Annotated in this window: 53 protein-coding genes and 1 other annotated feature (2 of these 54 only partly in view); of the genes, 13 read left to right on the forward strand and 40 right to left on the reverse strand. The window is 47.5% G+C overall.

Annotated features, from left to right (window positions below):
• The 5 genes in view from ODZ53_RS02180 to ODZ53_RS02200 are tightly spaced (at most 30 nt apart) and all read right to left on the reverse strand, a layout consistent with a single transcriptional unit that may run on beyond the window.
• Positions 1-1,160, reverse strand: partial view of a phosphoglucomutase/phosphomannomutase family protein gene (locus ODZ53_RS02180; protein ID WP_372675757.1) — the 5' portion only. The gene continues 265 nt to the left of window position 1, outside the view; the window shows 1,160 of its 1,425 coding nt (coding positions 1-1,160); its start codon is at positions 1,158-1,160; its stop codon lies beyond the left edge, outside the window.
• A 19-nt stretch (positions 1,161-1,179) separates the two neighbouring features.
• Positions 1,180-3,141, reverse strand: a complete 1,962-nt coding sequence (locus ODZ53_RS02185; protein ID WP_372675758.1) for a glycoside hydrolase family 15 protein — start codon at positions 3,139-3,141, stop codon at positions 1,180-1,182.
• Between the two features lie 18 nt (positions 3,142-3,159).
• Positions 3,160-5,565, reverse strand: a complete 2,406-nt coding sequence (locus ODZ53_RS02190; protein ID WP_372675759.1) for a sugar phosphate nucleotidyltransferase — start codon at positions 5,563-5,565, stop codon at positions 3,160-3,162.
• Positions 5,566-5,595: 30 nt separating this feature from the next.
• Entirely contained in the window at positions 5,596-8,433 is a 2,838-nt protein-coding gene (locus ODZ53_RS02195; RefSeq protein ID WP_372675760.1) for a 1,4-alpha-glucan branching protein domain-containing protein, read from the reverse strand.
• A 10-nt stretch (positions 8,434-8,443) separates the two neighbouring features.
• Positions 8,444-9,064 carry a DUF4912 domain-containing protein gene (locus ODZ53_RS02200; RefSeq protein ID WP_372675761.1) on the reverse strand — a complete coding sequence of 207 codons (621 nt, stop codon included), beginning with the start codon at positions 9,062-9,064 and terminating at the stop codon, positions 8,444-8,446.
• Positions 9,065-9,401: 337 nt separating this feature from the next.
• Here ODZ53_RS02200 and ODZ53_RS02205 point away from each other — a divergent pair, with 337 nt between their 5' ends.
• The gene (locus ODZ53_RS02205; protein WP_372675762.1) at positions 9,402-12,335 is read left to right on the forward strand and encodes a collagenase; all 2,934 of its coding nucleotides are present in this window, start codon (positions 9,402-9,404) and stop codon (positions 12,333-12,335) included.
• Positions 12,336-12,410: 75 nt separating this feature from the next.
• Here the strand turns inward: ODZ53_RS02205 and ODZ53_RS02210 are convergent, their stop codons facing one another.
• The 4 genes from ODZ53_RS02210 to ODZ53_RS02225 form a co-directional block, all read right to left on the reverse strand.
• Positions 12,411-13,202 carry a DUF4247 domain-containing protein gene (locus tag ODZ53_RS02210; RefSeq protein ID WP_372675763.1) on the reverse strand — a complete coding sequence of 264 codons (792 nt, stop codon included), beginning with the start codon at positions 13,200-13,202 and terminating at the stop codon, positions 12,411-12,413.
• A gap of 17 nt (positions 13,203-13,219) precedes the next feature.
• A complete protein-coding gene (locus ODZ53_RS02215; RefSeq protein WP_015892052.1) occupies positions 13,220-13,726 on the reverse strand; it encodes a DUF4178 domain-containing protein in 507 nt (168 codons plus the stop codon).
• Positions 13,727-13,751: 25 nt separating this feature from the next.
• Positions 13,752-14,156: a DUF350 domain-containing protein gene (locus ODZ53_RS02220; protein ID WP_015892053.1), complete on the reverse strand. Its 405-nt coding sequence runs from the start codon at positions 14,154-14,156 to the stop codon at positions 13,752-13,754.
• Positions 14,157-14,222: 66 nt separating this feature from the next.
• A complete protein-coding gene (locus ODZ53_RS02225) occupies positions 14,223-14,888 on the reverse strand; it encodes a PspA/IM30 family protein (RefSeq protein WP_199929950.1) in 666 nt (221 codons plus the stop codon).
• A gap of 411 nt (positions 14,889-15,299) precedes the next feature.
• Here ODZ53_RS02225 and ODZ53_RS02230 point away from each other — a divergent pair, with 411 nt between their 5' ends.
• Positions 15,300-16,097, forward strand: a complete 798-nt coding sequence (locus tag ODZ53_RS02230) for a nucleotidyltransferase domain-containing protein (protein WP_372675764.1) — start codon at positions 15,300-15,302, stop codon at positions 16,095-16,097.
• A 21-nt stretch (positions 16,098-16,118) separates the two neighbouring features.
• Positions 16,119-16,676 carry a GNAT family N-acetyltransferase gene (locus tag ODZ53_RS02235; protein WP_372675765.1) on the forward strand — a complete coding sequence of 186 codons (558 nt, stop codon included), beginning with the start codon at positions 16,119-16,121 and terminating at the stop codon, positions 16,674-16,676.
• Between the two features lie 364 nt (positions 16,677-17,040).
• Here the strand turns inward: ODZ53_RS02235 and ODZ53_RS02240 are convergent, their stop codons facing one another.
• From ODZ53_RS02240 to ahlS, 3 genes are all read right to left on the reverse strand, one after another.
• Positions 17,041-18,237: an MFS transporter gene (locus tag ODZ53_RS02240; protein WP_372675766.1), complete on the reverse strand. Its 1,197-nt coding sequence runs from the start codon at positions 18,235-18,237 to the stop codon at positions 17,041-17,043.
• An 11-nt stretch (positions 18,238-18,248) separates the two neighbouring features.
• The gene (locus tag ODZ53_RS02245; protein ID WP_372675767.1) at positions 18,249-19,139 is read right to left on the reverse strand and encodes a GNAT family N-acetyltransferase; all 891 of its coding nucleotides are present in this window, start codon (positions 19,137-19,139) and stop codon (positions 18,249-18,251) included.
• Positions 19,140-20,649: 1,510 nt separating this feature from the next.
• Positions 20,650-21,498 (reverse strand): AhlS family quorum-quenching N-acyl homoserine lactonase, encoded by an 849-nt coding sequence (gene ahlS, locus ODZ53_RS02250; protein ID WP_041749891.1) that lies wholly within the window; start codon positions 21,496-21,498, stop codon positions 20,650-20,652.
• A gap of 195 nt (positions 21,499-21,693) precedes the next feature.
• Here ahlS and ODZ53_RS02255 point away from each other — a divergent pair, with 195 nt between their 5' ends.
• Positions 21,694-22,098, forward strand: coding sequence for a winged helix-turn-helix transcriptional regulator (locus ODZ53_RS02255; protein WP_015892059.1), 405 nt, complete (start codon positions 21,694-21,696; stop codon positions 22,096-22,098).
• 215 nt (positions 22,099-22,313) lie between these two features.
• On the opposite strand, the gene ODZ53_RS02260 is transcribed toward ODZ53_RS02255, so the two are convergent.
• On the reverse strand, positions 22,314-24,572 hold the full coding sequence (locus ODZ53_RS02260) for a type IA DNA topoisomerase (RefSeq protein WP_199929955.1): 2,259 nt from the start codon (positions 24,570-24,572) through the stop codon (positions 22,314-22,316).
• Between the two features lie 82 nt (positions 24,573-24,654).
• A complete protein-coding gene (locus ODZ53_RS02265) occupies positions 24,655-25,788 on the reverse strand; it encodes a DUF2515 domain-containing protein (protein ID WP_372675768.1) in 1,134 nt (377 codons plus the stop codon).
• On the opposite strand from ODZ53_RS02265, the gene shc reads away from it, so the two are divergent.
• Positions 25,761-27,743 (forward strand): squalene--hopene cyclase, encoded by a 1,983-nt coding sequence (gene shc / locus ODZ53_RS02270; RefSeq protein ID WP_372675769.1) that lies wholly within the window; start codon positions 25,761-25,763, stop codon positions 27,741-27,743. The two genes, ODZ53_RS02265 and shc, sit on opposite strands and share 28 nt — an antisense overlap.
• A 9-nt stretch (positions 27,744-27,752) precedes the next feature.
• Here the strand turns inward: shc and ODZ53_RS02275 are convergent, their stop codons facing one another.
• On the reverse strand, positions 27,753-27,950 hold the full coding sequence (locus tag ODZ53_RS02275) for a hypothetical protein (RefSeq protein WP_015892063.1): 198 nt from the start codon (positions 27,948-27,950) through the stop codon (positions 27,753-27,755).
• Positions 27,951-28,095: 145 nt separating this feature from the next.
• Here ODZ53_RS02275 and ODZ53_RS02280 point away from each other — a divergent pair, with 145 nt between their 5' ends.
• From ODZ53_RS02280 to ODZ53_RS02305, 6 genes are read left to right on the forward strand one after another with little or no spacing between them, the layout of a single operon-like run.
• Positions 28,096-28,347 carry a spore germination protein gene (locus ODZ53_RS02280; RefSeq protein ID WP_372675770.1) on the forward strand — a complete coding sequence of 84 codons (252 nt, stop codon included), beginning with the start codon at positions 28,096-28,098 and terminating at the stop codon, positions 28,345-28,347.
• Positions 28,344-28,598: a spore germination protein GerPB gene (locus ODZ53_RS02285; RefSeq protein ID WP_372675771.1), complete on the forward strand. Its 255-nt coding sequence runs from the start codon at positions 28,344-28,346 to the stop codon at positions 28,596-28,598. Before ODZ53_RS02280 ends, ODZ53_RS02285 begins: the two co-directional genes overlap by 4 nt.
• 41 nt (positions 28,599-28,639) lie before the next feature.
• A complete protein-coding gene (gerPC, locus tag ODZ53_RS02290; protein WP_372675772.1) occupies positions 28,640-29,248 on the forward strand; it encodes a spore germination protein GerPC in 609 nt (202 codons plus the stop codon).
• 2 nt (positions 29,249-29,250) lie between these two features.
• On the forward strand, positions 29,251-29,436 hold the full coding sequence (locus ODZ53_RS02295; protein ID WP_015892067.1) for a hypothetical protein: 186 nt from the start codon (positions 29,251-29,253) through the stop codon (positions 29,434-29,436).
• A 14-nt stretch (positions 29,437-29,450) separates the two neighbouring features.
• Positions 29,451-29,843 carry a spore germination protein GerPE gene (locus ODZ53_RS02300; RefSeq protein WP_372675773.1) on the forward strand — a complete coding sequence of 131 codons (393 nt, stop codon included), beginning with the start codon at positions 29,451-29,453 and terminating at the stop codon, positions 29,841-29,843.
• Positions 29,844-29,846: 3 nt separating this feature from the next.
• Positions 29,847-30,062 (forward strand): spore germination protein, encoded by a 216-nt coding sequence (locus ODZ53_RS02305; protein ID WP_015892069.1) that lies wholly within the window; start codon positions 29,847-29,849, stop codon positions 30,060-30,062.
• Between the two features lie 86 nt (positions 30,063-30,148).
• Here ODZ53_RS02305 and ppsA read toward each other — a convergent pair whose 3' ends face one another.
• From ppsA to ODZ53_RS02320, 3 genes are all read right to left on the reverse strand, one after another.
• On the reverse strand, positions 30,149-32,764 hold the full coding sequence (gene ppsA / locus ODZ53_RS02310; RefSeq protein WP_372675774.1) for a phosphoenolpyruvate synthase: 2,616 nt from the start codon (positions 32,762-32,764) through the stop codon (positions 30,149-30,151).
• Between the two features lie 209 nt (positions 32,765-32,973).
• Positions 32,974-33,570 (reverse strand): Hsp20/alpha crystallin family protein, encoded by a 597-nt coding sequence (locus tag ODZ53_RS02315; protein WP_372675775.1) that lies wholly within the window; start codon positions 33,568-33,570, stop codon positions 32,974-32,976.
• Positions 33,571-33,655: 85 nt separating this feature from the next.
• Positions 33,656-35,011 (reverse strand): LCP family protein, encoded by a 1,356-nt coding sequence (locus ODZ53_RS02320; RefSeq protein WP_372675776.1) that lies wholly within the window; start codon positions 35,009-35,011, stop codon positions 33,656-33,658.
• A gap of 236 nt (positions 35,012-35,247) precedes the next feature.
• Here ODZ53_RS02320 and ODZ53_RS02325 point away from each other — a divergent pair, with 236 nt between their 5' ends.
• Entirely contained in the window at positions 35,248-36,177 is a 930-nt protein-coding gene (locus tag ODZ53_RS02325) for an NAD(P)/FAD-dependent oxidoreductase (protein ID WP_372675777.1), read from the forward strand.
• A 14-nt stretch (positions 36,178-36,191) separates the two neighbouring features.
• On the forward strand, positions 36,192-36,665 hold the full coding sequence (locus tag ODZ53_RS02330; protein ID WP_372675778.1) for an NUDIX domain-containing protein: 474 nt from the start codon (positions 36,192-36,194) through the stop codon (positions 36,663-36,665).
• A gap of 74 nt (positions 36,666-36,739) precedes the next feature.
• Here ODZ53_RS02330 and ODZ53_RS02335 read toward each other — a convergent pair whose 3' ends face one another.
• From ODZ53_RS02335 to murB, 22 genes are all read right to left on the reverse strand, one after another.
• On the reverse strand, positions 36,740-38,113 hold the full coding sequence (locus ODZ53_RS02335; protein WP_372675779.1) for an MFS transporter: 1,374 nt from the start codon (positions 38,111-38,113) through the stop codon (positions 36,740-36,742).
• 15 nt (positions 38,114-38,128) lie between these two features.
• Complete coding sequence (locus ODZ53_RS02340) at positions 38,129-39,280, reverse strand: mandelate racemase/muconate lactonizing enzyme family protein (protein WP_372675780.1); 1,152 nt, start codon at positions 39,278-39,280, stop codon at positions 38,129-38,131.
• Entirely contained in the window at positions 39,267-40,040 is a 774-nt protein-coding gene (locus ODZ53_RS02345) for a TraR/DksA C4-type zinc finger protein (RefSeq protein ID WP_372675781.1), read from the reverse strand. The genes ODZ53_RS02340 and ODZ53_RS02345 overlap by 14 nt, the downstream gene beginning before the upstream one ends.
• A 182-nt stretch (positions 40,041-40,222) precedes the next feature.
• Positions 40,223-43,000: an isoleucine--tRNA ligase gene (gene ileS / locus ODZ53_RS02350; RefSeq protein ID WP_372675782.1), complete on the reverse strand. Its 2,778-nt coding sequence runs from the start codon at positions 42,998-43,000 to the stop codon at positions 40,223-40,225.
• Positions 43,001-43,046: 46 nt separating this feature from the next.
• Positions 43,047-43,314 (reverse strand) — a binding site (T-box leader).
• A 65-nt stretch (positions 43,315-43,379) separates the two neighbouring features.
• Complete coding sequence (locus ODZ53_RS02355; protein WP_007717747.1) at positions 43,380-43,871, reverse strand: DivIVA domain-containing protein; 492 nt, start codon at positions 43,869-43,871, stop codon at positions 43,380-43,382.
• 100 nt (positions 43,872-43,971) lie between these two features.
• Entirely contained in the window at positions 43,972-44,745 is a 774-nt protein-coding gene (locus ODZ53_RS02360; protein WP_372675783.1) for a YlmH family RNA-binding protein, read from the reverse strand.
• A 12-nt stretch (positions 44,746-44,757) separates the two neighbouring features.
• Positions 44,758-45,024, reverse strand: a complete 267-nt coding sequence (locus ODZ53_RS02365) for a YggT family protein (protein ID WP_372675784.1) — start codon at positions 45,022-45,024, stop codon at positions 44,758-44,760.
• A gap of 31 nt (positions 45,025-45,055) precedes the next feature.
• Positions 45,056-45,484, reverse strand: coding sequence for a cell division protein SepF (locus ODZ53_RS02370; protein WP_015892082.1), 429 nt, complete (start codon positions 45,482-45,484; stop codon positions 45,056-45,058).
• Between the two features lie 42 nt (positions 45,485-45,526).
• Positions 45,527-46,225: a YggS family pyridoxal phosphate-dependent enzyme gene (locus tag ODZ53_RS02375; RefSeq protein WP_372675785.1), complete on the reverse strand. Its 699-nt coding sequence runs from the start codon at positions 46,223-46,225 to the stop codon at positions 45,527-45,529.
• A gap of 20 nt (positions 46,226-46,245) precedes the next feature.
• Positions 46,246-47,076 carry a peptidoglycan editing factor PgeF gene (gene pgeF, locus ODZ53_RS02380; protein ID WP_173605316.1) on the reverse strand — a complete coding sequence of 277 codons (831 nt, stop codon included), beginning with the start codon at positions 47,074-47,076 and terminating at the stop codon, positions 46,246-46,248.
• A gap of 80 nt (positions 47,077-47,156) precedes the next feature.
• Positions 47,157-47,435, reverse strand: coding sequence for a YlmC/YmxH family sporulation protein (locus ODZ53_RS02385; protein ID WP_015892085.1), 279 nt, complete (start codon positions 47,433-47,435; stop codon positions 47,157-47,159).
• A gap of 160 nt (positions 47,436-47,595) precedes the next feature.
• A complete protein-coding gene (sigG, locus tag ODZ53_RS02390; RefSeq protein ID WP_015892086.1) occupies positions 47,596-48,375 on the reverse strand; it encodes an RNA polymerase sporulation sigma factor SigG in 780 nt (259 codons plus the stop codon).
• Positions 48,376-48,524: 149 nt separating this feature from the next.
• The gene (sigE, locus tag ODZ53_RS02395; protein WP_372675787.1) at positions 48,525-49,247 is read right to left on the reverse strand and encodes an RNA polymerase sporulation sigma factor SigE; all 723 of its coding nucleotides are present in this window, start codon (positions 49,245-49,247) and stop codon (positions 48,525-48,527) included.
• Between the two features lie 2 nt (positions 49,248-49,249).
• Positions 49,250-50,212 (reverse strand): sigma-E processing peptidase SpoIIGA, encoded by a 963-nt coding sequence (gene spoIIGA, locus ODZ53_RS02400; protein ID WP_372675788.1) that lies wholly within the window; start codon positions 50,210-50,212, stop codon positions 49,250-49,252.
• Between the two features lie 235 nt (positions 50,213-50,447).
• Positions 50,448-51,596: a cell division protein FtsZ gene (gene ftsZ, locus ODZ53_RS02405; protein ID WP_064200549.1), complete on the reverse strand. Its 1,149-nt coding sequence runs from the start codon at positions 51,594-51,596 to the stop codon at positions 50,448-50,450.
• A gap of 97 nt (positions 51,597-51,693) precedes the next feature.
• Positions 51,694-52,947, reverse strand: coding sequence for a cell division protein FtsA (gene ftsA, locus ODZ53_RS02410; protein ID WP_015892089.1), 1,254 nt, complete (start codon positions 52,945-52,947; stop codon positions 51,694-51,696).
• 142 nt (positions 52,948-53,089) lie between these two features.
• A complete protein-coding gene (locus tag ODZ53_RS02415; RefSeq protein WP_015892090.1) occupies positions 53,090-53,437 on the reverse strand; it encodes a small basic family protein in 348 nt (115 codons plus the stop codon).
• A 2-nt stretch (positions 53,438-53,439) separates the two neighbouring features.
• Complete coding sequence (locus tag ODZ53_RS02420) at positions 53,440-54,186, reverse strand: DUF881 domain-containing protein (protein WP_064200548.1); 747 nt, start codon at positions 54,184-54,186, stop codon at positions 53,440-53,442.
• 20 nt (positions 54,187-54,206) lie between these two features.
• Positions 54,207-54,917, reverse strand: coding sequence for a DUF881 domain-containing protein (locus ODZ53_RS02425; RefSeq protein ID WP_016740730.1), 711 nt, complete (start codon positions 54,915-54,917; stop codon positions 54,207-54,209).
• Positions 54,918-54,938: 21 nt separating this feature from the next.
• Positions 54,939-55,733, reverse strand: a complete 795-nt coding sequence (locus ODZ53_RS02430; protein WP_015892093.1) for a cell division protein FtsQ/DivIB — start codon at positions 55,731-55,733, stop codon at positions 54,939-54,941.
• Positions 55,734-55,864: 131 nt separating this feature from the next.
• Positions 55,865-57,121, reverse strand: coding sequence for a UDP-N-acetylglucosamine 1-carboxyvinyltransferase (gene murA / locus ODZ53_RS02435; RefSeq protein ID WP_015892094.1), 1,257 nt, complete (start codon positions 57,119-57,121; stop codon positions 55,865-55,867).
• 15 nt (positions 57,122-57,136) lie between these two features.
• On the reverse strand, positions 57,137-57,671 hold the 3' portion of the coding sequence (gene murB, locus ODZ53_RS02440) for a UDP-N-acetylmuramate dehydrogenase (RefSeq protein WP_016740728.1). The gene runs 371 nt beyond the window's last position; only the last 535 of its 906 coding nucleotides appear in the window; its start codon lies off the right edge, out of view; the stop codon is at positions 57,137-57,139.

A 57,671-nucleotide genomic window follows, 5' to 3' on the forward strand; every position in this document is an offset into this window, starting at 1 on the left:
GTGTGGAACAGCTCGCCGAATTGCTCGTATACGTCTCGCAGTATTTGATCGATTCCTTTGTTTTCATACGCGCACATCTCGGCGAGCAACAAATTGATAAGTACGCCGTCCTTCTCCGGGATGTGACCGAGAATACTCGCCCCGCCACTTTCTTCTCCACCAATGAGCACATCGCCTTTGCGCATTTCCTCACCGATGTACTTGAAACCGACCGGCGTCTCTACGAGCTCCAGACCATAATGCGTAGCCATCCGATCCAGAAGATGCGTGGTTGCAACTGTCCTGACAATCCGTCCGGTCAAGCCTCGATTTTTTCGCAAATGATAGGTGAGCAGGACCAGTGCTTCATTTGGCGTGATATATTGTCCGAAGCGGTCGACGACTCCGAAGCGATCTGCATCCCCGTCATTGGCAAGACCAAGAGATGCCTGGCGTTCTACGACTTCTTTTTTTAATAACTGCAAATGCTTATCGTTTGGCTCTGGCAAATCCCCTCCAAAAGCCGCATCCGGGACTTCTCTGATTCCGACGTTTTTTACCCCCGCTTCTGACAAAAAACCGCTCACGTAGCCCATACCCGCACCATGCATGGCATCGACAACAACGGACAAGGAAGAGTTTTGCAAAACATCCATGTTTATCATCCGTCTCAGATGCGCCTCGTAATGAGGACGCAGCACAATGACTTGCAGCAGCTTGCGGGCCTTTGCTTCCGCGAGAGAAATCGTACGCACCGAGTTGGTCTGGCAGGTTTCGGTGATCCACTCTTCCAATCTTTGCGTAATCGCAGGCGTTGCAGGTCCAGCGTACTCCGGAATGTATTTGATGCCGTTGTATTCGGGTGGATTGTGGCTGGCCGTGATCATGATTGCACCACTCGCTGCAAAATGCTTCACTCCAAAGGCTACGGCAGGCGTTGGCGCTGCTTCGTTCACCAAATAGGTTCGAATGTCATTGGCGGTCAGGACAGCTGCAACCTCCTTTGCAAAGCGTCTCCCCAGAAACCGCGTGTCATGCCCGACCAAAACAGGCTGCTCCTGTTGTCCGATTTCTTTGGTATAGCTGGCGATGGCTTGTGCGACAATACGGACATTCTCGACGGTAAAGCCATCTGCGATTATGTCGCGCCAACCGTCCGTACCGAAACGGATCGTTGTCATCTCCTCATCTCTCCCTTCGTTACCGCAACTCATTCACCTTCTCCAAATAACGCAAAACAGTGGCGACATAAGTAGCATGCGACCACGTCAGGGGTGCAACGGATACGGGAGCACCTGTATACGGATCGAGCTGTTCGGATAGCACGCCGCTTTGTAGGGCATACCGTACGACCCAGGCCAGTCTGTTCTTTGGCTCTTGGAGTTCATCGAGTGATTTTGCCTTGGCAATTTCCCAATCAGCCACCCATAAGGTGCAAATGATCCATGGATTTCCCGGGACCTTCACCGTGTCATGTGATTTTTTGAAATAGTAATCCCCTTGATAGCGAGCAATTCCACCGATCGCCGTGTCTACGTGCAAACTCTTTTTGACAGCTTCCATTGTCTGCGCAACTCTCGGATCGTCTACGGAAAACACATCAAACGCAAACAGAGCGAACAAGCTGCTCTCCACCGTGAAATCTTTTTCGACACTCCCATCTGCTCTTACATAAATCCCACGCAGAAAACGCCCGATTTCAGGGTCGTACAGATGTTTTTCCATTGCCTCACGAATGCGCTCTGCCCCTTCTGCGTAGCGTTTGTAGCGTCGATCATCCCCGAACAACTGGGCGAAACGAGCCGCAGCCATCAAGCCTGCGAAAACCGTAGCACTGGTAAACGTAAAAATTCCTCGTCGCTCTTCCCATAAGTCGTAGCTTGGTTTTGGAAGTTGCAGCTCTGGATGGACATACTCCAGCAAAAAGCGAGCCGCCGGACGAACCAGCGTAGGATAGAGCGCCTGGCAATCTTCAATTTGCTTACCGCTCTTGTATTGCTCCCAGAGCGCGTACAGCACGAGTGCCGTCTCATCCTCCTGAATCGGAAGCTGAACCTCTCCGTCAACAATATACGGATGCCAACTGGAGCCAACAGACCCGTCAGGATTGTACTTGTGCTGCAAATACCCGTCCTTGTTCAAGGCGTCCGCGCAAAATCGGAAAAATGGTGCGACCACTCCCGTGTAGCCCGCTTTCGCCATCGCACTCGCAATCAACGCCCCGTCTCTTGGCCACATGTAGCTGTAATGATCACGATTAAATTGAAGAATATCCGAGTCATTCGCAGCGAGAATCGCTCCGTTCTGATCGATTTGCGTACGAACGAGAAGCAAGCTGGTCTTGTATAGATTGACAACCTCTGCCGGAAGATCAGCAAAGTCCCGCTCTTCCTTATTGACCCAACGCTGCCAATACACAGCGACCCGACTGAGCAAACTCTCTGGATCACTTTCGAGTACATATTGGTTCAATCCTTTGACATCCTCATACGATTCACCAATGCACATCCAGTAAAAGAGTGTCTTCTCTTCTTGAGGTTGAAGGATGAGGGAAAAAGAGATTGTACTATCTACGGAGCCTTGTGCAATCGGATTGCCGGACAAATGACCATCCTCCGCGTCTCTCCAAGTCCCCTCCGCATAGTTGAACCGCTTGATCCCGACGCTATATTGATCGATCCCACCTGTATCCGTTTTTCCATTCGCCATGATATACACATTGCGCTTGTAGTGATAAATCGTACGCAGATTGGGATCAAAAACAGCAGTATCCCCTACCTCTGTCTCATTCAAGCTGAAATCGTGATTAAAAAACAGCCTGACCTCCCGAACCTCGCTCATCAAATTCCGAACGCACACCTTTTTCAAATAAATCGGGTCACGCTGATGCACCCCATCTGCGATTTGCAAGGAGATGCCCAGATGTTCATGATGCGCATGAACATCTGTCACCAAAGACTCCTGTCCGTATCCGAGCCTCCGCGTCCAGCCGTCTTCATCCAGCCAGGAAAAGCGACCTTGCACCCAAATCCCCAGCTTGCTAAAGTGTCCCCCAACATGATTCAGCTGACCAACATACGGAAAATACAGATCTCGCATGTGCAGCTTGTCATCAAAATTAATCAGCAGTTTTCCGTTCCCGACGACGAGCGGTCTCGGCATGCCTTCACGTCCTTTTCGTTATAGGCTGTCGATCTCTCTCTTTTCGTGAAACTGATATTCGGCAATTCGTCTCGCGTAAGAAGAAGCAAGTGTAGCCGCGGTCTCTGCGGTAGCCCCTTGCGAAATTACCTTTACGTGCGAATCCTCTGAATCGGGTAAAATCAGTACCCAGCCATTCGAATCGTATACCTTGATTCCATCGACGAGCTCGAGCAGCTTGCCTTTGTTTTCTTCCATCACTCTGCGCATAACCTTCCCTTTTGCTGCCCATGGGCAAAAAACAGTCTTTTTCTCCATATGGCACGCTGGCAACAATTCTAGCAAAACGCTGAGCGGCTTTTCCTCAGAAGCCAGATAAGAAAGAATTCTCATGAGGCTGTACACGGCGTCAAACATCGGATGAAAACGCTGTTCGCTCGATACCTCCATCATGGATCGCGGCGAAACCTTGGTGCGTACAACCTCCATTTGCAACAACTGGGCCATATGCTCCAATTCAATCGGTGCACTCACAGGAAGACCGATACGCCGATGTTGACCACTGCACGCCAATAGCTGCAGAGCCGTGATCTGTTCGTTTGCGAGCTTCTCTCCATGCTCGGTAAACAAGACAAATTGCTCGCCATTTTTATCGAGACGAACGCCTACATCGGCTCCCTTTTTACGAATACCTTCTTGTATGGAGCTGTAATCGACAGTAACTCCCAGTGCATGCAAAAGAGGCGCAAGAAAAGTCGGGAAAAAACGCTGTTCACAATCGATCAGCAGGTGGAAGCGCTGACGCTGGATGGACGATACATTCAACTGTTGGACCAAAGCATGGAGATAAGCTTCTTGTACGTGATGCTCGACTTGCAGTGCTCCCAACCGATTCAGGTTGCGAACATAAGTCTCTTGCCAGTAGGCATTCTCAATTTTGCGCTCCATATCACGAGAAATCGGCAAGCCTGCATGATCGATGAATTGGACAACAATCTCTTTATCATCCACTGGCTCTGCCATATAAATATGTATGCCGCCTTTGCAAGCCAGAGAGCACACGCCGTACCGGATCAAGGGTGAATTCCCAATTCCGAGATCGACCGTATCAATTCCGGAGGAGCACAAGCTCGTCATGATGCTATGCTTCAATAACTGAGCAAAAGGGTGTGCGCATGCCGAGAGCGCAATTTTGTCCCCCGCTTGTAGTAAATACGCATAGGCAGCAGCAAGTCTTGTAACAAATTCGGGCGTGATGTCAACATTGCCAGTGCCCTTGATTCCGTGCGTCCCAAACAAATTTTTGGTTTGCTTGGCACCGTAGATAAGCGAGGTGGTGACAGTCGCATTTTCCCCGACTTCCTTATCCGGCCAAATTTTGATTCCTGCCTTTACCACTGACTTCGCCCCAATGAGGCACTGGTCTCCAATGGCGGCCCCTTCCCCGAGTTGTACGCAATCTGCAATTCGGGTGTTTCGGCAGAGAGTCGTTCCTGTGATCTCTGCTTTTTTCCCAATGACACTGTTTTCCCAAATGATCGTCCTTGACAGCTTCGTACCGGAAGAAATCACCGTATTTTTTCCCAGAATGGAATAAGCACCGACGGCAACGCCAGCTTGCAGGTGTACATTTTCACCGATATAGACAGGGCCTTCCAAACGGACGGATGAATCGATGCGAACATCATTTTCCAAGAAAATACGCGGTGCGATTTCCTGTGCTTTTATTTCGAGATGTACGCGTCCATCCAGCAAATCAAACTGGGCTTGCTGGTATACCTCCAAAGAGCCGATATCAGACCAATAGCCGCTTGCCTCATATCCGTATAGAGGCTTTGCTGCTTGTAAAAACGACGGAAAAATTTCCTTGCTGAAATCCACTTCCCGCTCCTCTTCTATATAAGACAAGACCTCTGGCTCGCAGACGTATATCCCGGTATTCACCGTATCGCTAAAAACCTCCGCCCAGCTCGGCTTTTCTAAAAAACGGGTAATGCGTCCGCCCTCATCTGTCATGACAACGCCAAATTCCAGTGGTGTTTCTACGCGCGTCAAAATCAACGTAGCCAGTGCATGATTTTGCTCATGAAAACGTATGGCTGCCGACAAATCGATGTCTGTCAACGTATCTCCACTGATCACGACAAAACGCTCATCGAGAAAATCCGCGCAGTTTTTCACGCTGCCTGCCGTGCCCAAAGGAATGGCTTCTTCAAAATAGACAAGCGAAACACCGTAGCGAGATCCATCACCAAACGTATCGCGGATGACGTCAGGCAAATACTGGAGTGTCACTGCTATCTCTGTAATCCCATGCTTTTTCAATAGATCAATCGTGTACTCCATGCAAGGCCGGTTTAATAGTGGCACCATTGGTTTTGGCGTGTGGCATGTTAACGGACGTAGTCGTGTACCTTTTCCCCCAGCCATGATTACTGCCTTCATCTTCTTTTCTTCCTCCTTCATCGTTGCAATCTAGGTTGTCATGCCGATTTCCGCAGGTACGCCAAGTGAACGGTATAGATCGATGGTTTGACTAGCCAAAAGTGTCCAGTTATAAAACTGTTTAACATCTTGCATGGCCGTTTGGGCCAGTTGATGCCGCTGATCAGGGTCGCGCAGTAGCCAACGGAGTTGATTCGTCAAGGATTCAGGGTCGCCTGTGTACATCATGGCGCCGTTTTCGCCGTGGCGAACGATCTCTCGCAGCCCTCCCGTATCCGCAACCAGAACAGGAGTCCCTAGAGCCATCGCTTCCAGCGCAACAATTCCAAAAGGCTCATACAAGCTCGGGAATACTGCCACATCAGCCAGGGCGAACAGCTCATCTCGCCTTCCATCGTCTACGAAGCCCAAGAAGCGTACCTGTTCAGAAAGTCCCATCTGATGAACCAATAGCTTCCACTCGTCTTGCATCGGTCCTCTGCCTGCTATGAGCAACCTCGCATGCGGAAACTCAGCGCGTAACCTTGCCATAGCTTCTAACAAGAGGTGAACACCTTTTTCCTGAACCAAGCGCCCTACAAAAAAGAGAACAGGACCATCCCCTATCGCCAATTCCTGTCGAAGCTGTTCACGATTTACCTCCGGGAGGGGAATGAGATCGACACCATTGTGAATGACACGTAAATGGGATGAGGGTGTTCCGAACAGGCGCTTGACTTCCGACTCCATATACTTGCTGCAAACGATCATTGCGTCAGAGCTTTGTGTTAGCGTACGTTCACACTCATGGATCCTTTGCTGCAACGGTGTATGAATGCCTTGATGCCGACCATGTTCCAAAGCATGAATCGTGCTGACGAGCGGAAGAGAGTACCTCTGTTTCAGTTCGATTGCAGCCCAGCTGACTAGCCAATCGTGAGCGTGGATGACATCCGGTCGCACCCCGAGTGACCAGAGCTGATAGGCAGCATCGACCATCGCCAAATTCAGTTGAAACACCCATGCCAGAAAGTCGGCTTGTTCAGAAGGAAGGTACGTAGGCAAACGGTGTATGTGAACCCCTTCCATCATCTCCTCTACGGCGCATGAATCTGTCGCACGTGTCAGCACATGCACCACGATTCCTTGCTGGGCCAGATGCCTGGCGAGATCGTAGACAGCCCGACCAAGCCCCCCTACTACATGAGGGGGAAATTCCCATGCAAGCATCAAAACTGTTTTTGTCGAAGACTGATCTTGCGCAGCCGCTACCAATTGACGCGATACGTTCACTCTATGCGTTTGTTTAGGCAAATAGAACGTGATATCCACGTCAGGAAAGATCGGAAAGTCAGCTTCTGCTCGCGTAATTGCCTCTTCATCCAGTCGATGCTCCCGATACATCGCCAAGAGAGCCCGCATGCGAACCAAATGGTCATGAACGCGTTGCACCGCATACTGAGTGACCGTTTGACCGTCTAAAATAAACGCCCAATCACTGCTTTGGGCCAACATCAATTCGCGTGCGGCCTGTTTGAGGCACCGTAACGTAAGCTGATCTCCTTTCTTTTCAGAATAGGTAATAATCGCTGCGATCAATTCCCGCTCCGCTTGATGCAGATGCCTGTATATCCAGCCATTGTTCTCGTTCAGCCAGACTTCTCCGTAGCCATTTCTCCCCCATGTTGACATCGGCAAGTGACCGCGATCCTGCTCTGGATACTCCTCCAAATATTCAGATGGTGTCATTAATTTCACTTCTTTTGAATCACACACGGTTTTGCGCATGAGAAAATCCAAAAACTGCGGACCCTCGAACCACCAATGCCCAAACAGCTCCGCATCATAAGTGGCGACGACCAATGGCTTGCGATCCATCCAGTGACTGGCTTCCTCCACTTGACACTCTCGGTGATACAAGAAATGTCCCGCATGTGACGCTGCTTTTTCGCGCGCCCAGCTTGGCTCATACCAGTCTTTATCCCCTTCTTTTCCGGTGATCCGATAGTATTTCAAGCCGGTATGCACCCGAATACCATCAGGATGGATGTAAGGCTCGATGTAGCTCATCTCCCTGTCAAATCCGATATCCCGGTAGTATTCACGGTAGTCATAGTCCCCTGGATAACCATCGATCGAGCTCCATACCTGGCGGGAAGCCACTTCATCACGGGCAAAGGCAGCCACATCATGCGGCGTGAACAAGGGAGCCAGCAACCCTCTGCGAGGTAAAGGCGTCGCATGCTCTATCGTGTGACTGTCTACAAAGAAATACTGGAGCCCTGCCTCTTTCAGCAAACGATCCAGTCCAGGTGTATACCCGCACTCTGGCAGCCAAATTCCCTTCGGACGTCTTCCCAGAATCCGCTCATGTGTATCGATCCCTACCAGAAGCTGTGCCCGAATCGCCTCTTCTGTTTCCACATAGGGCAAAAAAGAGTGCGTGGCTGCGCAAGTGATGAGTTCGAGGCATCCACTGTCCGCGATATGCCTAAAGGCCTTGATCAGTTGAAAATCCCACTTGCGGCAGTAGGCAATAATCGTTCGAAAACGCTCCACATACATTTTGGCGATACGGTTTTCTTGAGGTTGACCGGCGGTTCGTTTGACTTCCTTCCCAGCCAATTCAACGGTTTTCGCTAGATGTGTGCGAAAACGAGTCACGATCAGATCATCATCCAGCATGGAAAGTAATGTCGGAGAAATAGCAAGGGTCATGCGAAAAGCGATGCCGTCTGAGAGGAGCTTGTCGAAAACCATGAGCAAAGGAAGATAGCATTCCAGCATGGCTTCATACACCCAGCGCTCTTCCAGGCGATCGTCCCGATCCCCGTGTCGGACATAAGGCAGATGGGCATGCAACACGAGGGAGAGATAACCTTTGTGCACAAATGACACCTCACTTATTTGATGTTTTGGTATACAACGAGTAGGAGGAAAAGTTCTCAAACCAGGAAGGTGTAGCTGGATCGTGTGCGGGCTCCACTAACGGTTCCCCCCAGCTAGCTTTTGAATGGCGTGGAGTAACTACCGTTTCCGAGCGTAATATCGGACAAAACCGATTGTGTTCATATAACCCAAAATCAACCATGTATGTACGTCCTGGCTCTACATCTTTCACGTACCAGGAATAAGCCTCTTCATGTACAAACACATCTCGAACGGAATGCGCATTTTTTCCATCAAATAAACGTTCAGTCACATCATACAGACGCAATCCCTTCCGAATGTGACGATAATCGGCTTGCAGGTACGAGGCGACCATTCTCATGCGCGGCCAAGTGATTTCCCAATAGATGAATAACACAGTCGGTCCTTGTACCATGACTTTGACAATGTCCCGATCATAAAACGCAGGCAATTGCCATTCCAATTCCGTTCTAGCGGGAGGTGCTGTCTCTGGCTTCACCCGGTCTTTTTGCAGGCGATATTTAACTTGACCGATCGTTAAGCCGCACTCTTTGGCAATTTGTGCAATGGACATGGATCGTGAACGCAGTTCGAGAATTTTTTCCAGCATCTTCTAGCACTCCCCTCCGCCAACTTCGCCTATCTGTGCTTTCCCACTGTCAATCATAGCCAATGCTGCTAACAAAGACTGTCGAATGCTGAATGCACATCCCTTCTTCTTTTGTCGATCAACAATCATGTTTTCGTCACAGGCATACAAAAGTCGCTCTCCTTCCATTCTTACAACGCTACTTCTCGAGACATTCTTTTCTTTTTACCAAATAGGAAGAAAGTTCTATATTCTATCACCTTTTGTTTTATTTGTAAGTATTTTCATGTTGGATACCGATACTATAAAATATTCACTTATACTTCCAAAATGAATGAAAAAGGAGTCAACAAAAGCTATGAATCGTTCATGGATTAGCATGGTAACAGCAGGATCAATTGCCATTTCAACGGTAGCGGCAGGCTTGCCACTAGCAGCTCAAGCTAAAAGCACGCCGCAAACCCCATCCCAAGAGCCCATTGATTCACAGATTGGTCATACTCCCGTTCAGGAAAACATGTCGAAAGCACAGTTACGCCAAGCAGCCAAACAGGAGAAGTACAGCATCTCGCATCTGAAAACATTGGACAATTCAGAGCTGGTTGAATTGTTGAAGGAAATCAGCTGGACGCAAATCCCTGAGCTATTTACTTACAACGACGACACCCAGGAATTTTATGAGGATCGGGAGCGGGTTCAGGCCATCATCGATGCGTTGCAAGAGAGTGGCAAGAACTTCACCAAGGATGACGAGCAGGGCATCCATACCTATGTAGAGGTTTTGCGTTCGGGGTATTACTTGGGGTACTACCATAAAGAATTAAAGTATTTGATGGAGCCAACGTATAAGCAAAAGATTATTCCAGCACTCCAAGCCATCACTGCCAATCAAAATTTCGCCTTTGGGACAAAGAATCAAAATGAAATCATTAATTCAACGGGAAAATTAATTAGCAACACGACTGTTGATTCCGAGACAATCGGTACTCTGTCAAAAGTAATGGAAGACTTTAACGACAATCGGGATAAATGGTCAGATGATCGCGTAGCAAGCGAGGCCTTTTACAGCGTCCTTCAAGGTATTGGCTATGTTCTGATTTGGGGAGTAGATGATTCAGGAAGAGATGAGCTAAAAGGTAACATCGACGCATTTCTCGACCCCATTTTTGACATGGCAGAAAATGGGGATACTTCCGCTGATCACGTATGGTTGACGAACAATGCCCTGTATTACACAGGGAAATTAGGTAGCTACTACAGTAATCCAGACAAAGCCAATGACATATTGACGAAAGCGATGAAAACGTATAAAAAGATGAGCGAGCCGTACTTCACTGCGGCGCAACAAATCGCGGAAGCATATGGTGAGGATGCCAATGGCAAAAAAATCGATCTCGAGGAAATAGTAAAAGAAGGCAAAAAGCACTATCTTCCGCAGCAATTCACCTTTGATGACGGAGCCGTTGTGTTCAAAACGGGAGATAAACTCACAGAAGAACAGGTTGAACGCTTGTATTGGGCATCCAAGGAAGTGAAGGCACAATTTCATCGTGTCATCGGTAATGACAAGGAGCTAGAGAGCGGCAATCCGGATGATGTACTAACCATTGTCATCTACAATACGCCTGATGAATATAAAATGAATCGCTTCTTGTACGGATACGACACCGATAATGGTGGTATCTACATCGAGGGTACTGGCACTTTCTTCACCTACGATCGGACAAAAGAACAAAGCATCTACAGTCTGGAAGAGCTGTTCCGTCATGAATTCGTCCACTATTTGCAAGGCAGATATGAAGTGCCGGGCATGTGGGGACAAGGAAAGATATATGAAAACAGTCGCTTGCCTTGGTATGAGGAAGGCGGAGCTGAGTTTTTCGCAGGTTCTACCCGAACAGAAGGAATCAAGCCTCGCCAGTCAGTTGTAGGCAATATTCGAAATGCAGCTCCTTATCTCGATTACACTGCGGCCGATATGATGCATGCCAAATACGGAACCCTGGCATTCTACGACTACTCATTCGCGCTTCAGTACCATCTATTCAAGAATGATTTTGCTCGTCTGGATAAAATCAATGATACGATCCGTTCCAATGATGTATCTGCTTATGATGACTTGATCGAAAAATTCAGCCGTGACCGCGCTCTTGAACGTGGCTATCAAGAAACATTAGAAGATTTGATCGACCAGTATGAAGAATTGGATGTTCCTCTCGTTTCAGATGATTACCTACAAAAAGTTGACGTGACGAACAAAGAAGAGGTTTATCGTCAAATCGAAAAGGTTGCTTCTCTGGTCGATGTGAAAACAGATGAAAAAGACTCCGGAGATTTCCGCAGCTTCACGTTGCGTGGGGTTTATACGGGTGGAGCTTCCCAAGGGGAATATCAAGATTGGCAAGAAATGAACCGCCTCACAGATGGATTCCTCAAGGAGTTATCAGATCTTTCCTGGAATGGCTATGACACGGTTACGAGCTATTTCACCAATTATCGTACGACAAAAGATGGACGCTTTGCCTATGATGTCGTGTTCCACGGGAAGCTGGCTCAAGAAGATGGCTCCGAAACGGAACAGCCAAATCCAAACCCAAATCCAGATCCTGAAGAATCTTCCCTTTCATTAGGTAAGCCGATCACGGGTATCATTCATCCACAAAAACCGAGTCAGGAGTTCCGTCTCGATGTGAAATCAGCCCAACAGCTTCAAGTTGAGATGGAAACGAAGCAAGGAGATGGCGTGGCATGGCTTGTATTCCCCGAGTCCGATAGAGAGAACTACATCTCCTATCCCACCAAGCGTGAAGGCAACAAGCTGATCGGATCATTCGATGCGAAACCAGGGACTTACTATGTGACTGCTTATACGTATCGTACAGAACAAGAGGACCAACCGTTTCGCTTATTGGTTACGGGGGAAGATCGCCCACAAGAGCAACTCTATCAAGAAAACGAGAGCAATGATTCTACCGAGCAAGCAAATGGTCCATTGACGATTGGCACGACTGTTTCAGGGGACATGAAAGAAAACGATTGGCAAGATATCTTTGCCTTCCAAGTAGATAAACCAGAAGAAATACATATTTCTTTAAACCCTCAAGAGGGACAAGGTGTGACTTGGATGCTATTCCATGAAGGAAATCTGGATCAGCCTGTCACGTACCCGCAAGAGCGGGAGGGAAATCTGCAAAGTGCCTATTATCAAGTAAAGCCAGACCGATATTTCTTGTATGTGTACAAATATCAAAATGAAGATATTGTGTATACGGTAGAGACCAAGCAGCGTTAATCAGCAAAACAAAAACACCCCCAAACGAGCTATCAAAATCGTTTGGGGGTGTTCGTTTCTCTCTTGTTTTTACAGTTATCGGCGTTTTGTAATCCGCCCAGAACCCCCAACCTTCGTTCGTGGGGGCGATTTACTTTTCGGCGGGGAAAAGCTCGAACGTTTGGAAGAGAAAGAGTCACTCGAATTCGACGATTGACTGCTGGAAGAACGAATAATTTTGCCTGAACTACCGTTAGAAGATGAATCCGCCTTCTTCTTAAAAATGCTGCCGTCAGAACCTACCGTACCATCCGCGTTCTTCGCATTACCCCGTTTGAAAATACTGCCCGTACCCTCTTTGGTAATCGGCGGCGCTACTTTCTTGTCCTCGATTGTAGGCACGCGATACGTACCGGAAGGCTTGTATATGTCCTTGCTAGAGTAGCCACGATAGCTGCCCTTTGTACTTTTCTTAAGTCCGTCGAACAAATCATCCAGTACACTGGCTACAATATATCCCTGCAAAAACGAAGAATCGTAATTTTGCCGGACGTACTCTTTGCTGTCGACCTCGATCAACGTATCTGTCGGCTTGGCAGCGTCTTGCTGCAAATGGTAGATCTCGTCCGGATAAATGAGGAACATATGCTGCGGATCTTCTTTGGAGATTTCATCTGGCGTATTCTGTTCCGCCAGCTCCGAGGCTACTTCCGGTACAGTCTTGTCTTCCGCACGGTAGATGCGTGACGACTGTCCATTGTCCTTGGTGGAGACAGATTCAAGCGGATATGTCTCGCCAACCCCAGGGCTGCCACAACCCGCTAGCGTAAGGAGGAACAACGCCGGAATCAGTAGGAGCTTGATTGATTTCATCCATGGATTTGGCATGTACTTGTCCCTCCTCTCTATGTGCCGCGCAATACCTGCACGTCCGCTGGTAGAACACTTTCTCCCTCATAGAGCATGAAACGGCCATCCTGCCACTCGATCCGCAGCAATTGGCGTTGATCCGATTGGAATTGCCAGATGTACTGCTCCCCTGATGTGTGAAACGGCGCTTTTCCCACAGTCTGGACGGCGCCATTATATTGCTCCTCCAAATGGTAGGTGACATCATCCATCTCGATTGTGGTCGGTACCTCGTCTATTGAATCCAGTCGTCCATCAATAACGCTATACAGCTGATAGACGATCTTCTCCCGTTCTTCGATATACAGGTAGCGAATGGTCGTTCCATCCTGCAAGGTAAGCATCGTGGCTTTGCGACTCGCATTGCTCGCCTTCCCGATTACTTGATACGTAACGAGCGATACATCGACCACATCACCTGGTCCCACCGTCAGGATGCTCTTCTCCGGTGCAGGAGGCTCATGCTTGGCAAAAATGTTTTGGATTCGCTTCATCAAACTCATGCTGTACTCCCTTCCCTTTCACGTCTTACAGACATGCAGCCAAAATCAAGGCACCCACGAGATGGAATGAACCAGCCATCATGGCATGTGCCACCTTTCCTTCCTGCGTCCCTTTTTCCAGATCCAGTCCGGTTACTTGCTTTAACAGCCATTCCACGATTCTTTCCAAAAGGAATAAAATAATAAAGGAGACCACAGAAAAGAGCAGAGCTGTCCACAATGAGTTGGAGGTAATGATAGATTGCGATAAGATGTATCCTTGCGCAAACAGCTTCATAACAAAACGCGTCGTGACCGCGATGTTTCCATTTTTGATTTCCGTGATGTCCTTGTATTTCGTAAACAACGAATCGATCCACATCAAAACAAAAAGCAAAATGCCGCCGGCTCCTGTCCAAACCAGCATCCCTAGTATTTCTGTCCACGTCAAAGCGAATCACTCCACTTTCATCAAAGTGTATAAGGTCTGAAAAAAAGGGAAACCGCTTGAAGCGGTTTACCCCTCATATTTTTTCATCAGAGCAGCCAGTTCGTCCTCAACGGCTTGATCCTTATTCAGCTTCGCAATTTCATCATCTAAAGAGCTCTGTTTTTTGTAAATCTCGCCGCTGGCTTCTGCTTCTGCTTCCATTTGCAGTGCTTTTTCTTCCATGCGTTTCAAGCCAGACATAGCCGAGTTCGTGTCGAAGCTACCCATCGCCTGATTAATCGTCTTTTGCGCTTTGGCTGCATTGACGCGGGCAACCAATGTCTCGCGCTTGTTTTTCAGTTCGGTAATCTGTTTTTTCATCTCAGCCAGCTTCTCGCGCAATCCATCGGCTGCCAGCTTGTTTTTCTCGTAGCTGTCCTTGTATTCGTTCATTTTTTGCTCGGCAGCTTTCTTTTCTTCCAGAGCCCGTCGAGCCAGATCAATGTTCTGCGCTTGGGCTGCGATGTGAGCTTGCTCTTCACGCTTTTTCACCAAGGCTTCCTGTTCTTCATACAGCACCTTGAATTTCTTTTCCAAAGCAATTTGAGCGGCAACTGCTTTCTCTGCTTCACTCAAGTCTTCTTGCATATCACGCAAATACTGGTCTGTCATTTTGATTGGATCTTCTGCTTTCTCAATCAAAGCGTACAAATTGGACATGGTCAAATCACGCAGTCTTTTAAAAATGGACATGGATTATTCCTCCTCAAGTACGTGCTAGGTAGTTCGACCTGAATTGGCCGTCCCCGTTATACATGTATTTACGATAGTTACGCAAGTAAGTTTCAACAATTTATTTTTTATTTGGCTCACCTTTGCTTTCGTAGAGCGCGACCGGTATTTCGTTTCAAAAACGCCTCTACAATAATACCTATTCGAAAGTAAGTTCGCCCAATTCTACACTTTTTTAAATAAGTTTTGCTTGAAATTGTGTTCCCTCCTGATGCTCAAGCTTCATTTTACCCGTTTTGCCTTTTTCAATGTACCCGTCCGATAGTGCGAGCTGTTGCTATATTGACCTATATACCCTTGACTACCACTAATTGTAAATGTTACTTTTTAGTAATACCCATTTTATGGGTCACTTTTTAAGGAGTGCTCGGCATGAAGTTACCTTTACACGATCGATTCATTGAGCAAGCGATTGAGTATGTAAGCCAAGATCAACGACTTATAGGTCTCCTCGCAGGCGGATCTATGATGTACGGAGAAATGGATGAGTATAGTGATCTGGATTTAATAATCGTCTACAATTATGCTTTTCGAAATGAGATCATGGAACAACGCTTCCAAATTGCTGAAAGACTCGGTCATTTACTTTCTGCATTCACAGGCGAGCATGTTGGGGAACCGAGATTGCTTATTTGTTTATATGGCCCAGCCCCTCTTCATGTCGACCTTAAATTTGTCCAACTGGAAGAGCTCGAATCCCGAGTCGAAAACCCACTGATTCTTTGGGAGAGAGGTTCTGGTATTGCAACGATACTCAGTAAAACAAGCCCCTCTCTCCCTTTCCCTCAATCTCAATGGATTGAAGATCGCTTCTGGGTATGGGTGCATTACTGCGCCACAAAATTAGGGAGAGGCGAATTATTCGAATTAATTGATACACTAACTTTTATGCGCAATGCAGTATTAGGGCCGTTGGTACTCATTCGCAACGGTCATTCCCCTCGAGGGGTTCGAAAGCTCGAGAAATACGCTCTCAAGGAACTGGAGGAATTAAAAGGAACGATTCCCATCCATAGCTTTGAAAGTTGCTACCACGCGCTAAAAAATACGATCAAGATGTACCAACGACTACGACAAGGTTCTGAAATTGTACCTAGGAAGGAAGCAGAATGCGTTTCAATCGAGTTTCTTGACGGTATATATTCAGGAGACATGGACAAACAGAATTAAATAGAGAAGGGAGATTACACCATGTCGGATGAGATCACAGTGCACCCCGTCGCCTGGCCACCTGCCCCGATCAAGACCGAGCGGCTCGTGCTCCGCCAGTCCGAGGCCCGGGACCGTGCGGCGCTGATCGACCTGTTCGCCTCACCAGAGGTGGGCACCTACGTCGGCGGCTCCCGACCGCGTGACGAGCTCGAGCGCGCGCTGCCCGAGGTGCCCGGTCAGCGCTTCGGCTTTTTCGTGGTCGAGCTCAACGGAACAACGATCGGCATGATCACGCTCGATCGGCGCGACCCGGAGCGTAAGGGTCACATCCGTCCAGAAGGCGGGGAGCCTGGGCTCGGCTACATGTTCCTGACTCAGGCGTGGGGACGGGGGTACGCCACCGAGGCATGCGCAGCGGTGCTCGCCTGGTTCGCCGACGCGCATCCCGGCGAGCCGGTGGTGCTCTCCACCCAGACCGCCAACGAGGCCTCGATGCGCGTCGCGGCGAAGCTGGGGTTCACCGAGGTAGAGCGGTTCGAGGACTACGGCGCCGAACAGTGGCTCGGCGTATGGTACCCGGGCACGCCGTCCGATTGAACTCATGCCCGACAGCGAGAAGCTTGTGCCAGTGCCTCCCGACTTCGCTGTCACCGGCCGCGCGCCCGTCTTGCCCTGATCGAATGAATAGCGTGGAGTTGCCGCAAGGACAGCTCCTATTTGATGTAATGGAAGTAACGGGCAGTTATGTTCAACAAGGGCGTTCAGATTCCCAGGGATGGAAGAGTACGTGCTTCCATTCACCTGTTCAACGACAGCACGGATGTGTAGAAATTTATTGAACTACTCCCGGATCGTCCATCTCAGATGTAGAAAAAAATGGCTATCCATGCTAGGTCAGTTTTTTACCAGCCGCGGCATCGGATAACCATTTTTTGTGGGGCTCTTCAAAGGCATGCTTAGATCATAGCGTAGCCGTATCCTTTTCTTTGCGTAAGAAAACCAAAGGTAGAACGATTAGAACGACAGAGATCAGTGTACATAGAATAGGGTAGCCAACATCTTCTGCGAGCTTTCCGAAAAAAGGAACCAGAACCGCCAAGATGATCGTCTTAATCATGGATGAATAAGATAGTAGCGTACTGCGTGAATTCCCCGAGATTCGCTGATTCGTCATATTGATTAAGACAGGCTCGATGATGGAGTAAAAGAAGCTGATGAGAATCATACAGATGATCCCGGATAGTTCAGGCAACAACGGAAACATGAAAATACTCAAAGCCATCATGACGGTGAACAAGATAACCGTTGCTGTCCCTCCCAATCGTTTCTCCATGTGATAGGAGACGACGGAACCAAGAATACTTGTGCTTTGTATGAAAATAAATACAATGCCAAGCCATTCGATAGTCATTCCTTTCTCATGTAGGAAAGGTGAAACAAATAAAAACGTAAAGCAAAAAGCGGGAACAGCCAGAATAGCAGAATAGAGCAGTACATTGCGCAAGCTCTTTCTCTTCCATACCTTTCTTGAGGTACTGAAAACGAAGTGGATGAGAGGTTCGCGTTCTTTGTTTGTTCCCACGCCCGATTGTTTCGGTTCTTTGATAAAAGAGGCAACACACCCGGCAACAAAGGAGAGAATCCCACAAATAATAAACGGTAAACCAAGCGAGTAGGTAGCTAACCACCCGCCAATGATTCCGGCAAACGCAGTGGCAATACGCATCATTGCCAATTGATAGCTCACCGCTTTGGAAAATAGATTTTCTTTACCTTTCTCGTGTAGATAATCGTAGAGGAGTGCCTGGTCAGCTCCAGAAATAAAGCTCCCTCCCACGCTCCATACGATTTGCAGCAAGCAAAGAATCGGGAACCAGCCTGTGTATGCGTAGAGGATCATGGCAGGAGCCATTAATAAGGCTCCCATCACAAGAGAACGGGTGCGACCGAAACGATCTGCAACGATTCCAGCCGGTATCTCAGCCAAAGCGGCAGCTACCCAACCAAATCCCTCTACTATTCCGATTGTGGCCAGACTTAGGCCTCGTACCTGCTGTAAATACAGCACATAGATGGGAAGCCACAAATGAAATTTCGTAAAAAAGGAATAGATGAAAATCATAAGCATATTGGAATCTAGCAAAGCATGATTTTTCATTCAGTCAAGCCTCACCCGACATAATAGTCGTAGACTGAGACGACTTCAAATCCTGTAGATTGATAGAGTGACAAGGCGTTTTGATTATCGACAGCCACTTCTAGGCTAATTCCTCCTATGTGTTCTCTTTGATTCAAGATTTCTACTGTCTGAGAGAGGATTTTTCTACCCAGCCCTTTTCCTTGGAGCCCTTTTTTTACGCAAAATCCTGAGATGAAAAACTCGTTATCCTCTTCGCTTACGGTAATCATCCCGACCGGTTCAGACTCGTACTGAGCCAGATACGTTTGAAAGGATGGCTCTGACAAATTGCGTGTAACTAGCGCAGTCATAAGATCAGCTGTATCCTCAAAACCGCTTACGCCAATCTCTACCAGTGTCTGAAAATCATTCGTGGTGGCTGGGAAAAGCTGTAGACGGTTATCTGATTCCACAGCAGTTACGTGCGCTGTAGCGGAGTAATCCAGCTTGTATTCAGAGAATTGATAAGTGGCCGCTACGCCTTCTGCAAAAGAACTGGCTTCCTTGGACTTGCGATTGCTGACGAGTAAAATTTGCGTTACCTCACGCTTTTCACATTCAGCTTTTGCTTGTTCATACAGAGCGCGGAAGATTCCTTTGCGTCGATAGTCTGGATGAACCATTCCGCTGATCTCCACTTCTTTCGGACTGACGATCGCATACATACCGAGGAATCCAACCAGTTGCCCATCTTGGACGTACAGAAAATCATTCGTTTGTTCAGGTTGGCGGTTTTGGAGCATCGATACGTTCAGGTTGACGGATAAATCAAATGCATCGTATGCCTCGCATATTTTTGCCAAATGGACAATCTGTTTCAACCACTCTTCCGAAAGCCCTTTTGCTATTACAAGTCCTGCACCGTTGTTAATTGTACTCATCGTCTCAACCTCCCATTAGTATGTGAATAGAAAAAAGCCGTGGAGCTTTCAATCCCCACGGCAGTAGATAGCAAAAAACGTGGGGATATTCGATCCCCACGGCGTCAAACATAAACAAACTTGGCTACACCAAGCCTTTGACGCGTACATCGTTGCCATACAAAAAAACACGGGTAATCCCCGTGTTTTAGGCACAGCTAAGAGAACCTGCTAGATAAACTAGGAGGATTTCACGTACGCCAGATGGGGAAATGGAATATGATTGCATACTGAAATAGAACTCATGTATGTCATTGTCATGTTCCCCACCTCCATTATTGTTGCAAAATCAATAACTACCTTCAACTATACGTGAAGTACCGAAGTCTTACAATTGTTTTTTCAACGTGTAAGAAAGTTTAAGTCCTTCACCATGTTAAGGCAATCTTGCTTGAACTTTTTGGATCTCACAAACCTCTGCTAAAACGCGGTCGTTCCTCGTTGAAAAGTCCTCGATAAAGTTTTTTACCCTTGCTTTCAAGATCCCTAGTTCCCGCATTCTTCGCCGTTAGCCATTGATCTGCCCACAGACCTGATCAATTGTGTTTCTATTAATGGATATCCAGTCGGTGAAGTCCATCACTCCAAAGAATGTAGACGTTAGAAGTATGGATCTTGTAACTAGATAAGAATTCCTGAAGCTCCGCTTCTGAACTGTGAAAGACCTTATGATTCAACTGTCAATTCGGCCATATAGAGTAAATGGGAAGTCCACTGAGAGGCCTTCAAGAATTGTCTCACCAAGATCGAATGACAATATTGTCGTTCCATTGCTTTAGCTTTCAACACATTCTTGAAATAGTTCTCCGTAATAGAAATTCTATTTTTGATTTGTTTACTTGAAGGAGCTGTTGTATTCTCCACTTTCTATGCTCTTTAACATTATTGAGCATTTAGATCTTCCTTTTCAAATTATTCACGGACCGATTATAGCACCAGTATGCGAAATGCTATAGCTTTTTCCGTATGGCTGACTCTTGTCTAAAAATGCTTGAACTTGACTTTCCCCTTTAGATACATCCAGACCAGACGGGGTCAATGCCCCACGGGCATGGACGTTCTACCTCGACTACCGTAATCGTAGAACCATATTAAAAATGGTCAACCAGTAAAAACTGGCTGACCTCATAATACGAACGGGCAGGTTAACGCAATAAACCCTAACCTCAACTACTGTGGATGTAGCACCAAACGTTGAATGTCGCCAAGGCCATAGCAGAAGCAAAGCCATGCCCCACCCAAAGAATGCGAACGTTAGATTCTCTTAGTACGCATCCACCATCAGTCGGTATGAAGCCAACCGGCCTCATCCTGCGGAATACCAGGACCTCACTTCAATACTATGTGAAAAAGCTCAACTACCCAGCCGAGACTGAAGCGCTTAGGAAGTACCAGTTCATATTCAAGATAATAACATTTTATCATTTAAGAGTTGTTAGGAGGATGTGATGCAGGTTTGGATAAGCCCTACTTATTCATAGTATCCTTCCGTTGATTTGCGGAATTGTTTGAATTGATTCGCATCATGCCCGAACCACACTTGGGAATTCGTTCGGACAGCGAGCGTGCGGATTTTCTCAACCGTGTTCCGGTAGCCGATCGAATCGTATATGATGCCTGGCAGCTTGACGGGTGGACCGTAACTCTCTGCCGTATAGATGGCATCGGAAGCGAGGATGATCCCGCCAGTTTCCGGCATTTCAATGTGCAAGCCTAACATGCCCCAAGCATGGCCACTGCCAAAGTTCATAATCTTGATTCCTTCAGCCAGCTCCAGGTTATCTTCATGGCGTTTGACGGTCCGCCACTGTAAGTGGTTTTTGATCCAAGCATCGATGTCCGCCCAAACGTAGGCTCCTTCTTTTTCGTTGCGGGCATAGCTTTGCAACGTGCCGTTCAGCTCATCTTCATGGACAATAATTGTAGCGTTCGTGAACATCTCCAAGCACCCGGCATGGTCCAAATGCAAATGAGACGCAACGACGTACTTGATTTCCTCAGGTCTTACATGGATCTGCTCCAGCCGGTTATGCAGGTAACATTCCTCGCTCGCCACCCAAGGGGACGCCAGCTGAGTTGATGCGGCCCAGCGTCCTTCGATGCCCATCGAGTTCGGGTTGCAAGCTGTATCGAACAAAATTTTTCCTTCTGGATGATCGATCAATACCGTATAAATCGGAAATTCCACGAACTGTGTAGCTGCGTTCGGATTTTTGATCGTAGCAGGATTATGCATGGCGATTATCCAGTTTTTATCCATGCTCATTCGACCGTTATCCATCACATACAACTTAGGGCGAGCTTTACTAATATTCGGCACGTTCATTTCCTCCCATGTAAGTAACGTTTTTGTCTGATTGCTACTGATGTTCAACTTTGTCGGCTTATAATGCATTGTTGCCATGCATCGCCGCTCCTCCGTTGGTGTAGACATATAATAATTCACGTACTAAACTTATGTAAGTAGGCACTTTAAGGTGGCCTGGGAACTTTGAAGTGCATAGGAGGTAATCATTTGACATCTTCGGCTAAAGGAAAACAATCTGATATCTCATTGGCGGTGTGCGGATACAGCAGAGTTCTTGAAATTATTTCCAATAAGTGGACAGCGCTCGTCATTTATGCATTGGAAAACGGAAGCATTCGATACGGAGAAATGGAAAGAAGAATCGAGGGCATTTCAAAAAAAATGCTCACGCAAACGGTACGAAAACTGGAATGGAATGGGCTGGTCCAACGGCATATTACACCAACTGTGCCCCCAACAGTTGAATATACGCTCACTCCTTTAGGGGAAAGCTTGCTTCAGCCGATGAGAGAGCTAAGACAGTGGGGAAGGGAAAATTACTGGCATGTCGAGGCGGCAAGAGCCAATTATGATCTAACTTACTGTAAGGAGTCTCAGTCCTTGACAAATTGAAAATTAGGGTCTGTAAAATAAATTGTGAAACCTGGAAGTGATTGAACAATTTCAGTTATTGAACTAACGGGTTCGTTAGTTTTAAAAAACAGCGGCCTGCCTAAGACTTATTTTCAGGTCTTAGGTTGCCGCTGTATTAATTGCGTAGGATCAACAACTCCAGTCTAGAACATTACTTTGAATGAACAAATTGGTGATTTACGTGTCACAAAAAATTACTGTTCGAAAGTAAGCTCGCCCGATTCTACACTTTTCAAAATAAGTTTTGCCTGAAATGGTGTTCCATCCTGACGTTCAAGCTTCATTTTACCCGTTTTGCCTTTTTCAATGAGGGCTTTAATCTGCGTATCCGTCAGCATACGCCCGTAATTCTCTTTCCATATAACGAATTTACAGCCCACGTTGTAATTCGAACATCCGTAACCTTTGCGTCCCATGAAAATGGAGCCTCCGCAACCCGGTCGTGGACATTTGGTGATGATACTCGAAGTTGTAGTAGCGGTCTTTGCTGCGCTTCGAGTTGAAGCCTTTGTTGTGGCAGTCCTGCCACCTGATTTACCTGTACTTCGCCCGCCAGCTCGTCCTCTTGTTTTCGAAGATCCTTTTTGCGTGGTACTCTCACTCTCAAACAAGGTCTTCTCAGCACGAGATTGTACGCGAACCTTTTCTACGATCATCGTAGCGAATTTCTTCACATTCTCCATAAATTGCCCGTCGGCGGCTGTTCCTCGGGAGATCTCATTTAAGCGACGCTCCCAATGCCCCGTCATTTCAGGAGAGGTTAAAAGTTCGATACCTGCTCCCCTAATCAATTCGATAACGGTACGGCCTTTTAGCGTAAGTTGAACCTTTTTCCCCTGCATCTCAACGTATCCGACCTTTTTCAGCCGTTCGATGGTGGCGGCACGAGTTGCCGGGGTTCCCAGTCCAGATTCCTTCATCGCATCACGCAGTTCCTCGTCCTCAATTTGCTTGCCTGCGCTTTCCATGGCCTTTAGAAGCGTTCCTTCCGTAAAATGCTTGGGCGGCTGTGTTTCTTTTTCCTTTACCATCGCATCCGAGCATACTACGCTGGCATCGGATTGAATGATAAAAGGCTCGTTCACTTCAATCTCTTCTTTATCCTCTTCTTCTTTGGCCGTACCTTTTCCATTCTTGGGCTTTTCCTTCTGCTGGTCGGCATAAATAATCTTCCAACCGAGACTTTTCTGTTCTTTCACCGACGTTCTGAAAAACTCATTTTCCACATCGGTTATGACCGTATGCATCTTATATTCTGCTGGCGGATAAAACTGCGACAGAAAGCGACGAACGATCAAATCATATAACTTCTGCTCATCTGGCGTAAGCCCTGAAGCCTTACGATTTGTCGGCAGGATAGCATGGTGATCATCTACCTTTGCCGGATTACATATAAATTTGTTGCCTTTATGAACCAAACTACGGTTTGCACCCTTTACCAGAGCGTCATATCCAGTGCCTTGCAAGGACGACAGGGTGTTGTGCATTTCGGGAATATTTTGCTCTGTCACATAGTTGGAATTCGTTCTCGGATAAGAAATCACCTTGTGTTTTTCATACAGCGCCTGTGCTATATCCAAGGTTTTCTTGGCGGAAAAACCGTATTTGCCATTGGCCTCACGTTGCAGCAATGTCAGGTCATACAACTTGAATGGATACTCCTTGGTATCCTTTACTTCGTAGGAGGCGATCCGCCCTTGTTTTCCTTTCACTTTACGAGCCAACATTTCTGCTTTAGCTGGATCGGTTAAGCGATCACCTTGCCAAAGACCCTTGTACGTCCTCTCCCCCTGCGAAAAATGCCCTTCGACTTGAAAAAACGTAACCGATGAGAAAGCCTCAATCTGCTTCTGTCGATCATAAATGAGCGCAAGGACAGGGGTCTGTACTCGTCCGACAGAAAGGAGCACGTTATGTTTGGTCGTAAATGCACGTGAGCCATTCATCCCGATTAGCCAATCGGCTTCACTTCGAGCTTTTGCTGCCCGCGTTAAGTTCTCATAGGCTGCGGCATCCTTCATCTCTGCGAATCCTTTCCTGATCGTTTCAGGGGTCAAGTCCGAGATCCACAGTCTTTTAACGGGTTGCGTCAATTTTAGATGCCGCTGAATGAGGGAAAAAATATGTTGACCCTCCCGCCCGGCATCGCATGCATTAACCAGCAGATTGCTTCGTTTGGCCAACTGCCCGATTATTTTTAGCTGATCGATTGTTTTCCGATTGGGTACTAGCTTAAACGGCTCGGGAATGATAGGAAGATCATTGATATTCCACTTTTTATATTTTTGGTCGTACGCCTCCGGTTCTGCCAGTTCAATTAAGTGCCCGATTGCCCATGTAATCATGTATTTTTCACCTTCTAAATAGGTGCGGTGATTTTTCGCTTTAGGATCTATTGCGGCGGCAATATTTCGTCCCATATCAGGTTTCTCCGCAATAATTAATATCTTCAAATGGTTATCGCTCCTTCTAAAACTCTCTAAGCCTGTCGAGATTCAGTCTAACGTTCTGGATTCCTCTCTATTTTACTACAAGTTAGCCAAGTAATCTCGTCCTGGCTGCGACAGCCCACTCGATTTTTGCCAACGCCTGGCAATGCGCCTCATTCATCTCTGCTGCAAATGCTGTCTCCTGCATTCGTGTCAGCACACGCCATACATCGCTCTTGTTTTTGTACCAATCTAACGCCTTTGGCGGCTCATGGTGGATAGGTCTCCAAACTTGACGAAGCGTTGGGGAAAACAGCCGCTTTGCCCCTTGGCGCAGCTGACAGTTCATTAGTTTTACCTGATAAGACTTGCCAGGAACTGTATCATGCACATCGTGAAAAAGATGCGGCCAATAATCTTTTCGCGAACCTGTGTGTGGCTGTTGCAATGCCCAAGCGTACGCTGCCTCCTGCCTGTTCGCACCCCCGAACAGCAGACTGTACAGCCTTTTTCCCAAATGGATTCTCTCTGGTAAGGAGGCAAAATGAAACACTCGCTCCCCCACGAGCTGCAAGAAGCTTCCCTGCTCATCGACCACTTTCCGCTGGGGAAACAAGATCAAATTCAGTTGCAAAATCTCCTGGAGAGCAAACGGGATGGTGCGGACGACTGAATTTTGATAGCTTGAGTCTTTCATGAGCTGCTCTTCCAAATAGTTTTGTTCATTGATGATCAAAGCAATGGCGAGCAGCTCTTTATCTGTGGTCTTCCAAAAATGATTCCAGATCGCCTGCATGAACGTAGAGACGCCCAGATGGGGCAGTAAATAAAAAAGGTTGGTCTGTCGCCTGACACTCTCTTCATACAGTAACAATTGAGGGTACGCATCGTGAAAAATCAACCAGTTTCCCCGCTCCAAAAACGAAAAATAATCCTGCTGCTCTTTTGTTCGAAGCAAGCGAGGCAATAATTCTCCCCGCAAATCAGTCATACTCCATCCCGCATTGCGCGATACGAGATGTGCCAATAGCGCCCAGTGAACCTGTGGATGCTTTTGATAAAACGACATATAGGCGCGCGTTCTGTCTATGTTGTCACGGTTGTGGGCGTGTGTCTCCTGTTTGATCTGCTCTACCGTTTTTTGATCCTGTGCTGGCAATCGTGCTGTCGCCGTACGGACTTTCCCCAGATTCATGGCAAGCGGCAGACGTGATGCGTATTGGTACCACGACAAACCCATCGTTGCCCTTCCCCCTCTCTTCTTCAGGCGCCGTATTTTATCGGGAGGTGAATGAGTTGCGTGAAGTCCAGCAAGAAATCAACCGCATTCAAGCCTTTTTGTTACAGCGCCAACAAGAGGATGGCACATGGCGCTTTTGTCTGGAAAGCTCACCGATGACAGATTCTCACATGATCATCCTATTGCGTACGCTGGGTATTCATGATGAACGTTTGATGGAGAAGCTCACGAATCACATCACGTCTCTTCAACACGATAATGGGGCATGGAAGCTGTATCCAGACGAGCATGAAGGCAATCTGTCTACGACGATTGATTCGTATTACGCCCTGCTGTTATCAGGCAAATTTACGAAGAACGAACCGAGAATGGCTCTGGCTCGCTCGTTTATCTTGGAAAAGGGTGGGCTGACACAAGCGAACATGCTGACCAAATTTGCTACAGCCTTGACAGGCCAATACCAGTGGCCCTCGCATTTTCTCGTTCCCGTCGAGATTGCCCTCTTGCCCCCGAGGTTCCCTGTCAGCTTTTACGATTTTGTCGGGTACGCACGTGTCCATCTTGCCCCCATGATGATTGTGGCTGATCGCAACTATGTAAAAAAGCCTGACAATGCACCAGACTTGTCCGATCTATACGCCGGTACACCGATCTCTCGCGGTCTATATCCGCATCGATTCCTAGAGAATTTCCTCAAAGAGGGACAATCGTTTCTCGCCACCATCCACGATTCCTTGCAGCAGCTCCCCTTTTTACCCGGACAACTACACAAGCTCGCTCTACGTCGCCTGGAACAATACATCCTGGCGCGAATCGAGCCGGACGGTACGCTGTACAATTATTCGACCTCTACCTTTTTCATGATATTTGCGCTACTTGCACGGGGGTTTTCTCCGAAAGACCCACTGATCCAAAAAGCGATGCAAGGGCTTACCAATAGTGTCTATGATTATGAAAACGGTGCACACTTGCAGCTAGCTACTTCAACCGTCTGGGACACGGCGCTCTTGACTTTTTCGCTGCAAAAAAGCGGACTTTCTCCCTCACATCCCGCGATTCAAAAAGCAAACCGCTACCTTCTCCGAAAACAGCAGCATACGTACGGTGACTGGAAAATTCGCAATCCAAATGGAAAGCCTGGCGGTTGGGGCTTTTCTGATTACAACACCATGAACCCGGATATTGATGATACGACAGCTGCTCTGCGCTCTCTCCGCCTGCTGGCCCGTACGGATGTGACAGTAGCAGCCGCATGGAAACGGGGTCTCGAATGGCTATTATCTATGCAAAACGACGATGGAGGCTGGCCCGCTTTTGAACGAAATACAGATGCTGATTTCATTCGCCACTTGCCTATCGAAGGAGCTGATACCGTCAGTACAGATCCGTCCTCTGCCGATTTGACAGGGAGGACCTTAGAATTCCTCGGAAACTATGCCGGACGAACATTGACTGACCTGCACGTAGAAAAAGGAGTCCGCTGGCTTCTCACGCATCAAGAGTCAGACGGCTCCTGGTATGGACGTTGGGGAATTGCTTATCTGTACGGTACTTGGGCTGCCATTACCGGGCTGATGGCGGTTGGCTTTTCTCCTACTGATCCCGCCATCCAAAAAGCGTTGGCGTGGCTGGTTGCCAACCAAAATCCCGACGGCGGCTGGGGGGAATCTTGCCAAAGTGACCTAAAGAAAACGTACGTCCCCCTCGGAGCAAGCACTCCCTCGCAGACAGCATGGGCAATCGATGCACTGATAGCCGTGTCATCCAAGCCGACGGCAGAGCTGCAACGAGGAATTCGCTATTTGCTCACTCACAATCAAGCCAATGACTGGACGACTCGCTACCCGACTGGCGGGGGACGCCCTGGCGGCACTTACTTTGCTTATCACAGCTATCGTTGGATTTGGCCGCTGCTGGCTCTCAGCCACTATCAGGCCAAATACGCGAATACGTAAAAACCACCGCTACCCTCTTCGCAAACCAAGGTCTAACGGCCGGATAGGAACTTGGGGTGAATAAATCACGGCATGTAGCGGCGTATCAAAAATAGTGTAGCAGGACAGGACATCGGTGTCCCCAATCAGCACAATCGACGACTGAGAAACCCCACCAAAGCTGAAATCACCGACGTCTATTTTTTTATTCGTCACCTTCATATTCATGGAACTTTTTCTCCTTTTCCTAAAACTCGCCTATTCATACATCATATGCTGCTCGCACTGGTTCGGTCGCAAAAACAGGTATGAACACCCAATGGCCTACGACATACAATACAGAGAGGATCTCTCCCAAAAGGATGTGCCGAACATGCCAGCATTCGTTGGAGTCATCAATGTAAACAACGTGGGCGGCGTTTTCAATGTCGGGGACGTCCGTAAAATCGCACCTACCAGCTACACCAAAACCTTCGCGGGTGGAGGATCATTTAATTCTGGTACGAATTTGTCCTTCAAAATTCCACGTAGCGTCGTCTACGTCAATGATCAATCGGATAATGACATTCCTCTTTTTGTAGAAGAAACGAATGATTACCGGGCAAAGGGACGAGATTTCGCATGAACTTTTTTGTCACGCAGCATATCGTAATCAACTCACTTAAGATCGATGGCATTACCAACTCCTCAGTATGCCAGATCGGAAGTGCAGGTATTATCAAGCCATTATCCAAGCTCTACAATACGGGGGGATTCACAGAACCAGCACCACCAGCGGGTCCTCTTCCAGAAGCTGTTTCGGAGGAGTTCGTTCCACTTGTCCCGTTGGTAGAGCCGTCCCGCATTACCCCACGTATGTCCCTACGTCGTCGCTAAATACGCTTTATGCTGGCTGAAGAAGGATGGTCGTCATGTACATGGAACACGAAATGATGCAATATATTCAACAGTTACATGACTATATACAATCGCAAAACAAAAAGATCGAACATATGAGGCAGATGCTTGAACAACTGCAACAAGATGTCAATGACCTCAAGGAAAGGCAGATCCCTTCCGTCATTAGAAATGAATACAAATTCGACTTGCTCAAGGTTGAACGTCTCGAAGGGACTCTCAATATCGGATTAAATCCAAAAGGAAATGATTCTGGGATCGGTGATTTCTCCATCAATCAGTCAATGGACATCCCTGATCCTCCTCAAACCAGCGCTCCTCTTTTTGACCGTGTACAAAATGAGATTTACCAATATTTAGAGGGTGATGCTTACCTCGTTTTAGAAAAAATTGAAACGGAGTGCAATTACCCACTTGACCAAAATTATCGAGCGTTTATTTTAGATGATATTAAAAAGCAGATTGATCAACGCATCAAGCATTACCTAAACGATCTTCCTACTGATGAGCTGGAACCGGAGCAGCACGACATTTTCGTGCAAACGATCGTTCAAAAAGTGAAACGCGATATTGATAAAACATGCGAAACGTTTGTAAAAAATTTGCCGCGTGAGGTGAACGAACCTTGATCATGTATCAGGTGATTAACGAAGCCATTTGCGTGAAGCGAGTCACCATTGAAGCTCTCTCCTCTGCCGCCTCTTTATTTATCGGAGACACCCAGACGGTGAACCTCCGATCGATTTATGAAACGCCGCCTGAAAAAATGATTGTAGGTGCCACTATTCCCGTTGATACGGCAATCCCTGCTCCGTAAGGACGTTGGTCACCATGTGCCGGAGAACCAGTCATATCCACAAGGTAGATGTCCTCTCAGTAGATGCCTCATCGGTTCTGCAAGTAGGTGATTCCCGGTGCCTTGATGCTGTTTCCAATATTTTGGCGGTCCAGCGTGAAAAGGCCATCTTTTACGAAAACGAATTTATGTTCGAGGATTACTCTGCCTTCTCCATTCCTTTAGTCGCACCCAGCCCGACTGAACCGATTTGCATCGATACGTTCCATGACTGTCCTTACATTTTTGTTCGAAATGTGCGGGTCCCTTTCTTAGCTGCTGCCTCTGTTGTCCACATCGGTTCAAACGAGTCTATTTCATTAGAAACACGTGTGGTAAACATTCGCCACCTGTTCCGTGAAGAACCACATACTGGGGGGAGGAGATAGCCTTTGCCTTCTGTCATTGGAGCTGTCAATATCAATAACAATTCAGGTACCGTTAACTTCGGAGACACCCTCAACATATCGCCAAAAACAGCCGCCAAGACATTCTCCGGTTCAGGAGGCGGCAACACAGGTAACGTCGTAAATACGCTCAATGGTGTCAACGCAACCAATACTGTGGACTCCAATCTCGTCGATCAGCCATTGTTTGGGAACATCTAATCCATGCAGTGTTAATGTTTTTTCATTGACACTGTTTTTATTTTGGCTAAAAAACGAAACAAAAAAGGAGGCACGAAGCCCCCTGACTATAATATTTCAATATACCCTTCTGTTCCATGCACGCGAATTCGTTGTCCGTCTTTTATCAAAGTGGTAGCCTTTTCCACGCCAACAACAGCTGGTAAGCCATATTCACGCGCGATAACTGCTCCATGTGTCATCAGTCCACCGACTTCGGTGACTAGACCTTTTATCGATACAAACAATGGTGTCCAGCCAGGATCAGTAAAGGCGGTGACTAATATATCGCCATCTTCTAAATCAGCATCTTCCATGTTTACGATGACGCGTGCTCGCCCCTCTATGACTCCGGTTGAAACAGGTAGACCTACAAGCGCATTAGCTGGCAGATTTTCTCGCTTGTACTGACCAACAATAATTTCACCATCAGACGTGATTACACGTGGGGGAGTCAGTTTTTCAAAAAACTTGTACTCGTCTTTTCGTTTGTTGATGATCTGATCATCCAATTTGTCTGTGCGTACGACCTCATGAAGTTCTTCAAAAGTGAGATAGTATATATCGTCTTTTTCATGAATGACCTTTGTTTGTACGAGTTGTTCAGCTTCTTTCAGTAAAGCCTGCTTATAAACGAAGTAGCGATTCATCATGCTGTACTTTGGATATTCTCGATAGCCGATGAAATTCCGGATGAGGTCGATCATTTGTTTGGTTTCTTTTGCTTTTTGTTCACCATCCGGTAATTGCTTTAATCGCGCTAATAGCTCTTGTTCTTTTTCCAAAGCTTCCTGTTGTCCTTGCTCGAATTTCCGCTTGCCAGCATTCGGTTCAAAGTTTTTGATGTTACCTAGAATCATGGGGACAAGCATGATTGGTTTTTCAATCCAACGCGTTTTCGTTATATCGATTTCTCCGGAACATCGCATCCCGTATCTCGTAAGATACGCATAGATTGCGTCTTGCGTCTCCTGTCCACCTTCAAACTGAACCATTTCATGTAAAAAGTTATCATCTTTTACATGCTGTAAAAAATCAATGACTTCTGGATAAGGACGAACGATATCCGCAACATCCATGAGCGCCAGACCCATTTCCGAAGTAATATTGTTTGCCACAGATTGAGTAAGCGTGTCTGCTACGTTTTTTTCCCCCAACCACATGTTCATGTTTTCATTGATCCATTTTGAAGCATTCATAGCAGCCGTAATCACACCAATGTTTTGTGGATCAAATATAATCTTCTTTAATTGCTGGATGTCTTCTCGAATAAAATCAAATAAATCCGACCCTGATTTCGTTTGGATGTTATGCTTTACCTCTTCAATCGATTTTTGACTGCGCTTAATCAAATCAGAAACAATTGTCGGATCGTTTTCGAATTGTTCTTGAAAACCCAAAGCCGACATGCCATTCTTGCTTTTACCGGGATTCTGTTCATTTGTATCATTTGGGGACGATTGTATAAAATCGCCTCGCTCTATGACGGTCATCAATGCGTCATTGATAAGCGGATCGGATTGTCCCAGGGTATCTAGTATGGTTTGTCTGCTGTCAGGTGAAGCCAACATTTTTGTAACATCAACAAACAACCTTCCCCCCGCTTTACTCATGGGTGCAGAAGTCGTTAACAGGAAAAGAGACAGTCCTAATGGTTTCATAGGGTCGGTCATCATTTGTTGATGGCCAACAGATACATAGACGTGATTTTCTTGATCATTCGCTTCAGGGATCGGGTATAAAGTCGTGATCGGCCGACTCTGGACAATATAAAAGGTGTCATCAACCAAACACCATTCGATATCTTGCGGGGACCCAAAATAAGCTTCGATCTGTCTTCCAATGCGTGCCAGCTGTAAAATTTGTTCATCTGCTAGTGTTTGCGTCTTTTGCTGATCAGGACCAATCTGCTGTGTCTCTGTTCCGCCTTCTTTTCGTGCATAGATAGCCAATTTTTTGGTTGCTATCCGCTTATCGACGATTTCTGCTTCCTGCACTTTATAACAATCAGCTGATACCAGGCCAGAGACAAGTGCCTCACCAAGTCCAAAACTGGCATCGATGGATAGCAACTTCCGATTGGATGTAATGGGATCAGCGGTAAATAAAATCCCCGAAGCCTGTGGAAAAACCATCTTTTGGACGATAACCGATAAATAAACCTGACTGTGGTCAAATCCATTTTGCATACGGTAGATGACCGCGCGATCCGTAAAGAGAGAAGCCCAGCATTTGCTAATGTGCCGCAAGATTGCTTCTTTGCCAATGATATTTAAATAGGTGTCTTGTTGACCGGCAAAAGAGGCATGTGGTAAATCTTCAGCTGTCGCACTAGAACGCACTGCATAAGCATGCTCCTCTCCAAATTGGGAGAGATAGTGAGTAACGGCTTTCACAACATCGGAAGGAATCTCTGCTTCCATAATACTCTCTCGAATCTTCCTGCTGATTTCTCCAACTTGTTCTCGGTCTTGTACTTTTAACATGGTTAGTTGATCCAACAATGCTTGATACATGTCGTTTGATTCGACCATCTTTTGATATCCCACTGTTGTCACGCAAAATCCCTCTGGTACTTGTATTCCTTGAATTTTGGATAATTCCCCTAAATGTAACCCTTTTCCGCCAACGAGCAAAAGCTGCGTCTTTTTCATTTCCTGAAAACCGAGAACCAAAGAACTCATTCAATATCTCCCCTAACCATTCAAATGAGAAAAAACATTTGACAAGAGTTCAGCAGCATGATACGATTATGATATAAGATGCAATAATTATGATCACACAAACAATAACAGGCGTGATTTGATTGTATCATCGCGTCTATTTATGTGCAATAAAAAGAACCTGGCGGAAAAATCCAGGTTCTTTTTTGATGTTTCGACTACACCTGCTTTTACAAGCTCGCCTTAAATGTTGTTTTTCCTTCGTTCGCAGCCCTACCACGCATCAAATAGATTTCTAACAATCCGTCCTGATATTGGGCCCTCATCCCTTTTGAACTGACGGAAACCGGAAGAGCCAGCTTTCGATAAAAGGGGCCGTAACTTCTTTCCCCTTGTGTACGAAGCCCCTGGTGCTCATTCCCCTTGATGATCCCCTTGACCTCCAACCACCGTTGCTCGGAGAGAGTAATCTCCAGACTATCGCGATCGAAGCCCGGCAGTTCACAGGAAACAATGACCATTTGCTCTGATTGGAAGATATCCGAGACTGGGGAAAAATGCGAATCGTCAGCCTGCACGAATCGCATCGGTTTTTCCTTCGTCTTTTTTTTTCTCTTTTTCACGGGTGGTACAGTTGGCGCGGCGTCAGCGGCCGTTTTTTGTGCAGCTTGTTTATTAAGCGTCGCGATATTCTCCCAAAAGTTTGTATCCAGCACCTGCCCCATCTGGCTCAATGCTTTCCACGGATGCTCTGGGTTAAAACCGAGCTTGGACAAACTTTCGGATGCTTTTTGCAACTGCTTCATGGTCTCTTGCAGATTTTTCATCACGTACACTCTCCCCTTCCCAGCAGAGGCAAGACAGTCTATGTATGATAGAATATGTGCTTTTGCCTGGGGGGTGTGCTCAAGATCATCCAGTTTGCCCGATGTCAGCACTATCTGTCGCCGGTGCAGGCGGAGCCAAAATATCTGGTGGCGGCATATTACTATCCGTCGGCGCAGGATTGAGTTCGCCATTGCCATCTGGAACAGTCGGTGGTGTTACAGGCTCCTGTGTCGGTTCTGGATTAGGTTTTGGTGTTGTCGCTGGTTTTGGTGTTTTTGGCTGTTCTTTTGTCCCTGTTGTAGACTTAGGATTTGAAGCTGGCGTTCTCTTCTCCGCTTTCATTTCGACCTTTGCTACTTCTGCTACAGCTGCATCACTGAGCGTTTCGCCCGGTCCGGCTACACCCACTTCTGTTTGCAAGGCAGTTCGGACCGCTTGCATGTTTTCCCTCGGCCACAAGGAATAAGGAGAACTCCAGATCGCCCCATTATTCAAAGTAACCATGTTGCTTGACGAAAAGCTGGCAAAATCGAGTGCCAATCCTTTAATTTGGTCTGTCGAGAGGTCGGTTTTGATATGCTTACCAACGGTATCCAGCACAGCTGTCAAACTCGTTAATCCATCCATCGACATGCTCTTTTCTGCCACGGCACGAATCACCTGCTGCTGTCTACGGTTGCGATCGAAGTCGCTCGAGTTGTAAGCGTCTCCACGTCTGTCGATGCGATGACGGACGAAGCCGAGTGCCTGCTCGCCGTTCAATACTTGTTTCCCTTTTTTCAAATTGCGGTATACACCTTGCTTCGGCAATTCGTATACGAGATCTCGATCTACGTCAACCGTAATGCCACCTAGCTTGTCAATGACCGCTGTAAAGCCTTCAAAGTCAAGCTGCACATAATGCTCAACCGAGATCCCCAGCATGTGATTCAACGTTTTTTTAAGCATCGTCATGCCATTTTCTGTGACAGGCTTCCCTTTGAATTCTGCATCTTTCCTAATATTTTCCCCTAATGCAAATACTTCATTGACCTTGTGATAGCCTGGATAGCCTGGGATTTGAACGCGGGTATCACGGGGCAATGAAACCATGCTCAGCTTTTGCGTAACCGGATTGGCGACTGCGACGACCAGAACATCTGTGTTCAACATGCCGATGTTTTTGCGCGTATCCACCCCGACGATGACAAAGGCGATTGATTTCTTTTGCTCGTACGGCTTTTCAACAACAGGTTGATCCGGCAACTTGTAAGGATCGGCTGTTACGACATCCAGGGTCTTGTCTAACTGGTTAAGGGCGAAGCCTGCTCCTACGGCCAACAAACAGAGGAATAAGCAACCTGCCAAGAGCAGATACATCCGCTTGCTTCGCTGGCCACGCTTCATCCGTTTACGCGGCTGTTTTGCAGGAGCTTGAGGCTTGTCATTCTTGGCTTGCACGTTCGGTTCACTCCTTTTTCGTATCACGGGTCCATAGTGCTTTGGGCTTTTCATTTTTCAATATATTCTGGAAAACTTCCGTTTCATTTTACCACAATTTTCCGTTAAAATGTAGAATCCTGCCGATTCAACTCGAGCGGTTTTCCCTCTGAGTTCTTGCACTTGCGAATCGAAACAGGTAGTCTAAAACTGAGGAAAATCGGATAGATGAATAAGGGAATCGGAGGGACTTGAGAGTGGAACACATACAGGTGCTGATCGCAGGTGGCGGCATCGCAGGGTTGTCCGCAGCAATATGGTGCCAACGATTAGGTCTTTCTTGTCTTCTTATCGAAAAAACGGATAGACTTGGCGGCCAACTGCATCAAATTTACAACGAGATTACCGACTTTCCGCCCCTTGTATATGACCAGGGAGCTACCCTTGTAAAGGTACTGATCGAACATCCTTTCATCCAGCAGCAAAACATACGATTCAACGAGACCATTCTTTCCATTGATCAGGAAACGAAACAGGTGACCACTTCAAAATCCGTTTATCGTGTCGACTATTTACTCATCGCTACAGGCGTTGGTTGGAATGAGATACCGACCCTAGCTGGTTGTCCGAGCGTCCTGTCGCCTTGGTTTTCTACAACTGCTCAAGCGCACACCATCGCCGGGCAAGATATCGCCGTAATTGGCGGAGGAGATCGCGCATTAGAGAGTGCTGCGAATTTGAGTTTGCATGCCCGACAGGTCTATCTGTTGGTTCGGAGCAAGAAGTGGCGTGCTCGGCCGGAGTGGCAAAAGAAAATCACAGGCCTCCCCAACATTCAAGTCCTGTGGGAAACACAAGTTAGCGACTATCAGGACGAAGAGGCACGGACTGTTTTGTCACTCACCTCTACGCGAGAAGGTAATCCGGAGACGATCATAGTCGATTGGATTTTGCCACGAATTGGCGTTCATGGAAACACAGCTGGTCTCAAAGGCTTGGACACGTTTGGCGATGAGTATTTGCAAACCGATTCGTATCACCGAGTCAACTCTCCATGGATATACGCAATCGGAGACGTGAGCAACGGAGCCGCTTATGCGAGTTTGTCTCTAGCAGTTGGTCAAGCGATGAAGGCGGTCAAACATATTTCCTTGCAAATCCAAAACACCAAATCAATGAGCCTGTAGAAGGAGAGCATTGCATGTACGCTTTTAACGACGATTTCGGCTTACCTGTCAAGCTAACCTTTTCCCCAGAAGAATATCAGAACCACCAAGCCGGTCACGTGCTGATCTTTGCTTTTTATCAAGGAAAGCTGTTATTTACGCGCCATCGTAAACGCGGTGTGGAGCTACCAGGGGGAAAAGTAGAACCGGGTGAAAACAGCCTGGCAGCGGCAGTTCGTGAGGTCTATGAAGAAACTGGCGCTATTCTGGAAGGGATTGAGCGCATCGGACAGTACACCATCGACGACTCGATGCGAAAAGACATTTATATCGCCAAGGTAGCGCATTATACAAACCAGCCAAGTGGCTCAGATGTGCTTGCCACTATTGTGTTTGCGGATATCCCGCGGGATGTAAAAGGCAATCAGGAGTTTAGTCGCATTCTACAAGATGATGTGTATCCGCTCGCACTCGAACGAGCTTTGCGTCATCCGTTCGCTGAGTCCTAGCCATCATAAACAGGCTCGTCCCTGCCGCTCTCCGACATTGTATTCGGTGAGACTGACCGGCAGAGACAGCCTGTTTATTGTTTTTCCTTTTCCTTCTTTCCCGACAACACACGCTTGACGAGGTCATTTGGGTCAAAACCATACCTTTCGATGGCTCTCTCACGTTGTTCCTCATGTACCGTTTCCGGTTCAATTCCCAATACCTCTGATAATTGCCGCCACGCTTTCGTCTCGCTGTCTTTTGTCCCATGTCCTTGCTGCTCGACCTGCTTGGGCTTCAAGAAAAAGATCGCAACTACTGCGAAAACGAGCGATAAACCTGCGATTGATAGAAACATGGCCGTTCGGGAAATTCCGAGCAACCAGGTAAAAATAGGCGGGCCAATCGCAACACCGATAAAACGGACACCGCTATACAAAGAAGTAATCATGCCCCGCTCTGTTTTTTGTACGGCCCCAACGATCATGGAGTTCAAGCACGGTAAAATCATCCCTGTCCCTACGCTGCCGATGACCAAAATGCCAATCAGGATATAAGCCCCTTGGACAAAGCTGGCCAGAACGTAAGACGTAGCCAACAAAAACATGCCGATTATCACAAACAGACGCATCAGCTTCAGCTTCTTTTTAATGATGATTCCTGTCACGTATGCCGCTATACTCATTACGAGCAAGGGAATCGCCAAAAAGAAGCCTTTGATGACACCATCAATCTTGTATTTTTCCTCCAATAAATCAGAGAGGTAAAACAGTACACCAAACAACGTGAACAAGCAGATGCTCCCTATAAAAAACGCGGGGACAAGCCATTTTCCATGCTGCTTGAACACTTGCGCGATCGAATGCATGTACTGCTTGACGGGGAGCGGCTTCTTCTCCTGTTTCTTTTCCTTGGTCAGAAATAAAAACATCAGGAGGACGACCCCACAAATAATCGGAAAAGCTAAAAAGACCATGTACCAAGAAATGAGAGCTAGCAAGGAGCCAAAAATCGGACTTAATACTTTTCCCATCCCATTGGATGTCTCCAAAAGCCCCAATGCCCTACTCTCCGATGCGCCATCGAACAAATCCCCTACCAATGCCATCGCGATGGGGGCTGTTCCGGCGGCACCGATTCCCTGCAGGACACGCCCTCCCATGATGGCCATATAAGGTTGATCGATCCACAACGCGGCAAGCCCTGCGACCAAACCACCCAAACCATACAGGGCAAGGGAGAGGATAATGACAATTTTTCTCCCAAATCGATCCGACAAATAGCCGGCAAAAGGGATAACAATACCTGCTGCAATCGAGAAAGCGGTGATCAACAAGCTCGACTGTAAGGAAGTGAGCTTCATTTCCGTTTTCATTGTAGGCAGTACAGGGATCAGCATCGAGTTGCCCAGCACCATAACTAATGGAACCCCGACAAGCCCAATTAGGTTTTTCGCATTTTGTGCCATACGAAACTCCTTGTCTTACGCATAAGCGCTACCGTCCCAGCGCAACGCGTTAATAATCTCCCAGTCAGGTTCAACACCTATTCCCACGCCACTGGGTAGCGTCACTTCGCCATTTATGGGGCGCAGCGGAAACAATTGTGTAAAGGGGTTCTCCATCACGTCCCATTCGACAGGCTCAATGGGATGGCTATCCATCTTGGTCCATGCTAACAAGCAAGCTTGTGCAAATAACGTATACAATCGTGCCAGCGAGCCATCAAAGGAATGCGGAGACACGCGATAACCAAACTGACGGGCCATTTGCAAATGTGTTCGATAATCGTCAATGCCCCCCGTATGCATCAGGTCAGGCTGTGCAATATCGATGGCCCCCTCCTTATACAAGGGCAAAAACTGTGTGCAACGGATCAAGTTTTCTCCGCCAGCAAGCGGAATGGATAAAGACGAACGAAGCTTGACATATTCGTTTGTACGATCCATAGGCATCGGCTCCTCCAGCCAAAGCCAATTACCATAACGGGAAAAAAGCCCTGCCCACTTCCTTGCAGTCGCACAGTCGTAGCTCTGATTGGCATCTATTGCTACTTGGACTTTCTCAGGAAGCAAATTCATCAGTTTTTCAATGTGCGTCTGATCCTCTTGAACAGAACGCCCACCAATCTTTACTTTCACCATCTTGAAGCCATCGTCGACTTGCTGGCTGACTTGCTTCCATGACTGTTGCATCCAGTCTTCTGTTTCACGGTAGGATTGGAGGGAGGCATATACCGGGATACCAGAATGAATCTGCCCTCCCCACAGTTGGCACACAGATAACCCCGCCGCTTTCGCCAAAATTTCCGTAAAGGCCATACTGACACCTGAAGCCGATCGCTGATGCCACTTTCCTATGACATCGACAATGGCTACTCTGTCATTTACCTGCTTCCCCAGCAAGTATGGAATGATGCGCTCACAAAAGCCCTTGTGGAGCGTCGGCAGCCAATCGATAATTTCTCCCCAACCATCTATTCCAGCCCGTGTGATAATCCGAATGAGATAACTCGTTCGATAACGCTTATACCCATTCGCATCACCGTAAGCTTGCGATAGACGATGAAGAAGCGGATACGTTTCCACGCGCTCAATTTGCAGGTCTGCGATCGCTACCTGATCACGAATAGTCATCCTTGCCCTCTCGCTCTGCTTGCTCTCCCTCATAATCGTCATAGGAGAGGAAGTTTCCTTTCCCTTCTCCTTTTCTCATGTACTCCTCATATGTCCCGCTTCTCATAAAATGCACACTGTCCGGTCCGTGATAGCCCTCAATATCGGTATAACCGATCTCCTCTACGGCTTCTACAAAACCATCCGGCTCATTGCTCTCGATATACATTTCGTCGTAATCCGTTTTGTCGGGTCCCTGGTACGAAAAAGGCGTGCTGGATGTCCCCCATGACTCGACAATTTGCCAAGCATCCTCACCGTCGAATCCGTTCTGTCCTTCCTTTTCATCTAAAGACGTACGTCCGAATGGTGGCTGCAAAAACTCCTCTTCAATCGGACGCGACTCATTGACTATTGGCGCTGGTGCGTGCTCCTTGCACGTTTGTGACTGTGGCAATGCTTCCAGTCGCTCCACAGGTATTTGCTCTCCACAGACGGTACACAGGCCGTAGGTGCCTTCCTCCATACGCTGTAGCGCTTGATCAATCTCTTTTAACGTCTCACGATCGAGACTGTCTAGAGCCAAATCTTTTTCCCGTTCAAACATCTCGCTGCCGATATCTGCCGGATGATTATCGTACATGGAGAACTCCTGCAAAGAGGTTGTCATCGGTTCTCTCATGCCATAATGGTCCTGTACGCGGTCTTCCAGTTCTTTTTTCTGTTCCAGCAGCTTTTCCCGGAAGCTGGCCACCATCTTTTGGTCCACGCTGTACACCACCTTTGTTTGGTTTCCTCAACAGGTAGTATGTCTTGGTCCCGAAGGAAATATGACCAGCAAAACGGCCATGACTTTTTGTTGGTCCGCATGCGCCATATCTACCTTTTTGAAAAACATCGAGATGTTTTTCACCGCAAAAAACCTGCCACCCCCAAAGGGAATGACAGGTTGATCAACGGATTTTATTCTGTTACATGTGCGTAATGTTGTTCGACGACATCAGCACAACGTACGCAGAGCGACGCGTGCGACTCGCGAGTGCCAACATCAGGTTTTACTACGCGGCAACGCTCGCATTTTCCACCGTCTGCGGCAGAGACCACAGCAGCAATTCCTTCGAGTTGTACTGCTTCTGCCGGAGCAGACCCGCTGTGTACATCCACGTGAGCCACGATGAACAGGTCAGCGAGATCGTCCATTGCTGCCAATGTTTTCGCAACTTCTTCCGTTTGTGGGTACAGAGCCAGCTTCGCATCAACCGAGTTACCGAACACCTTGTTGCGGCGCGCTTCTTCCATGGCTTTGAGAACCTCGTCACGGATCGCCAGGAACGCATCCCATTTGCTCTCTGCTTCTGCTGCAAAGCTGAGATGTTGTTCGTCGCCTACTGGCATGTCTGTCAACTGCACACTCTTCTCTTCCACACCTGGAATGAACGCCCACACCTCGTCGGCTGTATGCGGCAAGAGTGGAGCAACCAGCTTCACCAGACTGAGCAAGCAATCGTACATCACTGTCTGTGCAGCACGTCGTTTCAGACTGTCTGGTGCTTCTACATACAGGCGATCCTTGCAAATATCCAGATAGAATGCGGACAAATCAATTACGCAGAAGTTATGAACCGCATGGAAAACGGTATGGAACTGATATTCATCGTACGCTTTGCGTGTACGCTTCGCGACTTTTGCCGCTTTCGCCAGAACATAACGATCCAGCTCTCCCAGCTCTTCGTACGCTACGCGGTCTGTTGCTGGATTAAATCCATCAAGGTTACCCAACAGGAAGCGGAACGTATTGCGGATTTTGCGGTACACCTCAGCGATCTGGTTCAGAATCGCATCGGAAATGCGCACATCAGCCTGATAATCAACAGAAGCTACCCACAGACGCAAGATATCTGCACCCATCTTGTCAATAACTTGTTGTGGTACGATGACGTTACCAAGGGATTTGGACATTTTGCGTCCTTCTCCATCCAATGCAAAGCCGTGGCTCAGGACGGATTTGTAAGGAGCTGTGCCATACACGGCAACCCCTGTTGAGAGAGAAGAGTTAAACCAGCCACGATACTGGTCAGAGCCTTCCAGATACATGTCAGCTGGCCAAGCAATGCCTCTTTCGCGCAAAACAGCCTGGTGGCTGGAGCCGGAGTCGAACCAAACGTCCATAATATCCGTTTCTTTGCGGAAATCGTTGCAATCGCATTTGGTGCAAGAAAGCCCTTCTGGAACGAGCTCATTTGCTTCACGGGAGAACCATACTTTCGATCCTTCTTTGCGGAACAGATCAGCAACATGGTTGATCGTCGTGTCGTTAATGATCGGTTCGTTACATGCTTTGCAATAGAAGATTGGAATCGGTACACCCCAGACACGCTGACGGGAAATGCACCAGTCGCCACGATCCGCAATCATGTTAGCCAGACGAGTTTCTCCCCAATGCGGAATCCATTTTACATTTTTAATCGCTTCGAGCATTTGCGTACGGAATCCGTCGATCGATGCGAACCATTGCTCTGTCGCGCGATAAATAACCGGTTTTTTCGTACGCCAGTCATGTGGGTAAGAGTGCGTGAAGAAACTGAGCTTCAAGAGTGCTCCGTTTTCTTTCAGCTTTTCGGTAATCACTTTGTTGGCATCTTCATAGAATAGACCTTCAAAGCCTGGTGCTTCATTGGTCATTTTACCTTCGTGATCTACCGGGCAAAGGACACCCAAATTGTATTTTTGACCAACGTTAAAGTCATCTTCCCCGTGTCCTGGAGCAGTATGAACGCAACCAGTACCTGCATCCAGGGTTACGTGCTCGCCCAGAATGAGTGGAGACTTGCGATCGTAGAACGGATGCTGCGTTTCTACACCTTCCAGTTCTTGACCTTTAAAGGTCGCAAGAATCTCTACGCCTTCCCAGCCAATTTCTTTGCTCGCAGCTTCAATCAGACCGTTGGCTACCAGGAATTTGCGGCCATCTACCTTCACGACGTTGTACTCGAGTTCAGGGTGCAAGCTGATCGCGAGGTTTGCTGGCAATGTCCACGGAGTCGTTGTCCAGATCACAACACCTGTTTCTGTGTCCAGCTTGCCTTTTCCATCTGCTACTTGGAAGCTGACGTAAATGGAAGGAGAACGCTTGTCTTTGTATTCGATTTCTGCATCAGCCAGAGCCGTCTCAGAAGACGGAGACCAGTATACGCAGCGCAGACCCTTGTAAATATAACCCTTCTTCGCCATTTCACCGAATACGCGAATTTGGTTGGCTTCATACTCAGGCAGGAGTGTAACATAAGGGTTTTCCCAATCTCCGCGAACGCCCAGACGCTTGAATTGGTCGCGTTGCTTGTCGATATAGGACCAAGCATATTCTTCACAGCGCTGGCGGAAATCGTTCACTTCGATGCTACGACGATCCAGCCCTTGTGCATTGATAATCGCTTGCTCAATCGGCAAACCATGTGTATCCCAGCCTGGGATGTACGGCGCATAAAAGCCTGCCATGGATTTATAGCGAACGATGAAGTCCTTGAGGATTTTGTTCAGTGCGTGACCAATATGAATGTCTCCATTCGCATATGGAGGGCCATCATGCAAGACAAAAGACGGGCGGTCTTTTGTACGATCCAACACTTGTTGGTAAATATTTTGCTCTTCCCATACCGCTTGCATCTGTGGCTCGCGGCTTGGCAAATTGCCACGCATAGGGAAATCGGTTTTTGGTAGCGCTAAAGTTTTGCTGTAATCCATGGCCTGATTCACTCCTTAAATAAATAAAAGCCTTCACTCATCCCCTAAAAGGGACGAGAGAAAGCTCCCGTGGTACCACCCTGATTGAACAAACCCGTACGACAAAAAAGCCTGCATCGGATTCGTTCCACTTCACTCATTCGTAACGGGAATGACGCGCTCACTTACTCACCTGTGCAACCATCAAGGTTCTACGGTTTTCGGATATTGAACTCCCGGGTGATTTTCTGCGAAAGCAACTGGCCGGGTTTTCACCTTTTCCCGACTCTCTAGGCAGTGCTGGCTCACGTACTCTTCCCGTTCATCGTCTATGATTTGTGATTTATTTCAAAAAAGTTGTCTTTCATTATAATACCATCATTGCTCGAACGTCAATGATTTATTCAACTGTTACAGGAGAATCAACCTGTGGCTGTTCGATGCTGTCCCAGTCGCCATTCTCCAACATTTCCAGTTGCGCTTCCAAAAGCGTCCGAAAGCGCATACGGTAAACCGAAGCACGTTTTTTTAATTCTTCGATTTCGATTGCGATTTTGCGCGACTTCGCCAATGCTTCATTGACGATTCGGTCTGCATTTTTCTCCGCTTCTTTTAGGATGAGCTGCGCTTCCTTGCGGGCATTCGACTTCACATCCTCTGCTGTCTCCTGCGCTACCAGAATCGACTTGCTCAAATTTTCTTCCAAACTCTTATAGTAATCTACGCGCTCATTTAGAATGGCTACGCGCTCTTCCTGTTCTTTTTTCTCTTTTATCAAGAGCTCAAAATCTTTGATCACCTGATCGAGAAATTCGTTCACTTCGTCAATGTTATACCCACGAAAGCCTGTGCTGAATTCCTTATTGTGTATATCCAACGGCGTTAATGGCACATGAACCCCCCACTTTTCCCGATAATTCGTCTCTAATCATTTCGACAGGATTAGCAGTGTTTCCTGCCGTATTTTACAATTTTTTGCGCCTTGGTCCATCTTATGTAACCAGTCCGACAATCATTCGAATTCGTCCGCTACGCGTTGGACCTGCTACCTCAAGAATTTTGAACCGACCATAGCCTGCAAGAGATACCATATCCCCCATCTGGAGTTGATATGACGGGTCTTCGATTACTTTCCAGTTGATTTTTACTTTTCCCGCTCGAATTGGCACCAGGGCTTTTGCACGAGACATATTGTGTACTTCTCCGATGATCGCGTCAATTCGACCTGATGGGACGGTGATTGTTTTTTCTACAAACTTGGGTGCAGGAGGTGTGAAAGCCTCCCATGCTACCTGCTCAAACTGAACAGATGTCCGGTGAATTTGTGTCACCTGCCCACAGACAAAATCAGCAACTTCCTCTGCTACAATCGCATAGCTGCCCGCTGAATCTGTCAGCATATCTCCGAATTTCTCCCGCTTCATCCCGACACCCAGTATCGCCCCCATCACATCTCGATGCTCCAGCACATGAAAGCGCTGATCTGCCTTGATTGCCAATAAGGTAAGGCGATAATCATCAGGTTCGACCGGGAGGTACTCCGGATGGATGATAATACGAACTCGCTCGGCACCTTCGTATCCTCCATATGGAGAAACCTTCACATCTCTTACTTGTGAGGATAGACTCTGAAAAATCAGCAATTGCCTCGGGTCTACAAAATCAGTAAGGCGCATGGCCTGCTTCCGCTCTACTTGCGTCAGCATTTCCAGCGCCCGTTCAACAAAGGGACGTTCTTCTTTTGAAAAATGGTCAAATATGCTCATCGTTTCACTCGCCTAGAACATGATTTGTTTCAAAATGGCGTACAGGCCGGATTGGGCAAAGCGCAGGGCAATCAATGCGACAATCGGGGAGATATCGATGAAGCCGAGCGGTGGGATAAACCGGCGAAATGGCGCCAAATAAGGCTCAACCAGTCTTTCCAGTAACTGTCCAATGCCTGTACCTCTCATTTGAGGAACCCATGACATCAAAATGTAAGCAATAATCATGTATTGATATACCGTAAAGGCAAAATCTATAATATCTACGATAACTTTCATTAGCTCACCCTTTTACATTCGTCTTAAATGGCTACTCTTCCAGCACACTGGAGATCGTACCCTGAATATCTACATGGTCAGGTGTGCACACGAAGATCGTGTCTCCGACCTTTTGGATATCGCCGTTTAATGCGTAGACCGTCCCGCTCAAAAAGTCGATAATTCTCTTGGCTTGGTCTTTTTCCACGCGATGAAGATTGACCACAACAGGTCTACGATGACGTAGGTTGTCCGCGATATCCTGTGCGTCGCTGTAATGACGGGGTTCACAGAGAATCAAACGGATTCCCTCCTTTTCCCGTGCTTGAAACGGTACTACGTTGTTAGTTCGACTGATCGCTGGCTGGCGTTTGTGCGAGGACTCTTGCTCTTCTCTTTCCTCTTCCACCGTTGTTGTCTCTTCGATGTATTCCTCGTTTTCTAACCCCAGAAACCCCATCAATTTATTCATAACACCCATACTCTTCCTCCTCTCTTACTCTGTGGTTTGGCCTGCCTTCCTTTACTCCGGCTTGACCAATACCGATCCTAAACGAATATATGTAGCTCCCTCTTCAATGGCCACTTCAAAATCACTAGACATGCCCATGGACAGTTCTTCCACCTGTGCGTGCGGGAATGCCATTTCGTTAATCCGTTGCTTCCACTCATAGAGACCACGGAACACCTGTCTGGCTTCCTCTTGGTTTTCGACAACAGGCGCCATTGTCATTAATCCAACGATACTTATATGTCTCATATTACTGGTTTCGCGCAAAAAAGCCAATACGTCATTGGGACTAAGCCCAAATTTTGTCTCTTCACCGGATATATTGATCTGTAAAAAGCATTTTACGACATGATCCAGCGCTTCACCGCGTCGATTCAACTCTTGTGCCAAAGAAAGTCGATCCAGAGAATGGATGTACGGGAATCTCCCTACGACTTCTTTTGCCTTGTTCGTCTGGAGGTGCCCGATAAAATGCCAGATTCCTTTATCGCCGTGTAGTTCATGCTTGGGTAAGGCATCCTGCACGCGATTTTCTCCGATATTCTCAACGCCTACAGCGAGCAAATCGCCAATAGCATCTGCGTAGACATACTTGGTTACGGCAATAATTTTTACTTCCTCACGCTTGCGGTTCGCCCGATCGCAAGCAGCCTGAATTCTTGCCTCGATGGATTGCAGTCGTTCTTTTAACAATTCTTGTTCCTTGGTCATAACGAACCCTTCCCTTTCTTCTACAGGTTTTCCTTCCAGCCGATATAGGAAGCCATCCGTCCGGTAGTTCCTTGTATCCCAGCTTCCTTGCGATGAGAGAAAAACAAGTCTGTTCTGCAGCTTGTACACCAATGCGTGGAGAAAATATTCCCGGAAGAAATTCCTGCTTCGAGCAATATCGCTGTGTTCAGCTGACGGAGGTCCAGCATATATCGATCCCCAGTGGAGGAGATCACTGCTTTTTCCCAATCGCCTGCACAAGTGCGAACCTGCGTCATGATTCGCTCATCGACTTCATAGCAACAGCCGCCAATGGATGGGCCAATTGCGACGAAAATGTCCGCTGGCTTGGCCTGATAGTGCTTCGTCATTGCCTTCACCATTTCCTCGGCAATACGGCCTACTGTTCCCTTCCAGCCTGCGTGGGCAAGTCCGATTGCACCTGATTGAGGGTGTAGAAAATAGAGAGGCACACAATCTGCATAAAACGAGGTCAGCATGACTCCTTTTTCAAGGGTAAACAAACCATCTGTTGCAGATATGACGTCCTCCAGACTTTCTTTTCCCGCCCCGCCTGCTGTAACCTGGCATACCTGATTCCCGTGTACTTGATCGGCGCATGTCCACGCCGAAAATGACATCCCGACTTGTTCTGCCAGCTTGCGTCTATTGGCTACTACGTTCGCAGATTCATCACCCACATGCAGCCCCATATTAAAAGACCCGTACGGTTGTTCACTTTCCCCGCCTGAGCGAATGGTAAACCCCGCCACTAATCCAGGAAATTGTTGCTCCCACTCTGTTAACGATAAGATTGACTTATCCTCTACCCTGACAAATGGTTCTCTCATGTTGTCACCATCCTCATATGGCTAATCATACCATAGCCGAAAAGAAAAGAAAGGCTATCCGTGCCTTTCTCCCTTTCTCGTTAGTATTCATCTCCGCCTGAAGTTTTTACTTCAACTTTAAGTGCTTCTTCCATCCGAACAAGAACCACATCTTTCCCGATCTTCACAATATTGCGCCAAGGAATGACATAATCGTTCCCGGCAGAAAAGAACCCGAGAAATTTTCCTGGTCCCGGTACGACGATAGCCTCTACGCGCCCGTGACGCAGATCGATCTCCAAATCTGAAATTTGCCCAAGCCGTTTCCCATCGAGAATATTTACCACTTCTTTGGTCTGGAAGTCAGAGATTTTTACCATTCTTCCTCACCTTCTTTTCTCCGTTACTTTCAGTATATGAGTCCAAATAGGAATATGTCCGCTTCTTTGCCAAAAAGTAAGGCGATTGAAATCGAACGTTTCCGCTCGTACAAAAAACCCGAACGGTACAAGACCGCCGGGTCACCTATGTCGTTTCTCATTACGATTGAACGTGCTTTTGCATATGGGCAATTGCCGCTTTTTCTAATCGGGAGACCTGTGCCTGTGAGATACCGATTTCCTCTGCTACTTCCATCTGCGTTTTTCCTTCGTAAAAGCGCATGGATAATATCATTTTTTCTCGGTCACCTAGCCGCTGCATTCCCTCACGAAGTGCAATTTCCTCTACCCACGTGACATCTTTGTTCTTCTCGTCACTAATCTGATCCATGACGTAAATCGGATCGCCACCATCCTGATAAATCGGTTCAAACAATGAAACCGGATCTTGGATCGCATCGAGTGCAAACACGACATCTTCTTTGGCTACGTTCAATTCCTGAGAAATCTCGATAATGGTAGGCTCTCGCGAATGTTTGTTGGTCAAATTGTCACGCACCTGCAAGGCCTTGTACGCGATGTCTCGCAAAGAGCGGGAAACACGAATCGGATTGTTATCCCGTAAATAGCGGCGAATTTCTCCGATGATCATCGGTACGGCATACGTGGAAAACTTCACATTTTGCCCGAGATCAAAGTTGTCGATCGCTTTCATCAACCCGATGCAGCCTACTTGAAACAAGTCATCCACGAACTCTCCGCGATTGTTGAACCGTTGGATTACGCTAAGCACCAATCGCAAGTTGCCGTTGACCAGCTTCTCGCGGGCCGCCAGCTCCCCACTTTGCAGGCGCTCAAACAAATCCCGCATCTCTTTGTTTGTCAACACCGGAAGCTTGGAGGTATCTACCCCGCATATCTCTACCTTATTGCGCGTCACGTCTTTCCCTCCTCGAAGCAAGAAAAAAGTCCCTAACCCGGTTGTCTTGAAAGGCCGCGTAACTGACGCGTAGCCGACCAAGAAGGTGGCAAAAACCACCATCTGTTTCGGTTTAGGAACAGTATCCCCCCAAGCTGGGAAAATATGCGTTAGACCATCTTGTTGAATTCTTTTCGCAACCGTTTTATAATTCGCTTTTCCAAACGCGAAATATACGACTGTGAAATTCCCAACAAATCCGCTACATCCTTTTGTGTCTTTTCCTCTTCTCCCGCCAAGCCGAAGCGCAGCTCCATGATAATTCTCTCGCGGTCAGACAGTTTATCCAGTGCTTTTTTCAGAAGCTTTCGATCCACTTGGTCCTCGATGTTTTTATAAATCGTATCATTCTCCGTACCCAGAACATCTGAGAGTAACAGCTCATTGCCATCCCAGTCGATGTTAAGCGGTTCATCAAAAGATACCTCTGAACGAATTTTATTATTACGGCGAAGATACATGAGGATTTCGTTTTCGATACAACGAGAAGCATACGTTGCCAGCTTGATGTTCTTGTCTGGATCAAAGGTATTCACTGCCTTGATCAAGCCGATAGTGCCTATGCTGACCAAGTCCTCAATGTTAATCCCCGTATTCTCAAACTTGCGGGCGATGTAAACGACCAGACGAAGATTGCGTTCAATCAACATACCGCGGACAGCCGGATCACCAGACGGCAGTCGTCCGAGCAGCAGCTCCTCTTCTTCTCTGGTCAACGGTGGAGGCAATGCTTCACTCCCGCCAATATAATAGACTTCTTCGGCGCGTACACCAAGCCAGAGCAAGATTCGGTACCAGGTCAGTTGGAGTTGTAGGCGAAGTTTTACAAACATGATTAGCCCTCCTGTTTGAGAATAAAGGTTGATTCCTCTGTATAAGTTTCCATCAGCGCTGGGTGCACGATAGCCTGATACTTGCCATCAGCAGCCAATGGGATCGGGTTAAGCCCGATTAACACCCGTTCTGTTTCAAAACGAATCCCGTCTTGCACAACCGTGACACGGTCTGGCTTGATTGCGAGCAAAAAATCCATTCCCCTTGACACGCTGCGATACGGGATCAAGCGTACCCGAGACTGCCATTCCAGCGGCAAATGATCCCAAGATCCGTCCAGCTTCTCCCACACTCCACCGTTTTCATCGGCTTGTCGGAGAAGCGACGGCGGAAGCAAATGTGCGAACATGCGATTTTCTATAATCATGACGGGTATGCGTGTAATCGGCTCGTGGAGCTGGTTTCCTGTGTCCACAAGTCCACGGCAAATGACTTTTTCCCCTGCTAGCGTAACGACGACATCGACGAGAAAGGTTTCAATTCTTCGTGGCTCCTGGATTGCACGGTAGCTCTTTTTCCCGAGGAAAAAGATCAGGATAAAACCGATCAGGACAATCCCCAAAGTAGGCTTGAATCCGACGCCAAACCCATCATTATGCGTGACAACCAGTCCATTGACAATTTCACTCTGCGGTGCCAAAAAATACTGTAGCCCAAGCACTCCCCCTCCGAACACAAATGCGACGAAGTAAAAAATGATCAAGTTTTGCGCAAAGGACAACAACCTCCTGTTCCCAAAAGCAATCCACAGCATGATGACAGAAAAGAGCAGTTTGACCCACCATTGATACATGGAAGAAAACACAGGGAAAAAGAAAAAGACCAGATACGCGGAGCCAAAAAGAGAGGCAAGTATCATTCTCCACCACACCATGCGCTCTTTGCGAAAATAAGCAGTAAACCAGAGTAACAAGGTATCAATAGCCACATTCAGGAGTAGAATGATATCAAGATACACAACCACTTGCTTTCCCCCTCATCTTTTGACCGACTTGGCAGCAAGCATGTGTCCTAGCAAAAATGGTAAATAGTAGGACGACTTCTATCAGTAAAAGCAGTATATATCAATGTGTATGTAAAGTCTGTCAATTCTTGACGGTGTTTTTTTGGTTTTTTTGTCTAACATTTTTCATCCAATCAACGAAAAAAAGCCTTGTCCCCACTGACGGGAACAAGGCTTTTGGCAGTCGTTTATCGCTTTAGTTTTTGTTACGGCGGCGATTGCGTAGGAATGCTGGAATATCCAGATTATCCAGGTTGCCCATGGAGAAGAAGGACTTGTCTTCCTCTTCTTCCTTCGCACGGCTGTTATTCGTATTGGAAACTGGTGTCGGACGATTGCCAGGCGTATTGATCGGCTGTTGCTGACGGCGAGGAGCTTCCGCCGCGCGTTGACTATGCTCGAAGCCTGTAGCAATTACGGTCACTACCAATTCATTTTTCAGATCCTCGTTAATCACAGCACCGAAAATCATGTTAACATCTGGGTCGGATGCAGAAGATACGATGTCGGCTGCTTCGTTTACTTCGTACAAGCTCAGGTTGGTACCGCCAGTGATGTTCATGAGAACACCGCGTGCACCATCAATCGAAGTCTCAAGCAGTGGGCTGGAAATGGCACGGCGAGCTGCTTCAGCCGCACGATTTTCGCCGCTGCTTACACCGATTCCCATGAGAGCAGAACCGCGCTCAGTCATGATCGTCTTCACGTCAGCAAAGTCCAGGTTGATCAGTCCAGGTACAGCAATCAGGTCGGAAATACCTTGAACCCCTTGTCGCAGTACGTTGTCAACTTCGCGGAACGCTTCGAGCATTGGCGTATTTTTGTCAACGATTTCCAACAGGCGGTCGTTAGGAATCACGATCAGTGTATCTACTTTTTCTTTCAGAGCAGCGATACCGATCTCACCGTGCTGGGAACGTCTGCGACCCTCGAAGGAGAATGGACGGGTTACTACCCCAACGGTAAGAGCGCCCATTTCCTTTGCGATCTCTGCAACAACAGGTGCAGCACCTGTACCCGTACCTCCACCCATACCGGCTGTTACGAATACCATGTCTGCTCCACGTAGAGCGTTCTCAATCAGATCGCGGCTTTCTTCCGCCGCTTTTTTACCGATCTCAGGGTTCGCACCTGCGCCAAGTCCACGTGTTAGCTTTTCCCCGATTTGCAGCTTGATATCTGCACTAGAGAGCTGAAGTGCTTGCGCATCTGTATTCAAGGTGATGAACTCTACACCTTTCAATCCGCCTGCGATCATGCGGTTTACTGCGTTACTACCGCCGCCTCCGCAACCAATGACCTTAATTCGTGCAAAGGATTCCATATCCATATCAAATTCCAGCATAATGCTAGTCCTCCCCAATTCAACATAAGAAAAACTTCGTGGCTACAGAAGCCTGTCACTTCGTCCTTGTAGTTTAAGCTCGATAAAGCGAACTCGATTAAATAAATTCGCTAAACCAGTTTTTTACTTTTTCCATCAAACCGCCGCCTTCTTTTGGCTTAGACGAGACGGTTTGCTTCTGAGTGCCCTTGAATGAGGGGGTGACGCGAATGCTGCGGCGCTCCATCAACTGCAAGGCATATTGAATCAAACCTACCCCGGTGGTGTAGGCAGGATCTCGCACTCCGATGTAATCAGGAATCGCAATTCGAACAGGTGCGTCCAATTCTTCTTTTGCCAATTCCAACATGCCCGGCATAGCTACGGTACCACCCGTAAGAACATAGCCACCTGCAATTTCGTCGCGATAGCCCAATTTGTATACAGCATCCTCGACTAATTGGAATATTTCCGCAGCGCGCGGCTCGATAATATTGGCCAAATCCACTTGCGTAAATTGCTTTTCGACTTCACTGCCAATCCGGTTCACCTTGAACTTCACATCTTCGGATGCTTCGTCAATAAGGGCACAGCCGTTTTTGGTTTTCACACGATCTGCCACATCTGTATGCGTTCGCAGTCCGAGTGAAATATCGCTCGTAATGTGGTCGCCACCGATGCCGATCACGGTGGTCGCTGCCAGTTTCCCTTGCTCGAATACACCGATCGTGGTAGAACCCGCACCGATGTCGACAAGAACGACACCCATATTTTTGTCATCTTTGGATAGAGCAACAGTGCTAGCCGCAAGCGGCTGCAAGAATATTCCAGCTACACGCAGATTGGTTCGTTGAGCACAGCGAACGATGTTATGTACGACCGTTTTCAACCCGGTCACAATGGTCCCTTCCATTTCCAGTCGGACACCAATCATCCCACGTGGGTCCTTAATGCTCCCTTGTCCATCAACGATATACTCCTTTGGGACTACCTCGATGATTTCACGGTCTGGAGGAATAGCCACGACCTTCGCTGCCTGAATTACGCGTTGAATATCTTCTTCTCGTATCTCACGGTCTTCGCTGGATACAGCGACAACCCCTTGGGTTTCATGCAGATCGATATGGTTTCCAGTGATCCCCACATACACTTCTTCGATTGAAACGCCAACCATGCGTTCCGCATGATCAACCGCTTCCCGGATGGCATGCACGGTTTGGTCGATGTCTACAATCACGCCCTTCTTGATTCCTTCTGAGTGTGATTGTCCGACGCCGATGATGTTGATGGAACCGTTGTTGATCTCGCCGATCATGACGCGTACTTTGGATGTTCCAATGTCTAGGCTGACTATGAGTTCATTGCTTACCAAACCTGTGACACCTCCCCTGCTACGTCTTTTTTCTTGCTCAAGTGAGAACACCTGCATAAATTATTCCACACAGGACAACCATTCCCTTTTTTTCTTATTGATTTTTTGCAAAAAAATGACCATCTTCCCATTTTTCTTCGCGTTATTCTTGCTGATTGATCCATTTGGATAGAACAATTCTCCTAATGACAGCTAGATTGTTGAACAAACGGACCCCGAAAGCCACGATCGCAGCCAAATACAGATCAATCCCCAAGTACCCTCCAATGAAGGCCAAGCCTGCTGCAAAAAGTGTGTTGAAAAAGAATCCAGACATGAAAATACGAACGTTAAAAGTACGCTCTAAAAACGAACGAATCCCCCCAAAGATCGTATCCAATCCAGCCAAGAGGGCTATTGATAGATAGCTGCTATACTCCTGGGGCACTCGCCAATCCAGCAGGAAGCCGACAACAAGACCGACAATCAGTCCGATAAGCGGGAGCCACATGGTTACGAATCTCCTTTTTGTTTCACAGGTTTCATAAATTGAATGACACGTGTTTCGTTATTCGCTGAAATCATCAGCTTGTCCCGTTTTTCTGCCAGCACCTTTTTATTCGCCAGCTGGAAGTTTTCTTCTACGCCCTCCAACTTCAATGCGGACAACAATACTTCAGGTTCCCCCAATGCTTTTATCTCATACGGAGCCCTGATCGTCCTGGTATCGATTTGGATGACGTCTCCCACATTGCGGATCGCAGTGGTAGCAATCAGTCGATGGCCATTAATAGAAACAGCTTGTGCTCCGTTTGCAAACAGGATATTTACCAACCAGCGCAAATCTTCATCGTCAATCGTATAGTCTCCTACAACAGGCACAGGCATATGTCCATCCCCAACTGGCTCTGCAGGTGTATGGGCATCGACAACATCAATAACGATGCCTTCTCCCTCCATCCCTACCATTCCAGCCATTCGCCGAGTCCGTGCCAACTCCTCTTTCATAACAGAGATACTTTCATCTTCACTGAGTGAGGTTTCGTATTGGTAGTACAGCTGATTATACTTTGAAATGTCTGCGAGCAGGTTTTTGTGTTTCTCCAGTTCTTTTTGCAACGTGGTCCGAAGTTCCGCGATGCTGCGAGACTCTTTATGAATAGGATGAAGACTGCTTCGTAATTGCACAGTCAACATCACACCTATGATAGCACTAATGATGGCAAGAATAAATGTGATTTTACGGCTTTTTTGTAACATAGGTAAACGCATCCTTTTATTTAGGAGTGTTTCGTTTTCGCGTCACCAACAAAGGCAGGTAATTCGACCCGCTCTTTTTTGGCTATGCTTATTTGTACAAAATCTTGCAAGGAGTGTAAAACACCTCCCGGCAAATTCAAAGCACTGTCTAGTGTGTCGGGATTCCCTATCGCTGTTACCACGAATGGAGCGGCCGATTTGATGCCATTTACGATGATCGTTGGTCCAATGCAACGAATCTCGGAATTGCTTACCACACGCTGCCCGTTAATACTGATGGCCTCTGCTCCTGCTGCACGCAGTTCATTTACGACCAGGCGTACGTCCTGCTCATGCACAATGTAGTTTGCGATGTCTGCGCTGTTCGCTGCATTCTGGCTATCCTGCATCGTTATGACAATACCTGGCCCTTCGACAGCGACTACCCCTGCTAGCATCCGCGCTGCATCCAGTTGACTGAGTGTATCAGCAGCCTCCGATTTGCGCTCCGCCATCGCCTCTTCCACTTTTCCCACCTGACGTTGCAAATCGAGCAGTTGATTTTCCAGATGCCGATTTTGCTCCTTTTCAGCCAAAATCCGGTCATTCAATTGCGTTTCCTGTTGGAACAGCTGATCATTCATCCGTTCTTTGCGGGTAAGCTTGTTCGTTTCGAAGGAAGTGGCCACTAGAAAGCCGGTAGATAACGTCACGATGGTTAAATACAAATGAAATTTGCGGCGACGACTCATGTCTACTTTCCCCTTTTTCATTTACTGCTGTGGCTGCTGTGGCTGCTCTTGCCCTTCCTGTATAGGAATAGCCCCTTGAGCCCCGTACGGAATAAACCACGGTTGCTCAAACAAAGAGAGCACCCCTTTTGTATCTGGCGGCAATTGTTTCATGATCGCCGGGTACCAGTTCATCATCTTGTCCAGCTTGTAGATGACGCTTCTTACTTCATTCCCGTCGCGCATGTACAGCGTTATGCGTTGCTTGTCGTAAACCGTCGGCGTCAATGTAATATCTGAAATCTCCGCGAGTACATTTGGCGATAATTTCGATAGCGACTTGGCGAGATGGGGAAGGAGCTCCGGTGAGGCCCACGAGCTAATCAATGGCCTGTCCACTACGCGCTTAGCGAAATTAACCTGTTTGAGCACATAGCCATTGTCCAGTAAGGCATAGCGGCTTCCGTCCTGCCCACTCCAAAAAGCGACGCGCTTTTGTTCGGTTATATGTAGCGTGATCAACCCGGGGAAAGAGCGGCTCACCGTCACATCTTTAATGGCCTCTAATGGTTTCAAGTTATTTCGCACACTGTTCTCCCATACGTTTAGAAACTGCATGTCCTTCATTAGGCCAGATTCTGTAATGACTTGCTCTGTCGTATAAATATCATTACCAGTCACTCGAATCTCTTGCACCTTACTGTAAGGGGAACGGATAAAAACGATGATGAGAATGGTAAGAAAAAACAATACCAGCAGAAAGACCAGTTTGCGGTTGCCCCTTCTTCTGGGGCGTTGTTGCTTGACTTGCGGAATGCGTTCCTCATATACCGCCATGGCCGTACCCTTCCTCTTGTTTTTTAGGCTCATTGCCCAGAGCAAAGTAAATTACTGGATGTCCTTCGAATAAATGTCATTTAACAAAACAGGGAAAGCGGCATAACATTATGCCGCCCACTCTCCCTCGGTTACATCGATACTCGTGATATATCGGCTCCTAATTGACGCAACTGCTCTTCCAGCCGATCGTATCCACGATCAATATGATGGATCTGGTTCACCGTGGTAATACCTTCTGCAGCAAGCCCTGCGAGGACTAAGGCAGCACCTGCTCGAAGATCAGTAGCTTCGACATTCGTAGCGGTCAATTTATTGACACCCCGAATAATTGCGGAGCCAAGATCAACGTATATAGAGGCGCCCATTCGCGCCAATTCATTCACATGTTTGAATCTTCCTTCAAAAATGGTCTCTTTAATGACACTCGTTCCCCTAGCCTGTGACAGAAACACCATCAGCTGCGCCTGCAAATCGGTCGGAAACCCGGGATATGGCGAGGTGATGATCCGGTCGTAGGCACGTGGACGGGAGGTGCTTTTGATCTCCATTATATCATGGCGGGTCTTGATTTCAACACCGCAGCTACGGGCGACCTCAATCAATGCCATCAATTGCTCAGGCAGTGTATTGGTCAATTCGATATGTCCCTGTGAAATACCGACAGCCAGCAGATAAGTTCCTGTCACAATCCTGTCCGGTATGATCCGGTAACTGACGGAACGCAAACGAGGTACACCACTGATCTCAATCGTATCGGTGCCCGCCCCTCTGATCCTTGCTCCCATTGCATTCAGGAAATTCTGGAGGTCGATGATTTCCGGCTCACGTGCTGCATTACAAATTCGGGTCGTGCCTTTTGCCAGCACAGCCGCCATCATGATATTTTCCGTCGCGCCCACACTGGGGAAGGAAAGAAAGATATTGGACCCACGCAATTGTTTGGCCCGAAATGTAATGTAACCTTCCGATTCTTCGATTTTGGCTCCTAGCGCTGTCAATCCAGCCAAATGCAAGTCAATCCTGCGCTCTCCAATGTCACATCCACCTGGCCTGGAAATCGTGACCTCACCCAGACGTGCGAGGAGTGGTCCCGCCAAAAAAATCGAAGATCGCATTTGGCTCATTAAATCATCCGGCACCTGCGGGACACAGACAGACGTTGTATCCAGATCGACACATCCGTCCTCATGCTTCGTATTCGCCCCAAGCAACGTCAAGATTTCGAGCATGACCTTAATGTCTTTTAGATGGGGGACGTCATAGATATAGAATTGCCCTTCCGCGAGCACAGCAGCGGCAAGAATGGGAAGAGCAGCGTTCTTAGCACCTTGGATCCGAAGCGAACCGGACAGAGGTCTTCCGCCTTCGATCGCAAAAGTCTCCAAACTTTCACCTCCGTGTTACCCCTCGCCCACCACCAGGACTTCCGGATGCAGGTCAATCCCATTTTTCTCGAGAATCGTGCTCCGAACGTGATTAATCAAGGTGAGGACGTCGGCAGCCGTTGCTCCTCCGCAATTCACGATGAAGTTGGAGTGTTTTTCTGAAACCTGAGCTCCTCCGATCTGATAGCCCTTCAGCCCAGCTGCTTCAATCAGGCGACCTGCGTGGTCATTAGGCGGATTTCGGAACACACTGCCAGCACACGGCATCTGCAATGGCTGCGTATTGCGCCGTCGTTCCTTATTGACTGCGAGTGTGGCCGCAATCTCCTTGCGGTCGCCCGTCCTCAATTGAAAACGGGCCTCTAGCACGATCCCTTTTTGCTTTTGCAAAAGAGAAGTCCGATAGCTAAAGCTCAGTTCCTCGTTACTCAACACTTTACTTTCGCCGTTTTCGAAAAGGATCTCGGCATCAATAAGAATACGTGAAAGATCAGATCCGTGTGCCCCCGCATTCATATAGACGGCGCCGCCTACCGTACCAGGAATCCCT

The organism is Brevibacillus sp. BD137 (assembly GCF_041644655.1).
In the GTDB taxonomy this organism is placed as follows: domain Bacteria; phylum Bacillota; class Bacilli; order Brevibacillales; family Brevibacillaceae; genus Brevibacillus; species Brevibacillus brevis_D.

Coding starts and splice junctions, on each gene's coding strand:
- ODZ53_RS02420 (WP_064200548.1), bottom strand. CDS start 54,186: ATGTTACAAAAAAGCCGTAAAATCACATTTATTCTTGCCATCATTAGT.
- ODZ53_RS02295 (WP_015892067.1), top strand. CDS start 29,251: ATGTATCAGGTGATTAACGAAGCCATTTGCGTGAAGCGAGTCACCATT.
- ODZ53_RS02245 (WP_372675767.1), bottom strand. CDS start 19,139: ATGAGTACAATTAACAACGGTGCAGGACTTGTAATAGCAAAAGGGCTT.
- ODZ53_RS02240 (WP_372675766.1), bottom strand. CDS start 18,237: ATGAAAAATCATGCTTTGCTAGATTCCAATATGCTTATGATTTTCATC.
- ODZ53_RS02315 (WP_372675775.1), bottom strand. CDS start 33,570: ATGAAAAATCTGCAAGAGACCATGAAGCAGTTGCAAAAAGCATCCGAA.
- ODZ53_RS02300 (WP_372675773.1), top strand. CDS start 29,451: ATGTGCCGGAGAACCAGTCATATCCACAAGGTAGATGTCCTCTCAGTA.
- ftsZ (WP_064200549.1), bottom strand. CDS start 51,596: ATGCTGGAATTTGATATGGATATGGAATCCTTTGCACGAATTAAGGTC.
- ODZ53_RS02385 (WP_015892085.1), bottom strand. CDS start 47,435: ATGGTAAAAATCTCTGACTTCCAGACCAAAGAAGTGGTAAATATTCTC.
- ODZ53_RS02275 (WP_015892063.1), bottom strand. CDS start 27,950: ATGAATATGAAGGTGACGAATAAAAAAATAGACGTCGGTGATTTCAGC.
- ODZ53_RS02265 (WP_372675768.1), bottom strand. CDS start 25,788: ATGGGTTTGTCGTGGTACCAATACGCATCACGTCTGCCGCTTGCCATG.
- ODZ53_RS02185 (WP_372675758.1), bottom strand. CDS start 3,141: ATGCCGAGACCGCTCGTCGTCGGGAACGGAAAACTGCTGATTAATTTT.
- ODZ53_RS02210 (WP_372675763.1), bottom strand. CDS start 13,202: ATGCCAAATCCATGGATGAAATCAATCAAGCTCCTACTGATTCCGGCG.
- ODZ53_RS02415 (WP_015892090.1), bottom strand. CDS start 53,437: ATGTGGCTCCCGCTTATCGGACTGATTGTCGGTCTTGTTGTCGGCTTC.
- ODZ53_RS02215 (WP_015892052.1), bottom strand. CDS start 13,726: ATGAGTTTGATGAAGCGAATCCAAAACATTTTTGCCAAGCATGAGCCT.
- ODZ53_RS02190 (WP_372675759.1), bottom strand. CDS start 5,565: ATGAAGGCAGTAATCATGGCTGGGGGAAAAGGTACACGACTACGTCCG.
- ODZ53_RS02335 (WP_372675779.1), bottom strand. CDS start 38,113: ATGGCACAAAATGCGAAAAACCTAATTGGGCTTGTCGGGGTTCCATTA.
- ODZ53_RS02365 (WP_372675784.1), bottom strand. CDS start 45,024: ATGAAAGTTATCGTAGATATTATAGATTTTGCCTTTACGGTATATCAA.
- ODZ53_RS02230 (WP_372675764.1), top strand. CDS start 15,300: ATGAAGTTACCTTTACACGATCGATTCATTGAGCAAGCGATTGAGTAT.
- ODZ53_RS02370 (WP_015892082.1), bottom strand. CDS start 45,484: ATGGGTGTTATGAATAAATTGATGGGGTTTCTGGGGTTAGAAAACGAG.
- ODZ53_RS02340 (WP_372675780.1), bottom strand. CDS start 39,280: ATGACTATTCGTGATCAGGTAGCGATCGCAGACCTGCAAATTGAGCGC.
- ODZ53_RS02285 (WP_372675771.1), top strand. CDS start 28,344: ATGAACTTTTTTGTCACGCAGCATATCGTAATCAACTCACTTAAGATC.
- ppsA (WP_372675774.1), bottom strand. CDS start 32,764: ATGAGTTCTTTGGTTCTCGGTTTTCAGGAAATGAAAAAGACGCAGCTT.
- ODZ53_RS02425 (WP_016740730.1), bottom strand. CDS start 54,917: ATGAGTCGTCGCCGCAAATTTCATTTGTATTTAACCATCGTGACGTTA.
- ODZ53_RS02205 (WP_372675762.1), top strand. CDS start 9,402: ATGAATCGTTCATGGATTAGCATGGTAACAGCAGGATCAATTGCCATT.
- ODZ53_RS02360 (WP_372675783.1), bottom strand. CDS start 44,745: ATGAGCATATTTGACCATTTTTCAAAAGAAGAACGTCCCTTTGTTGAA.
- ODZ53_RS02200 (WP_372675761.1), bottom strand. CDS start 9,064: ATGCTGGAAAAAATTCTCGAACTGCGTTCACGATCCATGTCCATTGCA.
- ODZ53_RS02375 (WP_372675785.1), bottom strand. CDS start 46,225: ATGACCAAGGAACAAGAATTGTTAAAAGAACGACTGCAATCCATCGAG.
- ODZ53_RS02430 (WP_015892093.1), bottom strand. CDS start 55,733: ATGGCGGTATATGAGGAACGCATTCCGCAAGTCAAGCAACAACGCCCC.
- gerPC (WP_372675772.1), top strand. CDS start 28,640: ATGGAACACGAAATGATGCAATATATTCAACAGTTACATGACTATATA.
- pgeF (WP_173605316.1), bottom strand. CDS start 47,076: ATGAGAGAACCATTTGTCAGGGTAGAGGATAAGTCAATCTTATCGTTA.
- sigE (WP_372675787.1), bottom strand. CDS start 49,247: ATGTTTGTAAAACTTCGCCTACAACTCCAACTGACCTGGTACCGAATC.
- shc (WP_372675769.1), top strand. CDS start 25,761: ATGCGTATTGGTACCACGACAAACCCATCGTTGCCCTTCCCCCTCTCT.
- ODZ53_RS02225 (WP_199929950.1), bottom strand. CDS start 14,888: ATGTCCATTTTTAAAAGACTGCGTGATTTGACCATGTCCAATTTGTAC.
- ODZ53_RS02330 (WP_372675778.1), top strand. CDS start 36,192: ATGTACGCTTTTAACGACGATTTCGGCTTACCTGTCAAGCTAACCTTT.
- ODZ53_RS02280 (WP_372675770.1), top strand. CDS start 28,096: ATGCCAGCATTCGTTGGAGTCATCAATGTAAACAACGTGGGCGGCGTT.
- ODZ53_RS02235 (WP_372675765.1), top strand. CDS start 16,119: ATGTCGGATGAGATCACAGTGCACCCCGTCGCCTGGCCACCTGCCCCG.
- ileS (WP_372675782.1), bottom strand. CDS start 43,000: ATGGATTACAGCAAAACTTTAGCGCTACCAAAAACCGATTTCCCTATG.